At 65.3% G+C, this 56,408-nt stretch carries 56 protein-coding genes and 1 riboswitch (1 of these 57 running past the window's edge); of the genes, 25 read left to right on the forward strand and 31 right to left on the reverse strand.

Annotated features, from left to right (window positions below; translation table 11 throughout):
- Positions 1-370 precede the first annotated feature (370 nt).
- On the reverse strand, positions 371-514 hold the full coding sequence (locus ACIBJI_RS00005) for a hypothetical protein (RefSeq protein ID WP_364353843.1): 144 nt from the start codon (positions 512-514) through the stop codon (positions 371-373).
- A 174-nt stretch (positions 515-688) separates the two neighbouring features.
- Here ACIBJI_RS00005 and ACIBJI_RS00010 point away from each other — a divergent pair, with 174 nt between their 5' ends.
- The 7 genes from ACIBJI_RS00010 to ACIBJI_RS00040 all read left to right on the forward strand — a co-directional run bounded on the left by ACIBJI_RS00010 (position 689) and on the right by ACIBJI_RS00040 (position 10,094).
- Complete coding sequence (locus ACIBJI_RS00010) at positions 689-2,401, forward strand: acyclic terpene utilization AtuA family protein (RefSeq protein ID WP_397082529.1); 1,713 nt, start codon at positions 689-691, stop codon at positions 2,399-2,401.
- Positions 2,398-3,546 (forward strand): acyl-CoA dehydrogenase family protein, encoded by a 1,149-nt coding sequence (locus tag ACIBJI_RS00015; RefSeq protein ID WP_397082531.1) that lies wholly within the window; start codon positions 2,398-2,400, stop codon positions 3,544-3,546. Before ACIBJI_RS00010 ends, ACIBJI_RS00015 begins: the two co-directional genes overlap by 4 nt.
- Complete coding sequence (locus ACIBJI_RS00020) at positions 3,543-5,141, forward strand: acyl-CoA carboxylase subunit beta (protein WP_397082533.1); 1,599 nt, start codon at positions 3,543-3,545, stop codon at positions 5,139-5,141. Before ACIBJI_RS00015 ends, ACIBJI_RS00020 begins: the two co-directional genes overlap by 4 nt.
- Positions 5,142-5,147: 6 nt before the next feature.
- Complete coding sequence (locus tag ACIBJI_RS00025; RefSeq protein WP_397082535.1) at positions 5,148-7,271, forward strand: acetyl/propionyl/methylcrotonyl-CoA carboxylase subunit alpha; 2,124 nt, start codon at positions 5,148-5,150, stop codon at positions 7,269-7,271.
- A gap of 73 nt (positions 7,272-7,344) precedes the next feature.
- A complete protein-coding gene (locus tag ACIBJI_RS00030) occupies positions 7,345-8,505 on the forward strand; it encodes an acyl-CoA dehydrogenase family protein (RefSeq protein ID WP_364353827.1) in 1,161 nt (386 codons plus the stop codon).
- A 68-nt stretch (positions 8,506-8,573) separates the two neighbouring features.
- Entirely contained in the window at positions 8,574-9,356 is a 783-nt protein-coding gene (locus ACIBJI_RS00035) for an enoyl-CoA hydratase family protein (protein WP_397082537.1), read from the forward strand.
- A 60-nt stretch (positions 9,357-9,416) separates the two neighbouring features.
- The gene (locus ACIBJI_RS00040; RefSeq protein WP_396958218.1) at positions 9,417-10,094 is read left to right on the forward strand and encodes a TetR/AcrR family transcriptional regulator; all 678 of its coding nucleotides are present in this window, start codon (positions 9,417-9,419) and stop codon (positions 10,092-10,094) included.
- Positions 10,095-10,236: 142 nt separating this feature from the next.
- On the opposite strand, the gene ACIBJI_RS00045 is transcribed toward ACIBJI_RS00040, so the two are convergent.
- Together ACIBJI_RS00045 and ACIBJI_RS00050 are read right to left on the reverse strand one after the other, a co-directional pair.
- Positions 10,237-11,268, reverse strand: coding sequence for a hypothetical protein (locus ACIBJI_RS00045; RefSeq protein WP_397082539.1), 1,032 nt, complete (start codon positions 11,266-11,268; stop codon positions 10,237-10,239).
- Positions 11,269-11,487: 219 nt separating this feature from the next.
- Positions 11,488-11,877, reverse strand: coding sequence for a hypothetical protein (locus ACIBJI_RS00050; protein ID WP_364353815.1), 390 nt, complete (start codon positions 11,875-11,877; stop codon positions 11,488-11,490).
- A 208-nt stretch (positions 11,878-12,085) separates the two neighbouring features.
- Here ACIBJI_RS00050 and ACIBJI_RS00055 point away from each other — a divergent pair, with 208 nt between their 5' ends.
- Positions 12,086-12,859 carry an NAD(P)H-binding protein gene (locus ACIBJI_RS00055; protein ID WP_364353812.1) on the forward strand — a complete coding sequence of 258 codons (774 nt, stop codon included), beginning with the start codon at positions 12,086-12,088 and terminating at the stop codon, positions 12,857-12,859.
- 127 nt (positions 12,860-12,986) lie between these two features.
- On the opposite strand, the gene ACIBJI_RS00060 is transcribed toward ACIBJI_RS00055, so the two are convergent.
- The 3 genes from ACIBJI_RS00060 to ACIBJI_RS00070 form a co-directional block, all read right to left on the reverse strand.
- Positions 12,987-15,038 (reverse strand): ArnT family glycosyltransferase, encoded by a 2,052-nt coding sequence (locus ACIBJI_RS00060; RefSeq protein WP_396958220.1) that lies wholly within the window; start codon positions 15,036-15,038, stop codon positions 12,987-12,989.
- A complete protein-coding gene (locus ACIBJI_RS00065) occupies positions 15,035-16,288 on the reverse strand; it encodes a bifunctional glycosyltransferase family 2/GtrA family protein (protein WP_364353806.1) in 1,254 nt (417 codons plus the stop codon). Before ACIBJI_RS00065 ends, ACIBJI_RS00060 begins: the two co-directional genes overlap by 4 nt.
- A gap of 69 nt (positions 16,289-16,357) precedes the next feature.
- Entirely contained in the window at positions 16,358-16,993 is a 636-nt protein-coding gene (locus ACIBJI_RS00070) for a class I SAM-dependent methyltransferase (RefSeq protein WP_397082542.1), read from the reverse strand.
- A 142-nt stretch (positions 16,994-17,135) separates the two neighbouring features.
- On the opposite strand from ACIBJI_RS00070, the gene ACIBJI_RS00075 reads away from it, so the two are divergent.
- On the forward strand, positions 17,136-17,858 hold the full coding sequence (locus tag ACIBJI_RS00075; protein ID WP_397083023.1) for a TetR/AcrR family transcriptional regulator: 723 nt from the start codon (positions 17,136-17,138) through the stop codon (positions 17,856-17,858).
- A 266-nt stretch (positions 17,859-18,124) separates the two neighbouring features.
- Here the strand turns inward: ACIBJI_RS00075 and thiD are convergent, their stop codons facing one another.
- Positions 18,125-18,967, reverse strand: a complete 843-nt coding sequence (gene thiD / locus ACIBJI_RS00080; RefSeq protein ID WP_364353800.1) for a bifunctional hydroxymethylpyrimidine kinase/phosphomethylpyrimidine kinase — start codon at positions 18,965-18,967, stop codon at positions 18,125-18,127.
- 70 nt (positions 18,968-19,037) lie between these two features.
- Here thiD and ACIBJI_RS00085 point away from each other — a divergent pair, with 70 nt between their 5' ends.
- Positions 19,038-20,183, forward strand: coding sequence for a GTP-binding protein (locus ACIBJI_RS00085; protein ID WP_397082545.1), 1,146 nt, complete (start codon positions 19,038-19,040; stop codon positions 20,181-20,183).
- Positions 20,184-20,256: 73 nt separating this feature from the next.
- On the opposite strand, the gene ACIBJI_RS00090 is transcribed toward ACIBJI_RS00085, so the two are convergent.
- Entirely contained in the window at positions 20,257-20,880 is a 624-nt protein-coding gene (locus tag ACIBJI_RS00090; RefSeq protein WP_364353794.1) for an SDR family oxidoreductase, read from the reverse strand.
- A 322-nt stretch (positions 20,881-21,202) separates the two neighbouring features.
- Positions 21,203-22,339, reverse strand: coding sequence for an epoxide hydrolase family protein (locus ACIBJI_RS00095; protein ID WP_397082547.1), 1,137 nt, complete (start codon positions 22,337-22,339; stop codon positions 21,203-21,205).
- Positions 22,340-22,424: 85 nt separating this feature from the next.
- Here ACIBJI_RS00095 and ACIBJI_RS00100 point away from each other — a divergent pair, with 85 nt between their 5' ends.
- Positions 22,425-23,072: a TetR/AcrR family transcriptional regulator gene (locus ACIBJI_RS00100; RefSeq protein WP_397082549.1), complete on the forward strand. Its 648-nt coding sequence runs from the start codon at positions 22,425-22,427 to the stop codon at positions 23,070-23,072.
- A gap of 184 nt (positions 23,073-23,256) precedes the next feature.
- Here ACIBJI_RS00100 and ACIBJI_RS00105 read toward each other — a convergent pair whose 3' ends face one another.
- From ACIBJI_RS00105 to ACIBJI_RS00115, 3 genes are all read right to left on the reverse strand, one after another.
- Entirely contained in the window at positions 23,257-24,762 is a 1,506-nt protein-coding gene (locus ACIBJI_RS00105) for an SH3 domain-containing protein (protein ID WP_397082551.1), read from the reverse strand.
- Between the two features lie 499 nt (positions 24,763-25,261).
- Positions 25,262-26,053: a thioesterase family protein gene (locus tag ACIBJI_RS00110; RefSeq protein WP_364353779.1), complete on the reverse strand. Its 792-nt coding sequence runs from the start codon at positions 26,051-26,053 to the stop codon at positions 25,262-25,264.
- 79 nt (positions 26,054-26,132) lie between these two features.
- Positions 26,133-27,377, reverse strand: coding sequence for a KasA/KasB family beta-ketoacyl-ACP synthase (locus ACIBJI_RS00115; protein WP_364353776.1), 1,245 nt, complete (start codon positions 27,375-27,377; stop codon positions 26,133-26,135).
- A gap of 39 nt (positions 27,378-27,416) precedes the next feature.
- Between ACIBJI_RS00115 and ACIBJI_RS00120 the strand changes: the two genes are divergently transcribed.
- Positions 27,417-27,974 carry a helix-turn-helix domain-containing protein gene (locus tag ACIBJI_RS00120; protein ID WP_364353773.1) on the forward strand — a complete coding sequence of 186 codons (558 nt, stop codon included), beginning with the start codon at positions 27,417-27,419 and terminating at the stop codon, positions 27,972-27,974.
- Between the two features lie 113 nt (positions 27,975-28,087).
- Here ACIBJI_RS00120 and ACIBJI_RS00125 read toward each other — a convergent pair whose 3' ends face one another.
- Both ACIBJI_RS00125 and ACIBJI_RS00130 read right to left on the reverse strand, forming a co-directional pair.
- Entirely contained in the window at positions 28,088-28,564 is a 477-nt protein-coding gene (locus ACIBJI_RS00125; RefSeq protein WP_364353770.1) for a DUF1772 domain-containing protein, read from the reverse strand.
- 520 nt (positions 28,565-29,084) lie between these two features.
- Positions 29,085-29,654 carry a helix-turn-helix domain-containing protein gene (locus ACIBJI_RS00130; RefSeq protein ID WP_364353767.1) on the reverse strand — a complete coding sequence of 190 codons (570 nt, stop codon included), beginning with the start codon at positions 29,652-29,654 and terminating at the stop codon, positions 29,085-29,087.
- Positions 29,655-29,779: 125 nt separating this feature from the next.
- Here ACIBJI_RS00130 and ACIBJI_RS00135 point away from each other — a divergent pair, with 125 nt between their 5' ends.
- A complete protein-coding gene (locus tag ACIBJI_RS00135; RefSeq protein WP_364353763.1) occupies positions 29,780-31,249 on the forward strand; it encodes an MDR family MFS transporter in 1,470 nt (489 codons plus the stop codon).
- 65 nt (positions 31,250-31,314) lie between these two features.
- On the opposite strand, the gene ACIBJI_RS00140 is transcribed toward ACIBJI_RS00135, so the two are convergent.
- The gene (locus ACIBJI_RS00140) at positions 31,315-31,776 is read right to left on the reverse strand and encodes a MarR family winged helix-turn-helix transcriptional regulator (protein WP_364353760.1); all 462 of its coding nucleotides are present in this window, start codon (positions 31,774-31,776) and stop codon (positions 31,315-31,317) included.
- A gap of 58 nt (positions 31,777-31,834) precedes the next feature.
- On the opposite strand from ACIBJI_RS00140, the gene ACIBJI_RS00145 reads away from it, so the two are divergent.
- The gene (locus ACIBJI_RS00145) at positions 31,835-32,242 is read left to right on the forward strand and encodes a hypothetical protein (protein ID WP_364353757.1); all 408 of its coding nucleotides are present in this window, start codon (positions 31,835-31,837) and stop codon (positions 32,240-32,242) included.
- A gap of 67 nt (positions 32,243-32,309) precedes the next feature.
- Positions 32,310-32,792, forward strand: a complete 483-nt coding sequence (locus tag ACIBJI_RS00150; RefSeq protein ID WP_364353754.1) for a VOC family protein — start codon at positions 32,310-32,312, stop codon at positions 32,790-32,792.
- Here ACIBJI_RS00150 and ACIBJI_RS00155 read toward each other — a convergent pair.
- Positions 32,785-32,979, reverse strand: coding sequence for a hypothetical protein (locus ACIBJI_RS00155; protein ID WP_364353751.1), 195 nt, complete (start codon positions 32,977-32,979; stop codon positions 32,785-32,787). The genes ACIBJI_RS00150 and ACIBJI_RS00155 overlap by 8 nt on opposite strands.
- A gap of 108 nt (positions 32,980-33,087) precedes the next feature.
- Positions 33,088-33,214: riboswitch (TPP riboswitch) on the forward strand.
- Between ACIBJI_RS00155 and thiC the strand changes: the two genes are divergently transcribed.
- Positions 33,206-34,831: a phosphomethylpyrimidine synthase ThiC gene (thiC, locus tag ACIBJI_RS00160; protein WP_364353748.1), complete on the forward strand. Its 1,626-nt coding sequence runs from the start codon at positions 33,206-33,208 to the stop codon at positions 34,829-34,831. (Overlaps the previous riboswitch by 9 nt.)
- Positions 34,832-34,942: 111 nt before the next feature.
- On the opposite strand, the gene ACIBJI_RS00165 is transcribed toward thiC, so the two are convergent.
- Positions 34,943-36,343 (reverse strand): lipase family protein, encoded by a 1,401-nt coding sequence (locus ACIBJI_RS00165; protein WP_364353745.1) that lies wholly within the window; start codon positions 36,341-36,343, stop codon positions 34,943-34,945.
- 96 nt (positions 36,344-36,439) lie between these two features.
- On the opposite strand from ACIBJI_RS00165, the gene ACIBJI_RS00170 reads away from it, so the two are divergent.
- Positions 36,440-37,126: a TetR/AcrR family transcriptional regulator gene (locus ACIBJI_RS00170; RefSeq protein ID WP_364353742.1), complete on the forward strand. Its 687-nt coding sequence runs from the start codon at positions 36,440-36,442 to the stop codon at positions 37,124-37,126.
- Positions 37,127-37,130: 4 nt separating this feature from the next.
- Here ACIBJI_RS00170 and fahA read toward each other — a convergent pair whose 3' ends face one another.
- The 3 genes from fahA to ACIBJI_RS00185 form a co-directional block, all read right to left on the reverse strand.
- Entirely contained in the window at positions 37,131-38,306 is a 1,176-nt protein-coding gene (gene fahA, locus ACIBJI_RS00175) for a fumarylacetoacetase (RefSeq protein WP_364353739.1), read from the reverse strand.
- Positions 38,303-39,559: a homogentisate 1,2-dioxygenase domain-containing protein gene (locus tag ACIBJI_RS00180; RefSeq protein ID WP_364353736.1), complete on the reverse strand. Its 1,257-nt coding sequence runs from the start codon at positions 39,557-39,559 to the stop codon at positions 38,303-38,305. The genes fahA and ACIBJI_RS00180 overlap by 4 nt, the downstream gene beginning before the upstream one ends.
- 135 nt (positions 39,560-39,694) lie before the next feature.
- A complete protein-coding gene (locus tag ACIBJI_RS00185) occupies positions 39,695-40,321 on the reverse strand; it encodes a TetR/AcrR family transcriptional regulator (protein WP_364353734.1) in 627 nt (208 codons plus the stop codon).
- 157 nt (positions 40,322-40,478) lie between these two features.
- Here ACIBJI_RS00185 and ACIBJI_RS00190 point away from each other — a divergent pair, with 157 nt between their 5' ends.
- Positions 40,479-40,751 (forward strand): type II toxin-antitoxin system prevent-host-death family antitoxin, encoded by a 273-nt coding sequence (locus tag ACIBJI_RS00190; RefSeq protein WP_364353731.1) that lies wholly within the window; start codon positions 40,479-40,481, stop codon positions 40,749-40,751.
- Positions 40,748-41,005, forward strand: a complete 258-nt coding sequence (locus ACIBJI_RS00195) for a Txe/YoeB family addiction module toxin (RefSeq protein ID WP_364353728.1) — start codon at positions 40,748-40,750, stop codon at positions 41,003-41,005. The genes ACIBJI_RS00190 and ACIBJI_RS00195 overlap by 4 nt, the downstream gene beginning before the upstream one ends.
- A gap of 15 nt (positions 41,006-41,020) precedes the next feature.
- On the opposite strand, the gene ACIBJI_RS00200 is transcribed toward ACIBJI_RS00195, so the two are convergent.
- From ACIBJI_RS00200 to ACIBJI_RS00210, 3 genes are read right to left on the reverse strand one after another with little or no spacing between them, the layout of a single operon-like run.
- On the reverse strand, positions 41,021-41,836 hold the full coding sequence (locus ACIBJI_RS00200; protein WP_396958228.1) for an exodeoxyribonuclease III: 816 nt from the start codon (positions 41,834-41,836) through the stop codon (positions 41,021-41,023).
- Between the two features lie 55 nt (positions 41,837-41,891).
- The gene (locus ACIBJI_RS00205) at positions 41,892-42,881 is read right to left on the reverse strand and encodes a GNAT family N-acetyltransferase (protein WP_364353722.1); all 990 of its coding nucleotides are present in this window, start codon (positions 42,879-42,881) and stop codon (positions 41,892-41,894) included.
- Positions 42,874-43,464 (reverse strand): peptide deformylase, encoded by a 591-nt coding sequence (locus ACIBJI_RS00210; protein ID WP_397082555.1) that lies wholly within the window; start codon positions 43,462-43,464, stop codon positions 42,874-42,876. Before ACIBJI_RS00210 ends, ACIBJI_RS00205 begins: the two co-directional genes overlap by 8 nt.
- Here ACIBJI_RS00210 and ACIBJI_RS00215 point away from each other — a divergent pair.
- From ACIBJI_RS00215 to ACIBJI_RS00240, 6 genes are all read left to right on the forward strand, one after another.
- Entirely contained in the window at positions 43,463-43,597 is a 135-nt protein-coding gene (locus ACIBJI_RS00215; protein WP_364353716.1) for a hypothetical protein, read from the forward strand. The two genes, ACIBJI_RS00210 and ACIBJI_RS00215, sit on opposite strands and share 2 nt — an antisense overlap.
- A gap of 54 nt (positions 43,598-43,651) precedes the next feature.
- Entirely contained in the window at positions 43,652-43,999 is a 348-nt protein-coding gene (locus ACIBJI_RS00220) for a DUF3263 domain-containing protein (protein WP_364353713.1), read from the forward strand.
- A 67-nt stretch (positions 44,000-44,066) separates the two neighbouring features.
- Positions 44,067-44,621, forward strand: coding sequence for a LytR C-terminal domain-containing protein (locus ACIBJI_RS00225; RefSeq protein ID WP_364353710.1), 555 nt, complete (start codon positions 44,067-44,069; stop codon positions 44,619-44,621).
- A gap of 130 nt (positions 44,622-44,751) precedes the next feature.
- Positions 44,752-45,438 carry a superoxide dismutase[Cu-Zn] gene (gene sodC, locus ACIBJI_RS00230; protein ID WP_364353707.1) on the forward strand — a complete coding sequence of 229 codons (687 nt, stop codon included), beginning with the start codon at positions 44,752-44,754 and terminating at the stop codon, positions 45,436-45,438.
- Positions 45,439-45,451: 13 nt separating this feature from the next.
- Positions 45,452-46,597, forward strand: coding sequence for a glutamate--cysteine ligase (locus tag ACIBJI_RS00235; RefSeq protein ID WP_364353704.1), 1,146 nt, complete (start codon positions 45,452-45,454; stop codon positions 46,595-46,597).
- Positions 46,598-46,821: 224 nt separating this feature from the next.
- A complete protein-coding gene (locus ACIBJI_RS00240) occupies positions 46,822-48,108 on the forward strand; it encodes a DUF5933 domain-containing protein (RefSeq protein WP_397083025.1) in 1,287 nt (428 codons plus the stop codon).
- Between the two features lie 72 nt (positions 48,109-48,180).
- On the opposite strand, the gene mnhG is transcribed toward ACIBJI_RS00240, so the two are convergent.
- From mnhG to ACIBJI_RS00280, 8 genes are all read right to left on the reverse strand, one after another.
- Positions 48,181-48,513, reverse strand: coding sequence for a monovalent cation/H(+) antiporter subunit G (mnhG, locus tag ACIBJI_RS00245; RefSeq protein ID WP_364353701.1), 333 nt, complete (start codon positions 48,511-48,513; stop codon positions 48,181-48,183).
- Positions 48,510-48,770: a monovalent cation/H+ antiporter complex subunit F gene (locus tag ACIBJI_RS00250; RefSeq protein WP_364353698.1), complete on the reverse strand. Its 261-nt coding sequence runs from the start codon at positions 48,768-48,770 to the stop codon at positions 48,510-48,512. Before ACIBJI_RS00250 ends, mnhG begins: the two co-directional genes overlap by 4 nt.
- Before the next feature lie 73 nt (positions 48,771-48,843).
- Entirely contained in the window at positions 48,844-49,410 is a 567-nt protein-coding gene (locus ACIBJI_RS00255; RefSeq protein WP_364353695.1) for a Na+/H+ antiporter subunit E, read from the reverse strand.
- Positions 49,407-51,011 (reverse strand): Na+/H+ antiporter subunit D, encoded by a 1,605-nt coding sequence (locus ACIBJI_RS00260; RefSeq protein WP_364353692.1) that lies wholly within the window; start codon positions 51,009-51,011, stop codon positions 49,407-49,409. The genes ACIBJI_RS00255 and ACIBJI_RS00260 overlap by 4 nt, the downstream gene beginning before the upstream one ends.
- Positions 51,008-51,379 carry a Na(+)/H(+) antiporter subunit C gene (locus ACIBJI_RS00265; protein WP_364353689.1) on the reverse strand — a complete coding sequence of 124 codons (372 nt, stop codon included), beginning with the start codon at positions 51,377-51,379 and terminating at the stop codon, positions 51,008-51,010. Before ACIBJI_RS00265 ends, ACIBJI_RS00260 begins: the two co-directional genes overlap by 4 nt.
- Positions 51,376-54,237, reverse strand: a complete 2,862-nt coding sequence (locus ACIBJI_RS00270) for a Na+/H+ antiporter subunit A (RefSeq protein WP_397082558.1) — start codon at positions 54,235-54,237, stop codon at positions 51,376-51,378. Before ACIBJI_RS00270 ends, ACIBJI_RS00265 begins: the two co-directional genes overlap by 4 nt.
- Before the next feature lie 111 nt (positions 54,238-54,348).
- Complete coding sequence (locus tag ACIBJI_RS00275) at positions 54,349-55,656, reverse strand: hypothetical protein (RefSeq protein ID WP_364353683.1); 1,308 nt, start codon at positions 55,654-55,656, stop codon at positions 54,349-54,351.
- 119 nt (positions 55,657-55,775) lie between these two features.
- Positions 55,776-56,408, reverse strand: the end of a protein-coding gene (locus tag ACIBJI_RS00280) for an AAA family ATPase (protein ID WP_397082560.1). The gene runs 1,626 nt beyond the window's last position; the window shows 633 of its 2,259 coding nt (coding positions 1,627-2,259); its start codon lies off the right edge, out of view; its stop codon occupies positions 55,776-55,778.

Consider the following 56,408-nt stretch of genomic DNA (forward strand, 5'->3'; position numbering starts at 1 on the left):
CGGTGGGGCCTCGAGCCTGCGGTGCGTGCGCTTCGGTCAACGGACGTGAGACGGGCCGCGGACGTTGCTCGTAGGACGCGTTCCGTGGTGGTCGCTTGTGTGGGGCGTTCGGCGTCGGGGGTGCGCTCGTGCAGCGGTGGGGCCTCGAGCCTGCGGTGCGTGCGCTTCGGTCAACGGACGTGAGACGGGCCGCGGACGTTGCTCGTAGGACGCGTTCCGTGGTGGTCGCCTGTGTGGGGCGTTCGGCGTCGGGGGTGCGCTCGTGCAGCGGTGGGGCCTCGAGCCTGCGGTGCGTGCGCTTCGGTCAACGGACGTGAGACGGGCCGCGGACGTTGCTCGTAAGACGCGCTCCGTGGTGGTTGAGTGGGACCTACATCAACCAGACGACCGCACCCGCGGCGGCTAGTACCGCGAGCACCATGAGGGCGATGGCGAGTGGGCGGGCGGTCTTCCAGGTGGAGTAGGCCCCGCCCAGCAGGAACCCGGCCAGCGCGAACAGGATGACGGACGACATCTGGTCATTCTGCCTCGCGCATCCTGTCCGCTGATAAGCGCGGGAGCAATTAACAAGCACGCATGCTTGCTTTTTTCTGGATCCGGTGTGATGCTGGACCCGGAACGCGGACTTCACCGGCGGCGCAACGCGGCGCGCCGGGACGGTTCGCCGCACAGGAGGGCCTTCCAGCTGATGAGTATGCTGGCCGCCGATCCGGAGCTGATCCGAATCGGCAACTGCTCCGGGTTCTACGGTGATCGGCTCAGTGCCATGCGGGAGATGCTCGAGGGCGGGCAACTCGATGTGCTCACCGGGGACTATCTCGCCGAGCTGACCATGCTGATCCTCGGCCGCGACCGGATGAAGGATCCCAGCCTCGGCTATGCCAAGACCTTCGTCCGGCAGATCGAGGACTGCCTCGGGCTGGCGCTGGAACGCAATGTTCAGATCGTCACCAATGCGGGCGGCCTCAACCCGGCCGGGCTCGCGGAGAAACTACGCAAGGTCGCCGCGGATCTGGGACTCGATGCCAAGGTCGCGCATGTCGAGGGTGACGACTTGCTCAGCCGGGCGGGCGAACTCGGCCTCGGGTCGCCGCTGACCGCCAATGCCTATCTCGGTGCCTGGGGCATCGTCGAATGTCTGAATGCGGGCGCGGATATCGTGGTCACCGGTCGGGTCACCGACGCCTCGGTGATCGTCGGCCCGGCCGCCGCCCATTTCGGTTGGGGGCGAACCGATTACGACCAGCTTGCCGGTGCGGTCGTGGCCGGACATGTCATCGAGTGCAGTACACAGGCCACCGGCGGTAACTTCGCGTTCTTCACCGAGTTGACCGATCTCGGACGGCCGGGTTTCCCGATCGCCGAAGTGCGCAGGGATGGCAGCAGTGTCATTACCAAGCATCAGGGCACAGGCGGTGCGGTCACGGTGGATACCGTTGCGGCACAGCTGATGTACGAGATCCAAGGAGCACGTTATGCGGGGCCGGATGTCACTACGCGGCTGGACAGCATCGAGCTGAGTCGAGAAGGCCCGGATCGAGTGTTGATCAGCGGGGTGACCGGTGAAGCGCCGCCGCCACGGCTCAAGGTGTCGCTCAATACCCTCGGCGGTTTCCGCAATGAGATGGAGTTCGTCCTCACCGGCCTCGATATCGAGGCGAAAGCCGCACTGGCGCAACGACAGTTGGAGTCCTGGCTGCCCGTGCGGCCCGCGGAGCTGACCTGGACGCTGGCGCGCCTCGACCGGCCCGATGCCGAAACCGAGGAGCAGGCGAGCGCTTTGCTGCGCTGCGTGGTGCGCGATCCGGATCCGAACAAGGTCGGCCGCTCCTTCTCCAATGTCGCGGTCGAGCTGGCATTGGCCAGTTATCCGGGCGCCAACTTCACCAGCCTGCCCGGCAATGGTTCGCCGTATGGGGTGTACACGCCGGGATTCGTCGATGCCGCCGAGGTGCCGCATGCGGCGGTGCTGCCGCAAGGCACGCGCGTCGATATCGCGCCCGCGTCGGACACTCTGGAATTGGCGGAGGTGGCCGAGCCGCAGCTGCCGGAGCCATTGCCCACCAACGGAACTCGCCGAGCGCCGCTGGGCACGATCGCGCTGGCCCGCAGCGGCGATAAGGGCGGCAATGCCAATATCGGCGTGTGGGTGCGCACCGATGAGCAGTGGCGTTGGCTTGCGCATACGCTGACGGTGCAGCGGATCAAGGAACTGCTGCCCGAGGCCGCGCCGCTGACTGTTACCCGACACGTGTTGCCGAATCTGCGTGCCGTGAACTTCATTGTCGAGGGTCTGCTCGGGCAGGGGGTGGCCTATCAGGCCCGCTTCGATCCGCAGGCCAAAGGGCTCGGCGAATGGCTGCGCTCGCGTCATGTTGATATCCCATTGGAGTTGCTATGAGTCCGTGGAATACACCGGAACGGCGCGAATTGCGCGCCACCGTAAGGGGTTTCGCCGAGCGAGAAGTCCTTCCGTACCTCGATGCCTGGGAGCGCGACGGCGAGATCCCGCGCGAGCTGCACAAGAAGGCCGGAGCGCTCGGGCTGCTCGGCATTCAATTCCCGGAATCCGCAGGCGGTTCCGGTGGTGACGGTATCGACGCCATGATCGTCTGCGAGGAGATGCATCAGGCCGGTTGTTCCGGCGGCCTGTTCGCCTCGCTGTTCACCTGCGGTATCGCGGTACCGCACATCATCGCCTCCGGTAACGAAGACCTGATCGAGCGCTTCGCACGCCCGACACTGGCCGGGGAGAAGATCGGCTCGCTCGCCATTACCGAACCGGGTGGCGGCTCCGATGTCGGCCATCTCACGACTACCGCGCGCCGCGATGGCGATCACTACATCGTCAATGGCGCCAAGACCTACATCACCTCGGGCGTGCGCGCCGATTTCGTGGTGACCGCCGTGCGCACGGGCGGTCCGGGCTCCGGCGGGATTTCGCTGCTGGTGGTGGAGAAGGGCATGCCGGGCTTCACGGTCAGCCGCAAGCTCGACAAGATGGGCTGGCGGGCATCCGATACCGCCGAACTGTCCTATGTGGATGTTCGGGTGCCGGTGCAGAATCTGGTCGGTCCGGAGAATTCCGGCTTCTATCAGATCGCCGGCGCCTTCGTCAGCGAGCGGGTCGGGCTTGCGGTGCAGGCGTATTCACAGGCCCAGCGCTGCCTGGATCTGACCCTGGACTGGGTGCGCAATCGAGAGACCTTCGGCCGCCCGCTGATCAGCAGGCAGGCGGTGCAGAATACGGTGACCGAGATGGCCCGCCGCATCGACGTGGCTCGCGTCTACACCCGAGATGTGGTGCAGCGCAGTGCCGATGGCGAAACCGATTTGATCGCAGAGGTGTGTTTCGCCAAGAACACCGCCGTGGAGGCGGGCGAATGGGTGGCCAATCAGGCCGTGCAGTTGTTCGGCGGCCTGGGCTATATGCGCGAATCCGAGGTCGAGCGGCAGTATCGCGATATCCGCATTCTCGGTATCGGCGGTGGCACAACCGAAATCCTGACCGGACTGGCGGCGAAACGATTGGGGTACCAGTCTTGACGACACTACGCACCACCCTCGATACCGCATCGCCGGAATACACGGCCGCGGCCGAGGCCATGACCACCAAACTCGCCGAGGTGGAGGCCGAATTCGCCAAGGCCATCGCCGGCGGTGGCCCGGATAAGTTGGCCCGGCATCGTAAGCGGGGCAAGTTGACCGCGCGCGAGCGCATCGAACTGCTCATCGACGAGGATTCGCCATTCCTGGAACTGTGCCCACTTGCCGCGTGGGGCAGCGACTTCCATGTCGGGGCGAGTGTGGTGTGCGGTATCGGCATTGTCGAGGGCGTCGAATGCATGATCGTCGCACCGGATCCGACGGTGCGCGGCGGCACGTCGAATCCGTGGACGTTGCGCAAGAACCTGCGCATGAACGACATCGTCATGCAGAATCGACTACCGGTAATCGGGCTCGTCGAATCCGGCGGCGCGGACCTGCCGACCCAGAAGGAAGTCTTCGTGCCCGGCGGACGGATGTTCCGCGACCTCACCAGGGCATCCGCAGCTGGAATCCCCACCATCGCCTTGGTTTTCGGCAATTCCACCGCCGGTGGCGCCTATATCCCGGGCATGTCCGACTACACGGTAATGATCAAGGAGCGCTCCAAGGTATTCCTCGGCGGACCGCCGCTGGTCAAGATGGCCACCGGCGAGGAATCCGATGACGAATCGCTCGGCGGCGCGGATATGCACGCGCGCGTCTCGGGTCTGGCCGATTATCTGGCGGTCGACGAGCAGGATGCCATCCGCATCGGCCGCTCCATTATCAAGCGGCTGAACTGGAAGAAGCAGGGCCCGGCGCCGCGCGCCGAGGTGATCGAGCCGCTGTACGACCAGGAGGATCTGCTCGGAATTGTCCCGTCCGACCTGAAGATTCCGTTCGATCCGCGCGAGGTGATCGCCCGCGTTGTCGACGGCTCCGATTTCGACGAATTCAAACCCCTCTACGGCAGTAGCCTGGTCACCGGATGGGCGGAGCTGCACGGTTATCCGGTCGGTATTCTCGCCAACGCGCGCGGTGTGCTGTTCTCGGAGGAGTCGCAGAAGGCGACTCAGTTCATCCAGCTGGCCAATCAGTCCAATACGCCACTGCTGTTCCTGCACAACACCACCGGCTACATGGTCGGCAAGGAGTTCGAGCAGAAGGGCATCATCAAGCACGGCGCGATGATGATCAACGCGGTCTCGAATTCGAAGGTGCCGCATATTTCGCTGTTGATGGGCGCGTCCTACGGTGCGGGCCATTACGGCATGTGTGGTCGCGCATACGACCCGCGGTTCGTCTTCGCTTGGCCCAGTGCGAAATCCGCTGTCATGGGCGGTGCGCAGCTGGCCGGTGTGATCTCGATCGTGGGTCGTGCGTCCGCTGAGTCCAAGGGCATTCCGTTCAACGAGGAGGCCGACGCCGGGATGCGCGCGATGGTCGAGGCGCAGATCGAGGCCGAATCGCTGCCGATGTTCATGTCGGGGCGGCTGTATGACGACGGTGTGATCGATCCCCGTGACACCCGCACGGTATTGGGAATGGCGTTGTCGGCCATCCACAATGCCCCAGTCAAGGGCGCCGATGGCTTCGGCGTCTTCCGGATGTGAGGGAAAATGACAGCATCGCATAGCGATTCGATGAGGGTCGGCGCTCGCGTGCCGGGTGGGCCTATCACGAATGTTCTGGTAGCCAATCGCGGTGAGATCGCCCGTCGGGTTTTCGCGACCTGTCGTCGCATGGGTCTCGGTACCGTCGCGGTCTATTCCGATGCGGATGCCGCGGCACCGCATGTCGCCGAAGCCGATGCGGCGGTACGTCTTGCGGGCAATACACCCGCGCAGACCTACCTGCGCGGCGAGCTGATCATCGAGGCGGCTTTGGCCACCGGTGCTGATGCGATCCATCCGGGTTACGGATTCCTTTCCGAGAACGCGGAATTCGCACAGGCCGTGCTGGCGGCGGGGTTGGTGTGGATCGGCCCGCCGGTCGAGGCTATCGAGCAGATGGGTTCGAAAGTCGCTGCCAAGAAGTTGATGGATGCGGCCGGAGTCCCGGTACTCGCCGAACTCGACCCGGCCGAGGTCACCGCGGCGCATCTGCCGGTGCTGATCAAGGCCTCCGCCGGTGGTGGCGGGCGCGGTATGCGCGTGGTGCGCGAGCTCGCCGACCTGGAACCCCAAATCGCCGCCGCACGCAGGGAAGCCGAATCGGCATTCGGCGATCCGACGGTGTTCTGCGAGCGGTACCTGGAGACCGGACGACATATCGAAGTCCAGGTCATGGCCGATGCCAACGGCACTATCTGGGCCGTCGGCGAGCGGGAATGCTCGATTCAACGCCGCCACCAGAAGGTCATCGAGGAGGCGCCGTCGCCGCTGGTCCAGCGGATCGACGGCGAGCGCGGGTCAGGCCCGGAGGCGGCAGCGAAGCGTGACCACGCAGGGCTCCCGCGCACGGCCAATGGACAGAGCATGCGCGAGCGATTGTTCGAGGCGGCCACACTGGCGGCCGGTGCAATCGGCTACATCGGTGCCGGGACCGTGGAATTCCTCGCCGACGAGGCGGGGGAGTTCTTCTTCCTGGAGATGAATACCCGGCTGCAGGTGGAACACCCCGTCACCGAATGCACCACCGGATTGGATCTGGTGCGGACTCAGCTCGAGGTCGCGGCTGGCGGCCAGCTGGCTGCCGCGCCGCCACCGCTACGTGGGCATTCGATCGAGGTCCGGCTGTATGCCGAGGATCCCGCGCACGAATGGCAGCCGCAGAGCGGGACGGTGCATCGGATCGATATCCCGCTGGTGGCAACCGAATTCGACATTCTCGACCGTCCCGGTGTACGCCTGGATACCGGTGTGGTGAACGGTTCGGTCGTCGGTGTGCATTACGACCCGATGCTGGCGAAGGTCATCTCCTACGCCGAGACTCGCGGTGAAGCTGCACGGTTGTTGGCAACAGCGCTGCAGCGAGCCAAGATTCACGGTCTGGTGACCAACCGCGATCTGCTGGTGCGGGTGCTGCGCCATCCGGCATTCCTGGCCGGGGACACCGATACCGCGTTCTTCGCAACGCACGGATTGGATTCGCTGTCCGCGCCGCTGGTGTCCGAAGCGGATGAGGCACTGTCCATCGTCGCCGCCGCGCTCGCGGATGCCGCGGCGAACCGGAAGGCGGCCAGGGTCGGCGCCGGGCTGCCCGCGGGCTGGCGGAATCTACCTTCGCAGTCGCAGCACAAGTCGTACGAGAGCAGCACCAGCGCAACGCATGACATCGGTTACCGCTTCACCCGAACCGGAGTCGCGGTTGCTGGTCACGACGGCCTCGAACTGGTAGAGGCGGGTCCGGAGCGTGTGGTCCTCTCGGTTCCGGGCGAACGCGGTCTGGTGCGTAGGCAATTCGATATCGCCCGCTACGGCGACCTGGTCTGTGTCGACTCGCCGCTCGGACCGGTTTCGGTGCGCAGACTGCCGCGTTTCAGCGATCCGGCCGATCAGGTCGCGCACGGTTCACTGCTCGCGCCCATGCCGGGCAGCGTGATTCGCATCGGCGCGGAGGTCGGCAGCGCCCTCGAACAGGGCCAGCCGATTCTGTGGCTGGAGGCCATGAAGATGGAACACACCATCTCCGCGCCCGCCACGGGCGTGCTCAGCGCCCTCAATGTCACCGTCGGCCAGCAGGTCGATGTCGGCGCAGTGCTCGCCGTCGTCGATCCCACCGAATCCCAGGAGAACTCATGAGAGAGCGAAGCGAACGAATCATGTGTCAGTGCGGAAAGCGCATGCCGGAGCCGAGCGTCAGCGAGGCGCAGGCATGAGCTTTATCGAAACCGATGAGCAGAAGGCACTGCGGTCCGCGGTCGCCGCGCTCGCCGCGAAGTACGGCTTCCGCGACTATGTGCTGCCGAAGGCGCGCAAGAACGAGCCGCTCACCGAATTATGGGATGAGGCAGGCAAACTCGGCTTCCTCGGCGTGAATCTGCCGGAGGCGTACGGCGGCGGTGGCGCGGGCATGTACGAGCTCGCGCTGGTGATGGAGGAGCTGTCCGCGCAGGGTGCGGGCCTGCTGCTGATGGTGGTTTCTCCGGCCATCTGCGGCACCATCATCACCAAATACGGCACCGACGAGCAGAAGCAGCTGTGGCTGCCCAAACTTGCCGACGGCACCGCCAAGATGGTCTTCGGTATTACCGAACCCGACGCCGGTTCGAACTCGCACCAGATCACCACCACCGCGCGTCGTGACGGTGACGACTGGATCCTCAACGGCCGCAAGATCTTCATCTCCGGTGTGGACCAAGCCGAGGCCGTGCTCATCGTTTCGCGCACCGAGGACCACAAGACCGGCAAGCTCAAGCCCGCACTGTTCATCGTGCCCACCGATGCCCCCGGCTTCGTCAAGACGCCGCAGGAAATGGACATTATCGAACCGGACCACCAGTTCACACTGTTCCTCGATGACGTGCGCCTGCCGTCGGATGCCCTGGTGGGCAAGGAAGATGCCGCACTCATGCAGCTGTTCGCGGGCCTCAACCCGGAGCGCATCATGGGCGCGGCCATGGCCGTCGGCATGGGCCGGTACGCCATCGATCGCGCCGTCGAATACGCCAAGGAACGCACGGTGTGGAAGACGCCGATCGGTGCGCACCAAGGTATTTCGCATCCGCTCGCCGCGGTGAAAGTCGAGGTGGAGTTGGCCCGGCTGATGATGCAGAAGGCCGCGACGCTCTACGACGCCGGTGATGAGATGGGTGCGGCCGAGGCCGCGAATATGGCGAAATACGCTGCGGCCGAGGCCAGTATCAAGGCGCTCGATCAAGCCATCCAAACCCACGGCGGCGCGGGCCTCACCAAGGAGTACGGACTCGCCGCGATGCTCGCGGCCGCCCGCATCGGTCGCATCGCCCCGGTCAGCCGCGAGATGGTGCTGAACTTCGTCGCCCAGTACTCGCTGGGCCTGCCGAAGTCCTACTGATATTCCGCCCGCGTCGTTCCAATGCCGGGGCGACGAAGGCGGGATCGGATGCCACGACAGGAGGCTCGATGACCGAGACATCCACCGCGCCATACGTGCGCTATGCGGTCGGTAATGGATTCGCGACGCTCACGCTCGACTCACCGCACAACCGCAATGCCCTGTCCTCGCAGCTGGTCGCGGAGTTGCTGCAGGGCCTCGACGATGCCGCAGCCGACCCCGCCGTGCGCGTCATCGTGCTCGCGCACACCGGCAATACCTTCTGCGCGGGCGCCGACCTGAGTGAAGCCGGCAATGCCGATCCGGCCGTTGCCGCCGATGAGCGCACCCGGGTGATGATCGGCGTACTGCGCAGGCTCGTCGAAACACCGAAGCCGATCATCGCGCAGATCGACGGCAATGTGCGCGCAGGTGGTATGGGCATCGTCGCGGCCTGTGACATCGTCGTCGCCGGTCCCGGCAGCAGTTTCGCACTCACCGAGGTGCGAATCGGATTGGCGCCGTTCATGATTTCGCTGACCCTGCTGCCGCGGCTGAGCCCGCGCGCGGCCAGTCGCTACTACCTCACCGGCGAGAAGTTCGGCGCGGATATCGCCGAGCAGATCGGTCTGGTCACCAGCACCGCCGACGATCCGGCGGCCGAGGTGGCCCGACTGGGCGCGGAGCTGCGCAAGGGCTCCCCACAGGGTCTCGCCGAGGCCAAGCGACTGGTCAACGCGGACATCCTGGCTGAGTTCGACAGCTCCGCCGAGGAGCTGGCGAAACGTTCCGCGAGCTTCTTCGGCACCCCGGAGGTTCAGGAGGGCATGATGGCCTTCTTGCAGCGCCGTCCACCGACCTGGGCAGAATAGCGCCGTGATTTCGCCGACGACCAATGCCACCACGGCCGCCAGCCTGTTCGGAGTGAACTGATGGTGACACCCCACGAACCCAAGCAGGACCGCAGCCGGATCACCCGGCAGCGCCTGCTCGAGGCGACCATCGACTGCCTGGCCGAAATGGGTTGGGCGGCGGCCACGGTCTCGGTTGTCGCGGAACGGGCCGGGGTGTCCCGGGGCGCCGCCCAGCATCACTTCCCGACCAGGGAAGACCTGATCACCGCGGCACTCGAGTACATGTTCGACACCCGCACCCAGCAGTCCAAGGATGAGGCGCTGGCGATGGCCGCGCTGGCTGGCGGGGTCGAGCGCACCGAGGCGGTGGTGGCCGGTCTGGTCGACTCCTACACCAGCCCGCTGTTCAAAGCGGCGCTGCAGGTGTGGACGCATGCGGCGGCCGATCCGGCACTGCGGGAGCGAATTGTGCCGCTGGAGGCCAAATTCGGGCGTATATCGCATCGCCGGGCCGTGGCGGCGCTGGGCGTGGACGATAACGATCCGGTTACCCATCACCTCGTTCAAGCCACACTCGATATGGCACGCGGACTCGGTCTGGCCGATGTCCTGACCGATGACTCGGCGCGCCGCAAACAGATCGTCTCGCAATGGGCGGCCACGCTACACGCCGCACTGCACGCCCCACCGCCCGGCGCCCCAGCTGGGGCCGGGCTGAGCTGCCAGGCCGGAGCTGAGCTGCCAGGCCGGAGCTGAGCTGCCAGGCCGGAGCTGAGCCGCCGGGTGGAGCTGATTTTCTGCTCGAGCCGATGCCAGGTGGAGCTGGCGGATTCGAGTTGGCGGGCGGCGCTGATTGTCTGGGGGAGCTGAGTCGCCGATTGGGCTAAGGCGTCAGCAGTTACTCCTCGTCGGGACCCTTCGCCGGTGATACACGCTCGAACCAGGCGGCCGTTTCATCCGGGGCGAGCACCCGTTCCAGGGTAAGGTCGCCGACCATATTCGGGAAGAAGCGCCCGGCTGGCCAACTACGTTGGTACGGAGGCGGATCCAGCACCAGCAGATGGGTGCCGTCGACGACCGGAATATCGGAGGGCGTGCCCTCGTTCCAGATCCAGCTGCCATCCGGCGCTACCAGATTGAACGATCCGGTGGTGTGCACCATGCCGGGCACATCGCGGCACATCGCGACCGCCTCCGCCGACGGCGCCTCACCCGGAATATGCCCGCCGCCGATGAGGGCGTCGGCGAGCAGGGTGTGCAATTGGAAGTTGTCACCGATGCCGGTCATGCGCATGGCGTAGCCGGTGTTGGTCTCGCGGTGCAGCACGATGACCGGCTCGTCGTCCAGCACGCTCAACGCGTAGCCGAGGCATTTATCCCACCGGTCCGAGATTTCGCCGAGTGCGTCGTGCCGCTCGCGGATGATCTCGCGACCGGAGTGTCCGAACTTCTGTCGAACTTCCTTGTGCGACAACATGGCCAACGCAGCCCGATTCCAGTCGGCGAGCGTCCACCACGACAGTGTCGGGCCGAAGCCGAAGTATTCGAACAGTTCCGGGTCCAGCTCGACATGCTCCGGATCGGGGGCTTCGCCGACATCGGCGGTCGCCCACTGCTGCGCGAATCCGGTTGCGCTGTCGAGGGATTCGGCGAGATTGGCAAGCACGCTCGGCGCGCATACCACCGGATCCGCGCCACCTTCGACGCACGCGCCGATCAGGACCGCGATATTGGCTCGCGGTCCCGGCGGTACATCTGTCAGCACATCGGCGAGCCGTTTTCCGCCCTGCGCCATTTCCTCCGGAGTCGCCGATTGGTACAGGCGATGCAACTCCATGTGGGCTTGTTGCTGTGCTTCTGGGTCCTGCGCGTGCACCGCGCGTTCGAAGTCGAATACGGCGTCTATGAATCGATCAGTGCCCGAGCTCATGCTCGTACGCTAACACGTTGCCGCGCAACCACTTTCGGGACAAGCTCGTCGTCCAATAGTTGCCTCGGTAACAACACGCGCTCCCGCGCGCCTTTTGTAGCGCCGCGCACGAAATCGCGGGGGAAATCATGCGTGGCGCGCGAATCGGTGCGCGGGAACAGTGTTTGTTGGCCTAACGGGGCATCGGCGATTGCCGACGCAACGTTGTCGGGCGGGTGACTAGCACAAGCCTTGCTGCTGAAGGTGCCCTTCATCGACGGCGTAGGAGGTGGAACCGATGAGGACGCCGAGGAGTCCGCCGATGATCAATCCCGGAATCGCGCCGACGAAGAAGAGGGGCAGACCCGCGATGCCGCCGATAGTGGCGCCGAGCAGACCACCGACCAGCGTCCTGACCTCGATGGTGTCGCCGGGTGCCAGGCACTGGCCGATGAGGTCGGCTTGCGGGGTCGGTTCGGTTGCCGCGGCGATCGGCTGGGTCGCGACCGGTGCGGTCGGTTCCGGTGATTCGCCCGGTGCGGCCGACGCGGTCGAGGCGAAGCCGACGGTGAGCGCGATGGCGACGAGGGCACCGATGACGGTTAAGACGAATCTCGAAATGCTTCTCACAGTTTTCCTGGTGGCTCGAAAGTTGGCGCGACTGGATCATCATTCCCGGAGTTCGCGGCGTGCGAAAGGGTTTCGGATGAATGCCGCATTAAGAGGATTTCGAGGAAGTAGGTCAAGGGATCTCGAGGAACGGCATGTCACACTTGATCGCCCTGCGTCGTCCTCACTGTGAAAGCGGAACAACGCAGCGAAAACAGGAGCGGTGATCATGTCGAATATCAAGAAGATCGCGGTGGCCGGAGCGACCGGACGGTTGGGCCGCCATGTCGTGGATGTGCTGAACGAGCAGGGGCACGAGGTCGTCGCATTCTCCCGCGCCAACGGAGTGGATATCGAGACCGGCGTCGGGCTCGTGGAGGCGCTCGATGGTGTGGATGTCGTCATCGATGCGTCCAGCACGCCGTCCGCGGATCAGACCATCGCGACCGAATTCTTCCGAGCCGCGGCGCGCAACCTGCACGAGGCGGGACAGAAGGCCGGCGTCGAGCGGCTGGTCGTGGTGTCCATCATCGGCATCGATGGTTCGCTCGCCGGATACAACGCCGCGAAGCTGGCGCATGAGGCCGCGCTGCTGGAAGGGCCGCTGCCGGTGCAGATTCTGCGCGCAGCGCAGTTCCACGAGTTGGTCGAGGTAATGGTGCAGTGGGGGACCCAGGGCGAGGTCGCATACCTGCCGAAGATGCGCACCCAGTTGGTCGCGGCGCGTGCGGTGGCCGAAGCGCTGGTGGAATTGGCGGTGCACCCGTTGCCGGAGTCGCTCGACGGGCCGTTCCCTGAGATCGCGGGACCGCAGCCGGAGACGATGGCGGGTGCGGCCGGTTTGCTCGCGGCCAAGCTCGGTGCGCCTGCCCAGGTTATCGAGTCGAGTGATGAGGCGAACCCGGATCGTGAGCAGTTCGAGAACGGTGGGCTGCTGCCGGGTTCGCACGCGAAATTGGCGGGTCCGACGTTCGCCGAGTGGCTCGAAGCCACGTACGCCTGACCCACAACGCAAAATCGCCCGGGGCACACGCACCGGGCGAATTGCTTTGCGCGCCGGCCCCGCACTGCTTGTCGGGATCCGCACCCGATGTGGATTTCCCAAGGGGTGCGGATCCCGCAACAGCGGATCAGTGGGCTGTGGTCAGGTCGTAGAGGGTGATGCCGTCGACTGTGGTCGCGGTGAAGTTCTCTTCCACCCACTTGCTGATCTCGCTGCTGGTGCCGGAGCGGCCGAATCCGGAACCGCCGTCCGCACCGCCGCGATTGCCACTGCCGATGAAGTAGTGGATCTTTCCATCGGCGACGTACTGTTTGAACTGATCCAGCGTCGGCGACGGATCGCTGCCGTTGAAGCCGCCGAGCGGCATGACCGGCAGTTCGGTGGCCAGCTGGAATCCGGCGGCGCTGTTGGCGCCGGTGGCGGCGGCTACCCAGGTGTAGTCGGAGCCATTGTTTTCCAGCAGTGCGATGACCTTCTCGCTCGGCCTGCTCGCGCCGAGCAGGCCACCGGCGGGGCCACCCATCATCGGATTGCCCGCTTCGTTGGTGCCCTGTTCTCTCCCCTGAGCGCCATTGCGGCCAGCGCCATTCGTATTGCGGCCGTCAGCATTTCGCCCACCGGGCATGCCGCCGCCGAAGCCGCCTTCGCCCCCCGGGCCCCCGTTGCTTTCGGCCCAGGGCGGAGGTCCGAACCCCCCGACATTCGGTCCCGCCGACGGGATCCCGCCCTCGTGTCCGGTCGAAATGGTTTGGGCGGAATATGCGACGGGTCCGGCCAATCCGGCGAATGTGGCGGCCAATGCCGCGACCAGCGCCACCTTCCGCGGTGCGGGCAGCAGCACCGTAATGGTCGCGAGCACACCCACCACCAGCACCGCCCAGCGCAACCACGGCACAAAGCCCGAGCTGCGCGACAGCAACATCCACGACGTCGCGGTGGTCAGGCCGACCGCAAGCCCCGCGAACAACCGGACCCACAGCCGATGCCGATCCCGCCACAGCTGCACCGCGCCGATACCGACCAATGCGGCGACCGCCGGAGCCAGCGCCACCGTGTAGTACTGGTGGAAGATGCCCGCCATGAAGCTGAAGGTCAGCCCGGTCACCAGCAGCCAGCCGCCCCACAGGATCAGCGCCGCGCGCCGTCCATCGGTGCGAGCAGCCTTGCCGCGCAATAGAATTCCCGCAACAAGCGCGACCAATGCGGCGGGGATGAGCCAGGCGATCTGACCGCCCTGCGCCGGTTCGAACATCCGGGTGATCCCGGTGTTGCCCCACATGCTGCGGCCACCGCCACCGCGCGGCATATCGCCACCACCACCGGGGAAGACGCTGCCGCGCTCGTTGCCGTTCAATCGGCCGAGACCGTTGTAGCCGAGGGTGAGTTCGACGATCGAATTGTGTTGCGACCCACCGATCCACGGCCGCGAAGAGGCGGGCCACAGTTCGACCGTGAGCAGCCACCAGCCCGCCGCGACGATCATCGACAAACCCGCCGCGAGCAGCTGCAGGATCCGCTTGCCGAGTTTGGGCGGACCGGCGAACAGATAGGTCAGCGCCAGTGTCGGCACAACCAGCAGCACCTGCAATTGCTTGGTGAGGAACCCGAATCCGATGAAGACACCGGTGAGCACCAACCAGCGGGTGCGTCCGTCCTCGACCGCCCTGGTCATCGCCCAGGCCGCCGCGATCATCAGGAATACCAGCAGCGCATCCGGGTTGTTGAACCGGAACATCAGTGCGGCCACGGGCGTCACCGCGAGCGTCAGTCCGGCGATGAGTCCGGCCGCCGGGCCGAAAGGTCTGCGCACCGTCGCCCACACCAGTGCCACCGAGGCGACGCCGAGCAGCACCTCCGGCACCAGGATGGTCCAGGAATTCAGTCCGAACGCCCGCACCGACAGTTCCATCAACCACAGCGAGGCCGGTGGTTTGTCGACAGTGATCGAGTTCGCCGCGTCCGAGGAACCGAAGAAGAAGGCCTTCCAGGACTTCGAACCCGCCTGTACCGCGGCGGAGTAGAAGGAATTCGCCCACCCGCTGGAACTGAGGTTGCACAGGTAGGCGATTCCGGTGCCGAGCAGCAGTACCGCCAATGCCGGGTATTCCCAGCGGATCTCGCGCTCGGAGCGCGATTGTGGCGGTACCGCTTTCGACGATGGCGTGAGCGTAGCGGTCACTGGTGTCCGCCCTCGGTGACCACCGTGCGGGTGGCTGTCGGGTTACGGAAGACCCAGCGCAGGCCGACGAATCGGATCAGCGTGGCAATGAGATTGGCAACCACGAGTACGAACAATTCCAGATGAACGGCGGCGTCGGGAGCCCAGCGGTGCAAGGCGAACAACGAGCCGCTGGTGACCAGTAAGCCGAAACCGAAGATCAGCAGACCTTGGAATTGGTGTGACACAACGCCATTCGATCCACGCACCCCGAAGGTGAAGGCGCGGTTGGCGGCGGTATTGCCGACCGCGGTGATCAGCAGCGCGACGAAGTTGGCGACCTGCGCGCCGGTCATGGGCTGCAACACCAGGTACAGCAGCATATAGGCGAGCGTCGAGATGACGCCGACTATCGCGAACCGCACCACCTGCCCGACCATCCCCAACGGCACCCCGGGCACCAGTGGTTCCCGTCCGACCGAGCGGCGCAGCTCGTCCAATGGCAGCGCGCCGGTCGTCAGTCCGCGCAGCAGCCGCCACACGCCGAGCAAATCCTTGCGCGCGGTATCGATGATGTCGACCCGGCTGTCCGGATCGTCGATCCAGTCGACCGGCACCTCGTGGATGCGCAACCCGGCCCGCTCGGCGAGCACCAGAAGTTCGGTGTCGAAGAACCATTCACCGTCTTGCACCAGCGGCAGCAGTCGCCGTGCCACATCGGTGCGCATCGCCTTGAAACCGCACTGCGCATCCGAAAAACGTGCCTGCAGCGAGGCTTTCAGGATCAGGTTGTAGCAGCGCGAGATGAATTCGCGCTTGGGTCCGCGCACGACTCGCGACGCCGCGTCGAGCCGGGTGCCGATGGCCAGATCGGAGTGTCCCGAGATCAGCGGAGCGACCAAGGGCAGCAGCGCATTGAGGTCGGTGGACAGATCTACGTCCATGTAGGCGACGACCTGGGCGTCGGAGTGCTCCCACACCGCGCGCAGCGCACGGCCGCGGCCCTTGGCGTCGAGGTGCACGACCCGCACGTCATCGAGTTCGTCCGCGAGCAGCTCGGCGACTTGCATGGTGTCATCGGTGCTCGCATTGTCGGCCACGGTGATCCGCGCCGGGAACGGGAACCCGTCGCGCAAGTAGGCGTGCAGCCGCCGCACGCAGACACCCAGGTCGGCTTCTTCGTTGTAGACGGGGATCACGACGTCCAGCACGGGCGTGATCACCGTTTCGGTCATTTCCGCCCGGTGCGCGGCGGTCGTCGATTCGGTCATGGTGACTACCCTCGCGAACCGCGCTGGACCCCAGCTGGGCCCTACCTGTGAGGTTCCTGGGGACCGTGGCTAGCGCATCCGCCGAATCCGCAACACGGTGTCGGTACGCAGTCCCGCCTGTCCCTCCGGTCCCGTTATTTCCCGCTCGACCGCATCCTTGGTCTGCACGTTCCAGTCCGCTCCGAGTGCCAGCCCGTCGAGCACCTCGTCCATCGTCGGAAAGTGCACGTCATGTCGGTCCTCGATAAACGAAGGCCACCCCGCGTGCCCCGCGATCAACAAAACCCCGCCGACCCCCACCGCCTCCGCGGCCCGCCGCAAAACCTTCGTCCGCTCGTCCTCCTGCGAGACCGGTGAATGAAAGAACTGCGCCGAGACCAAGCCGAATTCTCCGTCCGGAAATGATTGCGCCAGATCATGTTCGGCAAACGTGATGTGCTCGCCGACACCCGCCTCGTCGGCATGCGCCGCCGCCCGCAGCAGCGCTGTCGGGGAAACATCGACTGCGGTAACGCGCCATCCCAGCCCCGCAAGCCAAACAGCGTCCGCACCCTCACCGCACCCGAGGTCCAATGCCGTACCCGGCTCGAGCCCTGCGGCCTCACGTACCAACAACGGATTGGGCTTCCCGGTCCAAATCTGATCCCGGTCCTGATAGAACTCCTCCCAGAACTCCTGGGTGCCGGTTGCGGTGCCCTCGCTCATGCGTCGCTCTCCCATCGAAATCGCGTACTTCCGCTGTGTTCGCATGATCTATGCCGGGCCCGCGACAACGCCAACTTTCTTGCCGTTTCGGCAAGCACGTATACCGAGTTCGGCTACAGGGGTTGGTACGGTCGGATTTGTGATGCGCAGTGGGCGGGGAGTGGATGCGGGGACGCCCAAGCGGGTCGATGCTCGGACCGAGCGGTGGCGCGAGCATCGGGTGCAGGTTCGGGCGCAGTTCGTGGATGCGGCGTTTCGGGCGCTGGACAAGTTCGGACCCGAAGTGAGTATGGGGGATATCGCGAAGGAGGCCGGGGCGGCCAAGCCCAAGCTTTATCGGCACTTCGCGGATAAGACGGATCTGTACAACGCGATTGTCGATCGGGTTCGCGACATGCTGTGGGAGCGGATCGTTTCCAGTGCCGATTTGACGAATGATTCGGCGCGCGAGTTGATTCGGCGGGGCGCGGCCGAATATGTGCTCGTGGTATCCGAGCATCCCAATGTTTTCCGGTTCATGCTGCACAGCCACTTCACGCAGCGGGCCGATGAATCCGAGCGGGCGCTGCAGTCGGCTCGGCAATCGGCCAAGCGGGCCGCGGATCTGTTCGCCGGACTGCTCGCCGATAAGTCCGTCGAAGTATCCAGCGTCGAACTCGTCAACTATTCGGTATTCGGTGCGGTGGCCTCGGCCACCGACTGGTGGCTCGGCGCGAACCGGCTGCAGGCACACACCATGCCCAGCGAGAAATTCGTCGCCTACCTGGCGGAGATCATCTCCGCGCTGGCCGAGGCCAATGCGCGGCTCAACGGCATCCGCATCGATGCGGACCTACCGCTGCACCTCGCGTTCTCCAGCGACTGAGTTGTGGCACCGACCGCGAGCGCGCCATTAGCGGTCGGCTCTCGCATCCACTTCGAACCACATCGTTCTCGCCAACCGCATCGTCGAGGCCGACGGTGTTTGCGATGCCCACAGTATGCCCCCACCCACCGACAAGTTTTGGTACCCGTCGCGGCATTAGTAGCCGAAGTAGTTTTTGCCCGGCGCGGTCCGCTCGACGGTCTCGCGGAGCGTCATCGGCACGATCATGCTGTCGCCGGGATGGAGGTACACCCCACGCCAATCCGTCAGGAGTGGGACAGGCGCCAGAGCGGGGAGACCGGACCATGACCCGCGCCGAGATCGTAGGAGGCGGCTAGGCAGCGGTAGGTCCAGTCCTTGGCGAATTCGACGGCATCGGGAACCGAGTAACCGTTTGCGAGGGCGCATGCGATAGCCGCGGCCAAGGTGTCGCCGCCGCCGTGGTCGTTGCCGGTGGTGATTCGCGGGGCGGTGAATTCCAGGAAACGATCGCCGTCGAAAAGTAGATCGGTGCTCACCGCCGAGGAGCGCAGATGGCCGCCCTTGACGATCGCCCAATGCGCTCCGAGCTTGTGCAGCGCCTCCGCGGCCCGCCGTGCCGATGCATCGTCGATGACCTCGATTCCGGTGATCAGCCGCACCTCGTCGAGATTCGGTGTCACCACCGTGGCCAACGGAATCAGCGTGTGCCGCACCGCGTCCAGCGCCTCCTCGTGCAGCAGTGGATCGCCGTGCATGGATGCCGCGACCGGATCGACCACCAATGGCGTCCGATCCCGTCCGATCCCGACTTCCTGACACACCTGCGCGACCGACTCGATGATCGCGGTCGAGGCCAGCATTCCGGTCTTTGCCGCCCCGACCCCGATATCCCCGACCACCGCCCGCACCTGATCGGCCACGACCTGCGGCGGAATCTCGTGGAACCCGCTCACTCCGACCGAGTTCTGCACCGTCACCGCGGCCACCGCTACACACGCGTGCACCCCGCACAGGGCCATGGTTCGCGAATCGGCCTGGATGCCCGCGCCGCCGCCGGAGTCGGTCCCGGCGATAGTGAGGACGCGAACCGGGGTCTGCCCGTCGGGCACGAGCGGCAGGAATTTCACAACCCAGACCCTACTCAGCGTTGACCCAACCGGACGGCGCCATCTAAATGAAAACCATTATCATTAAAGTGTGATCACCTCATGGACCTCTGACCTGCTACCCGTCACCGTGCTCTCCGGCTTCCTCGGCGCGGGCAAGACGACCCTGCTCAATCACATCCTGGCCAATCGGGACGGTCGCCGCGTCGCGGTCATCGTCAACGACATGAGCGAGGTCAATATCGATGCCGCGCTCGTCGCCGGGCAGGGCCACCTCGACCGCACCGAGGAGAAGCTGGTCGAACTGACCAATGGCTGCATCTGCTGCACGCTGCGCGAGGATTTGATCGAGGCGGTCGGCAAGCTCGCCCGCGAGGGCCGCTTCGATCAACTGGTCATCGAATCCACCGGCATCTCCGAGCCGATGCCGGTCGCCGCGACCTTCGACTGGGAATTCGAGGACGGCTTCGAACTCGGCGATATCGCTCGCCTGGACACCATGGTCACCGTGGTGGACGCCTCCACCTTCCTCGCCGAAATCGCCCGCGGGCAGGCCCTCGCCGAGCGGAATCTCGAAGCGGACGAAGGCGATACGCGCACCATCGCCGACTTGCTTGTCGATCAGGTCGAATTCGCCGATGTCCTGCTGATCAATAAGACCGACCTGGTCAGCGCCAATGCCGCTGGAACCGTGGAAGCCACTGTGCGACGGCTCAATCCGCGCGCCCATGTGCTGCGCACCGAGAAGGGCGCGGTAGATCTCGCGGAGGTCCTCGCGACCGGCCGCTACAACCCCGTCGTCGCCGCCGAATCCGATGGCTGGGCCGAGGAGCTAGCGGGCGGCCATACGCCGGAAACCGAGGAATACGGCATTCGCAGCCTCACCTACACCGCCGAGCGACCCTTCCACCCCGAACGCCTCGCCGATGCTCTCGCCCAACTCCGAGGCTTGTTGCGCAGCAAGGGTTTCTGCTGGCTCGCCAGCCGCCCCGAACTCGCCGCCATCTGGTCCCAAGCCGGTCCGAATCTGACCTTCGAACCCGCCGCCTGGTGGTCCGCCCTGGAAGTTCCCGCGGGCCAGGAAATCGTCTTCATCGGCATCCAACTCGACACCACCCACATCCGCGCCCTCCTCGACGCCGCCCTCCTCACCGACGACGAACTCAGCGCGGGCCCCACCACCTGGACCACCTATCCCGACCCATTCCCGACCTGGGGCGCTCTGCATCAGCACTGACCTGGACCATCGATCACCGGTAGCCATGCAGGCAAACGTCGAGAGCGCCCCTCCACCTCCGCATTCTGGATTGCTAGTTGGAGATGCCGGGAGCCTGGTGAGTGTAGGTGGGGTCGGTGAGTTGGGTGAGCATGAAGGCGGCGATGTCGGCTCGGGCGATTTTGAGGGACAGGCCCTTGGCGTCGGCGGGAAAGCCTCGGCGGTAGGTGTCGGTGCGGAGGCCGTCGGTGAAGGCGCTCGGGCGGACGATGGTCCAGTCGAGGTTGCTGGCGCGGACGTATTCTTCCTGCTCGACGTGGTCGGCGTAGGCCTCGCGCAGCAGCATCCCGAACATCACGTACTTCCAGAGGAAGTTCAGGTTGCCGCGGCTGTCGCCGACGCCGAGGGTGGTCTGGCAGATCAGGCGTTTCACACCGGTCCGGTTCATCGCCTCGAGCACCGCGCGGGTGCCCTCGGCCCGGATGACGCCCTTGCGGCCCGCACCCAGCGAGATCAGCACCGCGTCCTGCCCGACCACGGCCCGCTCCACCGAATTCGTATCGAGCACATTGCCCTCGACAATGTGCAGGCGCTCATGCCGCTGTCGGACACTCGCCGCATCCCGAGTGAAGGCGGTGACCTCGTGCCCCTGTTCGAGCGCCTGCTCGACGACCAGCCGACCGACGGTGCTGGTGGCTCCGAAGACTGCGATTCGCATTGTGTTCTCCTGTGTTGATTTGCGGTGCTCCCGGGCCCTACGTGGTTACGCAGGCTGCCGCCTCCGGGCCTGACGCTCGCACCGCGGGTGTTGATTTGCGGTGCTCCCGGGCCCTACGTGGTTACGCAGGCTGCCGCCTCCGGGCCTGACGCTCGCACCGCGGGTGTTGAAAGCTGTTGAGCTGTTGGTGAATCCAGTACATCAACGGAGAACGAGACGAACCATGGCCGTGCGTCTCGGGACCATACGAGAGGGTCTACGCCGGAAACCGCGTAGCGGCTGGCGTCCGGAAGCGGGATGCCAGCCGTCGCGCAGCGTGCAGTCAGCCGAGCTTGGCGAAGAATTGCCGGATATCGGCGACGATCACCTGCGGTGCCTCATGTGCGGCGTAATGCCCGGCGGCATCGTTCGGGCCGCCTTGTGCGGAGCCGACGTCATAAGAATTCCAGCTGACGATGTTGCTGTGATCGCGCTCGGCGAACCGGCGGATCGACTGGAAATCGCCCTTGAACATCGCCAAGCCGGTCGGGACCGTGGTCGGCCCGCTCGGCTGCTGCGCGGTGCGCGCATTCTCGTAGTAGAACCGCAGCGACGACCCCGCCGTACCGGTCAGCCAGTAGATGGCCACATTGCCGATCACGAATTCCTCGTCGAGGCTCTCGCCGAACAACTGCGCGTTCCAGCCGAGCAACCCGACCGGCGAATCGGCCAGCGCGAACGCCAGCGTCTGCGGCTGCTGGCTGTGCAAGGTATTGAAGGCCATCTTGTTCTCGTGGAACCACTGCAGGTGCTGCAGCGCCGCCATATCGTCCTCGGACAGCCCGTCGAACTCCGCTGGATCGCCGGATGGGAACGAAAAGAGCTGCGTCACATGGACTCCGACGATGTGATCGGAATCCAGCCGCCCGATCTCCGGTGACACCATCGAGCCACCGTCGTTGCCGATGGCGCCGTAGCGCTCGTAGCCCAAGCGGCTCATCAGCTCCGCCCAAGCCGCGGCGGTGCGGACTGTGCCCCATCCGGTGCTGCGGGTCGGACCGGAGAATCCGAATCCCGGCAGCGATGGGATGACCAGGTGGAAGGCGGGATCGTCGGCCGATTCCGGTTCGGTCAGTGGCGCGATGACATCGAGGTATTCGAGCACCGAACCCGGCCAGCCGTGGGTGAGGATCACTGGCAGCGCATCCGGCCGGGAGGACCTGACGTGCAGGAAGTGGATATCTTCGCCATCGATCTCGGTGGTGAACTGCGGGTAGGAGTTCAGCTTCGCCTCCAGAGTGCGCCAGTCGAAGTGTTCCAGCCAGTACGCGGCGAGATTCCGCACCCGCTCGTTCGGAACGCCGTACGCGTCGCCGACGCCGGGCAACTCGTTCGGGTAGAGGGCTCGGGACAGCCGGTCGGTCAAGTCATCGAGCTGAGCCTGCGGAACGTCGATGGTGAAGGGCGTGATGGCGGTCATTTCGACTCCTTTTGAAACGGAATGCTTCGTTCTGTTCGAACAGTATCAGAACGGATCATTCCGTTTCAAGTGCTAATCTGAACCCATGCCGAAGACAACCGACGCCCCAGCTCAGAAGGGTCTGCCCGGCCGCAAGGCGCAGGCCGCCCGCAATGACGGGCTCATCCTCGCGGCGGCCCGCGCGATCTTCCTCGCCGATGCCAACGCCCCCATTGCCGCCGTGGCCGAGCGCGCGGGAGTGGGGATCAGCGCCCTCTATCGCCGCTATCCGAGCAAGGAGGTGCTGCTGCGTACCCTCTGCCACGAGGGCCTGCGCCGCTACAACGCCGAAGCCGACGCCGCACTGGAGGATTCGGATGGCTGGCGTGGTCTGGTCGGATTCCTGGAGCGGGTAGTCGACGCGGATGTGCACTCACTGACCGTGCATCTGGCAGGCACGTTCACGCCGGACGATTCGATGCTGCCGGACCTCACGCATTCGGGTGAAGTCACCGAGGAACTAGTGCGGCGCGCACACGCCTCCGGGCGGCTGCACGCGGATGCCAATGCCAACGACCTCGGTCTCGTCCTGGACGCCTGCGCGGCAATTGCCATGCCGGACCAAGTCCGAACTGCGGAACTGCGCAGGCGAGTGCTCGCCATGCTGATCGCAGGGCTCTCGGGAAAAGGTGAACTGCCGGGTCCGCCGCCCGAGTCGGGAGAATTCGCATGGCGCTGGAAACCGCGCAAGTAAGCCGATGAGTTCGGTCATCGCGTGCGGTCCGCACAGTGATCGGTGCGAGTCCCAGGCCTGTGCCCGACCCGCTCGACAATGTCGGGTTCTGCCTCTAACCGATCCGGGCGGCAATGGCTGGGCCGCACAACATATTTCGACGATTCTGGTTCCCGAGAGCTATGCCATGCTCGTGACCGAGACATCAGTCGCGCTCGTTGCCGGTGGACGTCCAGGCTGCGTCGGGCCGTGCGAGGGGTTGGATCGCGCGGCCGTCCACCCAGGCGGTCCAGCCGTTGTTGCAAGCGATATGCGCCCAGTCCCCGGCGCGGCCCAGGATCTGGAGTTCGACGCCGGGATCGATGCTGGTGAGCGGGCCGAGACTCGGATCGGGCGCGGCCCATGCGTCCAATCCGCCGTCGGGTACCAGGTGGGTCGGATACCAGGGGGCGGCGAGGGGTTCGATGGCGCGGCCGTCGACCCATCCGGTCCAGCCGTTGTTGCAGGCGATATGCGCCCAGTCGCCGGAGCGCTCGAGGATCTGGAGTTCGACGCGCGGGTCGATGCGGGCGACGGGCGTCCGGGTCGAGTCGGGAGTGACCCATGCGGGCATGCCGTTGTCGGGTACCTGATGGGTCGGATGAAATGCCGGTGTGCCGCCGCGCTCGACCACCGGCACGACTTCCGTGGGTATGGCGGAGGCGTCTAATGCCGGTATGCCACCGGCGAACGGCTTGACCACGGCGGGATCCAGCACATCGCGCACCAGACGGAGCGCGACTTCCGTTGTGGTCTCGAACAATTCGGCACGTGGGTTGCGCGCCGTCAGCTCGCGCCAGCATGCGAACCGGGTCGAGAACGTGGAACGGAACACCGTGAAATCGGCGAGTGCGTCCTGTTTCCTTGCCGCACCTGTCATTACGGCGATTCTTCCGGTCGTCAACAGTTGGCCGAACGACCGTGCCACCGCGGTCCCGGCGTCGGTGAATCGGTAGCTACCGAGCGCCGCCAGTCGAACAAGGCCCAGCGAGGCCAGCCGTGCCAGTCCCTCCGGCATCCGACCGGCCGCCGCCGCGAGTGATACCGGCGTGGCGCCCTGGGCGGCGGACAAGGCCCAACGGGTGTCGCCGGCGGCGAGCCCCTTGGCGAGTTGCTCCTCCAGTTCGAGCGCCCGCAGCTCGAGCGGTCCGGGTGCGACGTTTCGCCGCGGGACCCCGGCCAGGCGGCCCTCTTGTGCCGCATCGGCGGCGGCGAGCAGTGCGGCGAATGCGATGAGATCGAGGTCGATCGGCGGTGATGCGAATCCGGGGCCGTATGAGGTGAGATCGAGTAGTTGGTCGATCAGCATGGTGGCCTGGGTGAGCGTTGGCACGACGGTGAAATCGAAGCCGTCGTCGCCGCTCCCGGCCTGCATGACGAAGGTGTCGTGTTCGTCCCCGCGCAGCACCAGTGCCGCTGTCCAGTCGTCCTGCCCGACGTGGTTGGCGGTGATGGCGGTGGTGTGGGCGGGATCGGCAGCGATCCGCAGTGCTTCCTTCGCGGGTCCGGTGAGTCGGCCGTCCGCTTCGAGCAGCCCGGTGTCCCGCAGCGCCGCCACCGGGTCGTCCGGCGAGGTCGTCAGCGGCAGGGCGGACCGCGGTCCCGGCTTCAGCCCAGCGATGGACAAGGCCGCGGCGAGTTGGTCCGCGGCCAGTCGGAAGCGCATCAACATCGTCGACTCCTTCCCGCGCCCTGACCGCTGCGCGAAAGCGGCTCGGTGGGCGTGCGTACCGCACCGTCCTGGATGCGCCGGATGCCGCGGCGACCGAAGAAGCCCGGGCACGGGCCGTCGCGCACATCCGTCTGTAGCCGCGACGCGCGGTCGCTCCAGGCCGGCAGCGGCGCGACCGGCACCAGGCCGAGCAGGGCGCAAAATTCAGCAAGACCCGGACCGCGAACCATTGCGCGAGTGGTATCGGTCGCCGGGCCCGGTGTCCGCGGTGCGCGGCTTGCCGCCGGGTGTCCAGTCATCAGAGTTTTCGGGTCGACCGAAATCACATTCATGGTTTCACATGCGGCGATTGCTCAGCAACAGGCCAACCGGTGGTCTCGACCCGCGAAGTTCGGACCGTGTTTTCCGCTTTGATCCGGAATGGCGCGCAACTCGATCCGACTGCCAGGCGTCCGGCTGGTGCGGCAATTTTCTATCGCGCAGTTTGGAGCCGAGCTAGCTAGCGCGGTCCCAGGAACAGCGTTTGGGTGCTTCGGCCGAGCGGGCCCTTTTCATCGAAGAGTGCCGACTCCGCCAAGCCGATGCCGTGCGGTTGGGGATAGGTCGCGGCATCCAGGCAGACCCATTCACCGACCGGCTGTCGGTGCAGGGTGACCGTGAGATCGGTATTGATGAACAAGTACTGGTTCCAGTCCAGCACCCGGCTGACACCGTTGCCCGAATCCGCCGCGGCGAGGGTGCGTTCCAGCGGACTCGGCGTGGCACCGGCGACGATCGGATATTTCAGCCGGATCCAGCAGATTGCCGGGCCGGGATCTTCGAAAGATCCGGAGACGAAGCGGTAGTCGATACCGGTGTGAAAACCGATGGACTGGGTCGACGGAAAGTGGGACGGCACCGCCTGATCCGGGCCGGGGCGCACACCGGTCGGCAGAAACTGCTCCGGCAGTTCGAGCTCCGGCTCCGCGAGTTTGAATCGCCAGGCATTCGCTCGCATGACCGGTCCGCGATCGGTGGACAGGATCGCCTCGATCAGCTCCACACTGCGTCCGGGGCGGGCCACCCGGGTGGTCACCGTCAGCGGCTCCAAGGGAACCGGGCCGAGGATTTCCACCGCGACCCGCCCGATCTGGAATCCGGCCCGCGGCTCACAGCGCTCGATCGCGTGCCCGAGCAGCGCCGATGGCGGTCCGGCGTGCTGTGCGTCGGGTGACCACGGACCGCGGGTCAGTTCGGTCGAGACGAACCGATTCGGGTTCGCCGGATCTGGGGTGTAGAAGGCGTCGGCCACGTCGTTGTCCCGTTCCGCTGGGTTGTTCGTACGGTTAACGATTCTGCTACGACGCTACTCTGCGGCGATCAGCCGCCCGCTATGTCCGGCCGAAGGCGAGGGCGACATTGTGGCCGCCGAAGCCGAACGAGTTGTTGAGCGCGAAATCGATGCGCTGCACGCGGGGCGCGCCCGCCACGATATCGAGGTCGATCTCCAGGTCCCGATTGTCGAGATTCAATGTGGGCGGGACGATTTGGTCGCGCAGCGTCAGCATGGTGAGGATCGATTCGAGCGCACCGACCGCCCCGATCGAATGGCCGAGCGCGGATTTGGGTGCGTAGACCGATGCCTCCGGCGTGACCGCGGTGATGGCATTGGCTTCCGACGCGTCGCCGATCGAGGTGGATGTCGCGTGCGCATTGACGTGCTGAATATCCGAAACCTGCAGTCCGGCAGTGCATATCGCCTTGCGCATCGCGCGCGCCGCACCGATGCCCTCCGGTTCCGACGCGACGATGTGATAGGCGTCCGAGGTGATCCCAGCGCCCAGCACCCGGCCGTGAATCTGTGCCCCGCGCGCACGCGCATGCCGCTCGGACTCCAGTACCAGAAGTGCCCCCGCCTCACCGAAGACGAACCCGTCACGATCCCGATCGAATGGCCGTGATGCCCGCTCCGGTTCGTCATTGCGTGTGCTCATCGCCCGCATCATGGCGAAACTCGCGATCGGCACCGCATCGATATGCCCCTCGACGCCACCGGCCACCACGACATCCGCCTCGCCTGTGGTGATCAGCCGCCAGGCGTGTGCGATCGCCTCCGAACCGGAGGAGCAGGCCGATACCGGCGCGAAAACCCCTGCCTTGGCACCGATTTCGAGTCCAACGGTCGCCGCCGGACCATTCGGCATCACCATCGGCACCGACATCGGCGACACCTTGCGGTAGCCGCCGTCGCGCATCGAATCGACCGCATTGATCAGCGCATCACCGCCGCCCAGACCGGTGCCGATGACGACCGCGAGCCGCTCGCCCTCGACCTCGGGTGTGCCCGCATTGCGCCAGACCTGGCGGCCGAGCACCAGGGCCATCTGCTCGACATAGGAGTGACGGCGCTGTTCGACGCGAGTGAGCTGATCACCCGGCCGTGACTTCAACTTGCCGCCGATGCGGACCGGCAGATCGTATTCGGCCACGAAATCGTCCGCGAGCATGCCGATACCACTGCGCCCGGCGAGCAGTCCGGACCAGGTCGCGTCGATGTCATCGGCGAGCGATGTGGTCGCGGCGACCGCGGTGACCACGACGGCCGGGCGAGTTTCTGAAGCGATTGTTACAGTCACGGTGTCATGAATACCTGTACCAATCGCTACAGTCAACCCATGGCCCGCCCACTCGACCACGCGAAACGCGCCGACCTGCTGGCCGGTGTCGTCGAATACATCGCCGCCCACGGTCTCGGTGACCTGTCGCTGCGCCCGCTCGCCGCGGAACTCGGCACCAGTTCGCGGATGCTGATCCACTACTTCAATACCAAGGAAGAACTGCTGGTCCAGGCGCTCACCACGCAGCGCCCGGATATCGCCGCGGTCTTCGCGGGGGTGTCCGATGCGGCTTCGCTGCGCGCGCGGCTCGGTGAATTCTGTGCGGTGAATATCGCCGGCGAGGCCACGACGAGTGTGCGGGTGCTGCTGCAGGTGCTCGGGGCCGCGTGTGTGCCGGGGAGTCCCTATGGTGAATACGCGAATGCCGCGATCGCGACCTTCATCGGGTCGCTGGCCGATGCGCTGCGTCGAATCGAATCCATCGATGATCCGGAAGCTGTTGCCACGCTCTTGGTTTCGGGTCTGCGCGGCATAATTCAGGATCGGTTGATCACCGGCGATGTCGAGCGCACCAATCGCGCTGCGCGCATGCTGATCGACCAAACCATCCGCTAGGCACCATATTCGGCCGATCGTTGCCTTGGTAGACCTGTCGGTGCAACCCTCGAACCAAATAAAAAACCCTGTGTCGAAGGTGCGGTCGACACAGGGTTTCTCGATGAGACGCGTCAGGCGAGGGCGATCGCGGCGCAGAGTGCGGCGACGGCGATGAACTGCAGCCCCACCCGGCCGTTGATCACACTGTTCCACTTATCCTGCAGTGCGCGGGCATTCGCCGGAATGACACCGGAGTGCGCGGCGGCGGTCTGCTGGGTGTTCACCGGCTTCGCGACCCGAACGTAGATCCCGAGCCAGGTCACCAGCGCCACGACGGCGATGCCCGCCGCAATCGCTGCCGCCGTGTGGCCGCCGATCGCCGCGAGAGCCGTTGTCGCGACCGCGGTCACGACACCGCTGATGCCGACGATCGGCATCCGGCGATCACCGTAGTAGTGACCCCAGCCCGCCGACATGGTCACGGTCTGGTCGTCCAGCTTGTCGTACACCGACCGCGTGATCAGTGCGAAGCAGGCGTCGGTGCCGTAGACGACGGCGTTCGCGAGGACCGAGACGATGGCGACGACCTGGATGAGTGTGGTGATCATGAGCTTTTCCGTTCTCTGCTTGTAGCGTTGTTATGGAATCTAGCAACGCTAGAAGTTGTAGTCAACCCGCATCGGAATTCCGTGCGTCGCTGAACCATCCGGCTCGGTAGCTTGTTGTTAGCGGAGATGTCGACGGAATCTGGAATCGGCGAGCAGAGGGTCCTTGGCGGCTACCGCGCGCAGCGCCTGGCAGTTGATTGCGCGATCGGGTGCTGCTCGCCATCGGCGGCACCGTGGTGATGCCGTCCATACTCTCGCTGATCCGCGATATCGTCACCGACGCCAGGAATCCGCACTCGCCATCGGCATTTGGGGCCGCGGTCGCCGGTGCGACGCGAGTCCCGAGCCGACCATCTAACCCGTTGTCGCCCTGGTCCTCTCGACCTGCGGACTCGGTGATGGTCCGGCGCTCATCGCCGCCGTGGCGGTGCTGGTCTCGCCGGTGCGGCCGAAAGGTGCCGGACAGGCGGGCGAGACTGCCGAGTATGGTTGGTGCCCAAAGGATTTCGGGGCAGGGGAGTCACTGACTCCAGCCGTTTTCGAGCAGTTCGAACAACTCGCGGAACGCACTCGCCGGATCTTCCCTGGTGCTCGCCACTTTGCCGGTTTCCAGCGCGAAGTGGGCGAGTCCCGCGGCCGCGAGATCGCCCTCTGGTGCGCCGGTCGCCTCGGCGATCGCGGCCGCCAATGCGGATTCGTGCCGCAGCAGCATCTGGTGCGCGTACTCGCGCAGCGCGGGCGTGGAGTCTACGAGGCGGTGGAAGGCCACGATTCCGGGATCGTCGTTGCGCGCGGTGCGGGTGCGCATCAGATAGTCGCGCAGCCCGTGGATGACCGATTGTCCGGCGGGCCGGTCGCGGACGGCTGCCACCAGGTCGGCCTCGACATCCGCGTCCAGGTCGAAGACCAGTGATTCCTTGCTGGGGAAATGCTTGAACAGGGTGCTCAGCGATACATCCGCAGCCTCGGCGACCTCTCGGACGCCGACATTGTCGTAGCCGCGTTCGGTGAACAGCTTTGTCGCGGCATCGGCCAGTGCCTGCCGCGTCTGCGCCTTCTTGCGCTCCCTGCGCCCGATCGTCGCGGTCATGCCGCAACTCTACCCGATTAGGCTATCGGCACCAAAGTCGGAGCAGTTGTACTTTTGTAGTGACTATGATTTTCTGGGTCGGTCGGCGGCCCGAAGCTGCCGAGACTCGAAGGAGGCGAGCGGCCATGTCCGCAGAAATGACCGAGACGAAGAGCGCGCGAGAGATCCGATTGGTACTGGCCGGGGTGTTGCTGGCGATGCTGCTGGCAATGTTGGACAACGCGATCGTCGGCACCGCGATGCCGACGATCGTGCGCGAATTGGGCGGACTGTCCCACGTGGCCTGGGTGGTAACCGCCTACACTCTGCTGTCGGCGATCTCGACGCCGGTGTGGGCGAAACTCGGCGATCTCTACAGCCGAAAAACCGTATTCCTCAGTGCGATTGGCGTGTTCCTGATCGGTTCGGTACTGGCGGGCGCGTCCTGGTCGATGCCCGCGCTCATCGGATTCCGCGCATTGCAGGGGCTCGGCGCGGGCGGTATCGCCGTAACCGCATTCGCCGTCATCGGCGCGCTGGTCCCGCCGCGTGAACGCGGAAAGTACCAGGGCATGACCGCGACCACGATGGCCGTCGGCACCATCGGCGGACCGCTGCTCGGCGGTGTGATTACCGAGGGACTCGACTGGCGCTGGGCCTTCTACATCAATATCCCGCTGGGCCTGGTGGCCTTCGCTTGGTCGTGGTGGCGGCTCGAACTGCCTGTCGTGCGCAGGAAGGTGAGCATCGACTACGCGGGTATTCTCGCGCTGACGACGGCGATCGCCGCACTGGTACTGATCGCGACCTGGGGCGGTGTCGACTACGCGTGGCTCTCGGTGCAGCTCGTCGGGCTGGCCATGCTCGCGGTGGCCGCCTTGGCCGCATTCCTGGTGATCGAACGCCGGGCCGTCGACGCGGTGATACCGCTGAGGATCTTCCGTACCCGCAATCTCACCCTGGCCGCGCTTACGGCCCTGGTCGGCGGCGTGGTCATGTTCGGATCGGTGCTGTATCTGCCGCTGTTCCAGCAGACGGTGCAGGGCGCCTCGGCCGCGAACTCCGGACTGCTCCTGCTGCCGATGATGATGCCGCTGCTGGTGGTCTCCCAGATCGTCGGGAAGCGGATGACCGCGACCGGCAAGTACAAGATCTTCTTCATCCTCGGCGGGCTGTTCCTCACTGCGGGCGCGATACTGCTGGCCACCATCGACGCCGAAACAGGTCGGCTGGCAACGGGTTTCGCCATGGCGCTGATGGGCACCGGACTCGGGTTCTCGATGCAGCTGTCCACCGCCGTCGCGCAGAACAGTGTGGAGATGGCGAATATCGGTGCGGCATCCGGTGCGGTCACACTGTTCCGCACGCTTGGCGGGTCAATCGGTGTCGCGGCTTTCGGATCCCTGTTCACCAGGGCGCTACAGGGCCATGTGCCCACCGAGGGACACGACTACCTCGCGGCCTTCGCCACCGGCACCGGACATGTCTTCCTGGCCGCCGCCGCCATCTGCGCACTCGGCTTCCTGATCGCCTGGTTCATCGAAGAAGTTCCATTGCGCGGCAAGGCTCCCGATCCGGTTGCCATCGACAAGTCCGAAAGCAAGGCCGCTGCCTGAAATTGCCCCGCGCCTGCCCGCTGGGATCGGGCAGGCGCGGTGTCGTTCAGGTAGGCGGTCGTCGATCACTCCGCCACGACGTCCGGGTGCGTGTGCTCGAACAGCCGAAGCATCATGTCCCCCAGAATGATTCGTTCTTCCGGACGGAGCGGGGCGAGCACCTCGTCACGTACTTGTCCCGCCTCCTTGTCGAGGGCCCGCAGCAAAGCTCGACCAGTCCTGGTGATCCGTACCGACATTCGACGACGATCGGCGCGATCGCGTGTCCGTTCGACCTGACCGGCGCTCGCCAATTCGTCGACGATCTTCGCCACATCGCTCGGATGAATATCGAGCCGAATGCCCAGATCACGCTGTGCATGCGGTCCGAAATCGGCGAGCGTGGCGAGTACGGCCATATGCCACAGCCGAAGTCCGCGCGCCGCGAGCCGATCGGCGAACCGTCCTCGCGCGAACTTGCCCACCCGTGACAGCAGGTAGGTCTCGAGCCCGAGCAGGCTCGGCGGAAGTGCACGTGCGGAATCCATGCGACAAATTATAGGTAGGAACCTACGATAGGTCTGCACCTACTAATGAGGAGACAGCGTGGATGCCCTGTACCCGAGACTGCTCGTCACCGGTTTCGCCCAATGCTTCGACTTCTACAACGCCGTCCTCCCGGAGCTCATCGGCGCGAAGCTGATCAAAGGCACCGCGGCGGGCCCCTACGCGAACTGGGATGTCGATGATCAAGCGGTACTCGTGCTCTTCGACCGCAGCACGATGGCAGAAGTAGTCGACACCATCGACCTGCCCGTCACCGCGGCACCCGCGCAAGATGTCGTGATGTTCGTCTGTCGAGTACCCGACGTCGACGCGGGCCTCGACCTGTGCCTGCGTAACGGCGCGACCCTGGCCGCCGCCGCGGCCGATCGACCGAACTGGGGCCCGAACCTGCGCACGGCACACCTGCGCGACCCAGCGGGTACCCTGATCGAGCTCCAGTCCTACTGACGGGCGATGAATTCCGTCCGCCCGCACCGTCGGCACTAATACAGGCACACCGATCGGGAGGACCACCATGCAGAAGATCGTCACGAACCTCTGGTACGACACCCAGGCCGAGGAGGCCGCCGAGTTCTACTGTTCGCTGTTCGAGGATTCGAAGATCACCAATGTCGTGCCGTACTCCGAGGCGGGTCCGCGCGAAGCCGGGCTCACCATGCTCGTCGATTTCGAACTCAACGGACAGAAGTTCACCGCGATCAACGGCGGCGGCGATTACCACTACACCCACGCCATGTCGCTGCTGGTCAACTGCGACAGCCAGGACGAGGTCGACCGGCTGTGGACGGCACTGCTCGCAGACGGCGGCCAACCGATCGAATGTGGTTGGCTCAACGATAAATACGGCATTCCCTGGCAGATCTGGCCCGTCGAAGCCGACACCCTGCTGACCGGTACCGATCGCGCTGCCGCGAACCGCGCCACGCAGGCGATGCTCGGTATGCAGAAAATCGACCTGCAAGGCATGCGGGACGCCTACGAGGGCAAGGTCAGCTGATCTGCCAGGAGCCGACCTCGCGGTATCCGGAGTTGTAGATCGCGGAGCTGTCACCCTCGGTGATCTGGTAGTGCTTCATATTTCCGCCCCAGTAGCGCAGGATCCGGCCGAGCTCATCGGCGAGATCGGCCGGCGCCGCCACGCCTTCGGGCAGGACATCCAGATCTACCTCCAGGATGAATTTCACCCTGAGGAATGTACCGGCGCCCGGTCGGGCCTCGGCCGCTTCGCTGTATGTTCCTCCGATCGCCCTGCGGGGCGTGCAGGTGGAAAGGTATCGTCGGGCGGGAAAATTTCACACACCAACGGGGGCTCGCACCAGCGGGCTGAGAGGATGGCTAGCCCAATTCGGGCGTTCAGGGCCGTCGACCGTATGAACCTGACCGGGTAATGCCGGCGTAGGGAGGATATTCATGGGCACACATGTCGACTCCGTGACCACCGGTCCGATCGAAGGCAGCGTCAAGCACTACCAACAGGTCGATGACCTGCGCATTCCGGTGCGTCGGATCAATCTGACCAATGGCGAGCATTTCGACGTCTACGACACCTCGGGCCCGTACACCGACGACGCGGCGACCATCGATCTGGAGGCCGGTCTACCGAAGTTGCGCGACGGCTGGACCAAACCCGAGGTCGACGGTCCGCCGACCCAGCTGGCTTGGGCACGTCAGGGCATCATCACTCCCGAGATGCGCTTCATCGCCGCACGCGAGGGCGTCACGCCGGAACTGGTGCGCGACGAGGTCGCCGCGGGTCGCGCGGTCATCCCGGCCAACCACAAGCATCCGGAGCTGGAGCCGACCATTATCGGTAAGAAGTTCCTGGTGAAGATCAATGCCAATATCGGCAACTCGGCCGTATCCTCCTCGATCGCGGAGGAAGTGGAGAAGATGGTGTGGGCCACCCGCTGGGGTGCGGACACCATTATGGATCTGTCCACCGGCAAGAACATTCACGAGACGCGCGAATGGATCCTGCGCAACTCGCCCGTCCCGGTCGGCACCGTGCCGATCTATCAGGCGCTGGAGAAGGTGAACGGCGATCCGACCGCGCTCACCTGGGAGATCTACCGGGACACCGTAATCGAGCAGTGCGAGCAGGGCGTCGACTATATGACCGTGCACGCCGGTGTGCTGCTGCGCTATGTACCGCTGACCGCCAAGCGGGTCACCGGCATCGTCTCGCGCGGTGGATCCATCATGGCCGCATGGTGTCTGGCACATCATCAGGAGTCGTTCCTGTACACCAACTTCGCCGAACTCTGCGAGATCCTGGCGCGCTACGACGTGACCTTCTCGCTCGGTGACGGCCTGCGCCCGGGCTCCATCGCGGATGCCAATGACGAGGCCCAGTTCGCCGAGCTGCGCACCCTGGGTGAGCTGACCAAGATCGCGAAATCGCATGGTGTGCAGGTCATGATCGAGGGTCCGGGGCACGTGCCGATGCACAAGATCGTGGAGAACGTGCGGCTGGAAGAGGAGCTGTGCGAGGAGGCGCCGTTCTACACCCTCGGCCCGCTCGCCACCGATATCGCACCGGCCTACGATCACATCACCTCGGCCATCGGTGCGGCGATCATCGCCCAGGCGGGCACCGCGATGCTCTGCTATGTCACCCCCAAGGAGCACCTGGGGCTGCCCAACCGCGACGACGTCAAGGTCGGTGTGATCACCTACAAGATCGCCGCGCACGCCGCTGACCTCGCCAAAGGCCATCCGCACGCCCAGGACCGAGATAACGAGTTGTCCAAGGCGCGGTTCGAATTCCGCTGGCGCGACCAGTTCGCTCTCTCGCTCGATCCGGACACCGCCCGCGAGTACCACGACGAAACCCTCCCCGCCGAACCCGCCAAGACCGCCCACTTCTGCTCCATGTGCGGACCGAAGTTCTGCTCCATGCGCATCTCCGCGGACGTACGGGAATACGCTGCCCGCCAGGGACTTTCGGATGTCGAGGCGATCGAAGCAGGGATGGCGGAGAAGTCCGCCGAATTCGCCGACCACGGCGCACAGGTGTACCTGCCGGTCGTGTCGTAAAAATGGCGATAGCCCCGGACCAAGGGTGGTCCGGGGCTTCATTCAGGAAGATACACGAAGAATCCGCCGCTCAGGAGTGGATTCGCACAAATGGATGCCGAGGCAGTTGCATCAGCGTTCGCGCGGCCCGATCGGGAAACCGAGGGCGCCGAAGGTGGCGTTCAGATTGATCTCGATCTGGGTGATCAGGTCATTGAAATCGGCGAGCATGGAAACCACGTTCTCGGTGCGGCACCCGACCTGATCCTGCGCATTGGGGGCCAGGCGCGACTTCAACCAGTTGAAGGTGTCGGCCATGCCGAGTGACGGGAGGGTCAGGTGTTCGCTGAGGTGGTCGCGTTTGTAGACGATCGATGCGCCGTCGACGCACCACTGCTGATACAGGCGATCGGTGGTCCAGATCGGCACCGCCTCGTCCAGGACGCCCTGATAGATGAACAGCGGCGCGGTCGGGGTGCGCTCGCCGAGTACGGTCGCGTCGAAGACCTCGCGGATTTCCGGTAGTGCGAGGTATTGCCCGATCGGAATCGTCAGTATCCGTTGGTAATCGGTGAACTTCTGGGTCAGTGCATTGCGTGGCAGGCACTGCGAGTTGGTCCGGTTCATCAGCGCCTTGCCCTCGGGCGTCAGGTACTGATCGGTCACCTCGCGGAACTTCGGGTAGGCGTTGTAGAGCGAGGACACGCCGATGCCGATAAGGCTGGAGAACATGGATCCGTTGACGTGCAACAGGGATTCGACGTCCGAAACCGGCGCACCGAGCGCGGCACCCTTGACGTTCAGTTCCGGCGCATAGCTCGGCTGCATCTGCGCGGCCCATCCGCTGCCCATGCCGCCGCCGGAATAACCCCACAGCGCCACCGGGGTATTCGCGCCGTCCAGGCCGAGTGGTTCGAAACGCTCGGCGGCCCGAATGCCGTCGAGTGTCATATATCCCGGCTCCTCGGCCACCGCAAGATGTCCGTTGAGGCCCTCGTAGTCCGGCACCGAAATGGCCCAGCCCTGACTGATCATCGCGGCGATCGCGATCAGCTCGCTCTGTGAATGGATACCTTCGACGCCCGGCAGTCCTGCGCCCTGCTGTAGCACGAATGACGGTGCACAGGCGATGCTGGCGCTGTCGTAGTAGAACTGCAGCGAGACCAGCGGACGCGACCGGTTCGGATCCGCGCCCGCGGGCAGTATGACGGTGGTGACGGCGGCCGTCGGTTGTCCGAACAGATCGGTGCTGCGGTAGAGCAGCTGCCATGAGCGCACGCTCAGCGGCAGTACGGTCAGCACCGCCAGATGCACTTCGCGCGAGCGCAGAATCGCGCCGACTTCCTGCGCCTCGAAGCCCTCCGGCGGCTGATAGAACGAATCCTGTTGTGGCACAGGTACGGCTGCGGCTGGCGTGGCCGCGATACCACCGGCCAGCGAGGCCATCAAGGCCATCGCCATCGCTACCAGCGCGGCCGCCGTGCGCAATCCGCGCCGACGTTTGCGGGTCGGATCCTCATTGATCACTGGCACGGCTGCACCTTCCTCATCGACGTGACAGTGATTACAACACGGCTTCCTGTTACCAACAAGAAGTCTTTCTGAAACTGCTCCGGCTATGGTCGAGATATGACCCGCAGCAAATCCGCCGCGCGGCCCGATCCGACTCCGGCGCGGCGCCGCATCCGTGGCCTCGATGCCGAGCAGCGCAGTGCGCAACGGCGCAGCCAATTGCTCGACGCGGCCACTGAACTATTTGCCGAGCAAAGCTTTTCGGGTACGTCGATCGAACAGATCTGTCAGCGCGCGTTCGTCGGCACCAAGGGTTTCTACGATCATTTCGACAGCAAGGAAGCGTGCTACGTCGCGCTGCTCACCCATATCACCGAGCAGATTCAACGGCGGGCTATCGAGGCGGCCATCGCGGCCGCCGAACTGCCGTGGCCAGAGCGCGCGCAGGCCATTATCGCGGCCTTCGTGCACGCCATTGCCGACGATCCGCGGCTGGCCAAGGTGACATTCGGTGAGGCGGGCGGCATCTCACCGGCGGTGGAAAAGCAACGGCGCAGTAATCGACGTTGGGCGGCGGCCTTCCTCGATCAGCAGTGGTCGGGTGTGGAGTCATCGGATCCGGAGCAGCAGCGCGGGCGAATCGCTCTGGCGCTGGCCACCATTGGTGGCATGTTCGAACTCGTCGCGGACTGGCTGCACCATCATGACGACGGTGGCGCTCCCGATCTGGTCGATACGCTGATCGAGGACCTGCAGCGTTTCATCGCCGTCGTCGATGCGGGAGTTCGAACTGCCGCGCGTTGAACGCTCAGCCGTGCGCGTGCCAGATACGCCCGCGAACCTCCCCGAGGCCGATGCGTCGAGTACCGGAACCCGGGGCCGAAGCCGTGATGACGACCTCGTCGCCGTCCTCCAGGAAGGTCCGGTGCAGCCCGTTCACCGTGACGGGTTCGGCTCCGCCCCAGGATAATTCGATGAACGAACCGCGTTGGTCCGGCTCCGGCCCGGAGATGGTGCCGGAGGCGTAGAGGTCGCCGGTGCGAGTTGCGGCGCCGTTCGCGGTGAGATGCGCCAGCATCTGCGCCGGTGACCAGTACATTCGGGAATACGGTGGATGCGAGACGGTTTGGCCGTTCCAGTGCACGGCCAGGTCGATGTCCAGCCCCCACTGTTGGCTGCCCCGCAGATAGGGCAGTGTTTCGGGTTCTTGCTTCGGCAGCGGAATGCGGGCGGTCTCCAAGGCGGCCAGCGGCGTTATCCAGGCCGAGAGTGAGGTCGCGAACGACTTGCCCAGAAACGGTCCGAGCGGCTGATACTCCCAGGCCTGGATATCGCGCGCGGACCAATCGTTCACCAGCGCGACGCCGAAGACGTGCTCGGCGAACATGTCGATATCGATGGGTGCGCCGAGTTCGGATCCGACTCCGACCACGAATCCGAGCTCGGCCTCGATATCGAGACGCTGTGATGGGCCGAAATCCGGTGTGCCGGACGGTGTTCGGCATTGACCGTGCGGCCGCACGATATCGGTACCGGAGACGACGACCGTGCCGGCACGCCCGTGATATCCAACCGGCAGATGTCGCCAATTGGGCAGCAGCGGTTCGGCATCGGGTCGAAACAGCCTGCCGAGGTTCGTCGCGTGGTCGATGCTGGCATAGAAATCGACGTAATCGCCGATCGTCACCGGCAGTTCGGTGCGCACGCCGTGCAGCGGATGTACTGCCTCCCTGGGGATTTCGCCATCGACAAGCTCGCGAATCCGGCTGCGTACCTCCCGCCACCGACGTGGCCCCGCGGCCATGAACGCATTGAGACTCGGCTCGGCGAATACCGGATCCTCCAGTGCCGCAGCCAGATCGATGACCTGATCGCCGATCCGCACACCGACCCGGAAGTCCTGGCCCTCCGGCGCGAAGACGCCGTAGGGGAGATTATCCGGACCGAAGAGAGTGTTGTCGGGGACCTCGATGCGGGTCTTCATGCGGACCCACGGCGCTGGTTCGCGTGCGGACGCCGATTCAGGTCCCCGTCTCGGTCGGATTGCGGTCCGCGACCGGACCAAGTCCACGCATATCCGGGATCCTCGCAGGCCAGCGCGCCTTCGCCGAGCTCCAGCGGTCGGAAAGTATCGACCATGACCGCGAGTTCGTCGAAGAAATCGATGCCGATACTGCGCTCATACGCGCCCGGCTGCGGACCGTGCGCATAACCGCCGGGATGTACCGATACCGAACCCTGCCCGATACCGGAACCCCTACGCGCTTCGTAGTTTCCGCCGCAGTAGAACATGATCTCGTCGCTGTCGACATTGGAGTGGTAATACGGCACCGGAATCGATAATGGGTGGTAGTCGACCTTGCGTGGTACGAAATTGCACACCACGAAATTGATCCCCTCGAATGCCTGATGGGCGGGCGGCGGCTGGTGCACCCGGCCGGTGAGCGGTTCGAAATCGGCGATATTGAAGGTGAGCGGGTACAGGCAGCCGCCCCAGCCGACCACGTCGAAAGGATGGGTCGCGTAGCTCATCCGCGTGCCGACCACCTGGCCGCCGGGGCGATGCTTCACCAGCACCTCGATATCGGTTCCGGTGGCGATCAGCGGTTCCCCCGGCCCGTGCAGATCCCGCTCGCAGTACGGCGAATGTTCCAGCAGCTGACCGAATTTCGAGAGATACCGCTTCGGCGGGGTGATGTGGCTGGATGCTTCGATCACATACGCGCGCAGTGGTTGCGGGCCGCTCGGTAGCCAGCGGTGGGTGGTCGCGCGCGGAATCAAAACCTGATCGCCCTGCCGGGCCGGGATGGTGCCGAAGACCGTTTCGACGACGGCCGCACCGGATTCCACGTACACCAGCTCGTCGCCGATCGCATTGCGGTACAGCGGTGACGCGCCCTTGGCCACCACATAGGAGATCCGAACATCCGCATTGCCGAGCAGCAGCCGCCGACCGGTGACCGGATCGGTTCCGGCCGCGGTATCGCCGGGAAAGAGTTCGTGCAGACGCAGATGTCGATGGCGCAGTGGATGATTCGGGGTGAGGGTCTGGTCCGGCAGCTCCCATACCGTCGAATCGACAATGGCTGGCGGCAGGCCGCGGTGATACAGCAGCGAGGAATCGCCGGAGAAGCCCTCCTCGCCCATCAGCTCTTCGTAATAGAGCCGTCCCTGGTCGTCTCGATGCTGGGTATGCCGCTTCGGTGGCACCGCTCCCACCTGCCGATAGAACGCCATGACCGCACCTCCGGCTGGACCGCTGGATTTGCCTCTATCGTAGTGCCGCGGCGCCGGTAAGGTGGACATTTTGTCGGCCCACCGTCGACTTCTACGGCATTCCGCCTAGCGATGGAGTGAAGTCCTGAACAATTGTCAGGCGTGGCGCAATGCGCGATACACGGCCGCCCCGACAAAGGCCCCGAGGCTCTGCGGATCCCAACCGCCCTCGCCCGCCAGCAGCGTGCGCACCGCACCCTCGCCCGCGGACACCCACAGCTCGACCAGCACCGGCAACTTGCGCTCGGCATCCTCGGTACCCCAGGCGCGCAGCGTCGGTCGCAGCAGTGTGGCGCAACGCTCGATGGCGAGCTGGCGACCGCGCCCGAACGAATCCGCAACGGCCGGATCGGGATTGCCGTACAGCAGCCGCCACCCGTCCGGTCGCTCGGCCGCTTTCTCCAACAGTGCGCGGAAACCATCGACGAAAACGGTCTCGCCCGCGTCGACAGCGCGCGGGGGCAGCACCTCGAGCACTCCGCCGACCAGGAAGCTCTCCTCGCGTTGGATGAGCGCCTCGATCAGCTCGACGCGATCCGGGAAGCAGGCGTACACCACGGGCCTGGTCACATTCATCCGTTCGGCGATCGCGGCCATGGTGACCGCCGCGACGCCGTGCTCGACGGCAATCGCCAGCGCGGTATCGAGCACTTGGGGACGGCGACGCTCCGGGCCCAGATGCTGTGCCCGCTGCCGTGGCTGCACCGCCGTCTCGCTACCCATGCGCACAAGATATCAGTGTTACTGACCTGGTTCGCCCTGGTACCGGGCCTCTTGCGGCGGATGTCGCCCCCACGAGCGAACGGTTCAGCCGGTCTATTGTGCACTCTATGTACGTGATGATGTACATTGATACTTGCGAACGTTCGAGAGGACCGTCATGCGACCCATCTCTATCACCGAAGCTCGCGCCAACCTGGCTTCTGTCCTGGATTCGGCTACCGAAGATCTGGAAGAGGTCGTCATCACCCGCGCGGGACGAGAGTCTGCAGTCGTGATTTCGCTGCGTGAGTACCAGTCGCTGAAGGAAACCGCATACCTGCTCGGATCACCGGCCAATGCTCGCCATCTGGAGCGGTCGATCGAGCAGTTACGGGCCGGCGAGACCGAACACCATGAACTCGTCGAAACCGACGACGAGGGCGTGGAGTGAAGGTCTTGTTCACGCCGGATGCCTGGGCCGACTATCTCTGGTGGCAAGCCAACGACAAGGCAACGCTGAGGCGAATCAACAGACTCATCGAGGACATCACCCGCAACGGCTACGACGGTGTAGGCAAGCCGGAGCCGCTGCGGCAGAACCTCGCTGGGTTCTGGTCGCGTCGCGTCACATCCGAGCACCGCATTGTGTATGTGATCGAGGATGACACGGCCAAGATTGTCGCCTGCCGCTTCCACTATGAATGAGATCGGTATCAGTGATCAGTCGGTGAATTCGGCGATTACGGGGGCGTGGTCGCTGGGGCCTTTGCCTTTTCGTTCCTCGCGGTCGACCGTTGCGTCTTTAGTGCGGGCAGCGAGGGTGGGGGAGGCGAGGATGAAATCGATGCGCATGCCTTCTCTTCGGGGGAAGCGCAGTTGGGTGTAGTCCCAGTAGGTGTAGACGCCGGGGCCGGGGGCGTAGGGGCGCATTACGTCGGCGAAGCCGGTTTCGACGATGGCGTTGAAGGCGTCGCGTTCGGGTTGGGAGGTGTGGGTTTTGTTGGCGAAGAATTCGACGGACCACACATCGTCGTCGGTCGGGGCGATATTCCAGTCGCCGACCAGGGCGATCTGCGCCTCCGGATTCTCGGCGAGCCATTGGGCGCCGTTGGCGCGCAGGGCGGCAAGCCATTCCAGTTTGTAGGTGTAGTGCGGATCGTGCAGGGTGCGGCCATTGGGCACGTACAGGCTCCAAACCCGGACGCCGCCGCAGGTCGCGCCGAGTGCGCGCGATTCCACGATCGGCGCGCTGATCAGCGAGTCGGCCGCATCCTTGTCGAAGCCGGGCTGGTTCGGGAATGCGGCTTGCACATCTTCGAGTCCGATGCGGGAGGCGATAGCGACACCGTTCCACTGGTTGAGCCCGATGTGGGCGACCTCATAGCCGAGTTCGTCGAAGCGCTCGAACGGGAACTGTTCGTCGCGGCATTTGGTCTCCTGCATCGCGAGCACATCGATGTCCTGGCGGTCGAGGAAATCCGCGACCCGGTCGAGGCGGGAGCGGATCGAATTGACGTTCCAGGTCGCGAGACGCACGGATGCCTTCCTTCGCAATGGGCTATAGATCTGTTGTACCGCAGGAGGAGTTGGTTCAGCGAGAGCCTTCCGGAGCGGCATAGCGGTAGGTGTGGTGGTCGAGGAAGCCCAACTCGTGATACATCGCGATGGCCCCGCTGTTCTCGGCTTCGACCTGGAGATAGGCGTGGGTGGCACCGCGGTCGGCGCCCCAGCGGATGAGCTCCGCGCAGATCAGCGACCCCAGTCCGTGCCTGCGGTGTTCGGCCGCCACCGCGACGCAGGTCAGTCCGATCCAGCGCCGCCCATCCGGTGCTGTGGTGAGTGCGCCGCGCCCGATCGCGATGGGCTGCGGCAACCCGAGCGATGCGAAACCCACTTCGCCGTCGTGCACGGCCGTAAGCACTTCGACCAACGGTAGCGTCGAAACAGGCTGTGTCGCAGGATCTTCGCCGCTGTAGCGATGCATCGACAACCAGGTGTCATCGGGGGCGGGCACAATGCGCACCATCCGCGGCCCCTGCGGCAGTACGAAATTCTCGATATCGATCGCCAGCAGTTGAGTTTCGCGCCAACTCCGCCAGCCAGCCGGCAGCGACGCGAGCCGATCCGGCAGTGCGAGCTGCACCGGCAGTCCATGTGCGGTGTACCACTCGCCGATCCGCTGCAGCGTATCCGCGCCCAAGGCCGCCGGACCATCCGAACTGCCGAGCGGCACAGCGGAATTGGCGCGGTTGGTGTAGCCGTTTCCGGCCCGCAAGAGCCAGCCGTCGATCCAACCCTGCTCGATACCTGGCCAGGCGTACGCCGCCGCAGCTTCGAGCGCCCGGATCTCCTTGGTGCGAATCGGCCTCGGCCCCAACGCTTTCATCGCGACAACGCGATCCACCGCGACCGCGACGACCTGCCCGTCGGCGGCACGCACGGTAGGCGGATCCAACGAAATCAGTTCGCCGATTACATCTGTGAGCGGTTGTGGATAACCCGCCGGCAACCGGTACCGCAGCACCACCCGCCGACCCAACTGGATATCGGGCAGTAGCGAATCACCCGCAGGATCAGTCATCGTGTCCGAACGGATCGGGCACCGTGCCGGGAACCCAGCTGAGTCCCGGTGTGCCCCAACCGTTCCGCTTGATCGCCTTCTTGGCCGCGCGGGCATTGCGGCCGATCAGCACATCCACATAGAGGAAGCCGTCGAGATGTCCGACCTCGTGCTGCAGCATGCGGGCGAAGAAACCCTTGCCCTCGATCTCCACCGGTTCGCCGTGCTCATCGGTTCCGGTGACGCGCGCCCATTCGGCCCGACCGGTGGGGAACTGCTCACCGGGCACCGACAGGCAGCCCTCGTCATTGTCATCCGGATCCGGCATGGTCTCCGGAATCTCCGAGGTTTCCAACACCGGATTGATCACCGCGCCCCTGCGGCGCACAGCCGAACCCTTGGCGTCGATATCGGGGCAGTCGTAGACGAACAGCCGCAACGGCACGCCGACCTGGTTCGCGGCCAGTCCGACGCCGTTGGCGGCATCGAGCGTCTCGTACATATCCGTGATCAGCTGGGCCAGTTCCTCCGGCGTCTGGGTGACCTGCTCGGTCGGATTGTGCAGAACCGGGTCACCGACGATCACGATGGGGAGGATTGCCATGGGGGCAATTATTGCCGATGGGCTCGAACGGGTCGCAGCCGCCGCGATCGCGGGTGGTCATGACGCGCTACCGACCGGTAGCGAACACGCCGCGACGGTGCTGGGGGCAATCCCGCGGCCCATGGTTGAATGATCCGCGACGTACAAGCATCATTTTCGTCTGGTGATTACTCGGCGAGGGAGCAAGATGGACGGCGCAGCGGCTCGGAATCTTTCCGCGATCCAGGACGGCCCTTCTGCGAGCGAAGATGTCACGGCAGCCCCGCAGGTCGATGGCGACGGTGACGGTCTCGGCCGTCGCGAACACGACATCCTGGCTTTCGAACGGCAATGGTGGAAGTACGCCGGGGCTAAGGAAGAGGCCATTCGTGAACTGTTCGGCATGTCGCCGACCAGGTATTACCAGGTACTCAACGCAGTGGTGGATCGGCCTGAGGCTTTGGCCGCCGATCCCATGCTGGTGAAGCGGTTGCGTCGACTGCGGGCGAGCAGGCAGAAGGCGCGAGCCGCTCGGAGGCTCGGTTTCCAGGTATGACGCGCCGCCGTAAAACCGGAGCGAGCGCAACGACCATAGGGTCCGGTTTGCGGATAGGGTCATATTCGTGAGCTACCCGAATCCCACCTCCGGCGGGCCGCCGTTGCGCGCGCTGGCGATGGTGTTGATCGCGCTGGCCATCGTTTTCGCCGGGCTCGGCGCGATGTCGTTATCGAGTTCGGATTCCGACACCTCGGGGGCGGGTGATACTTCGAGCACAACGAGTCGGGCCGCCGCTACCACGGCGGTCGCGACGACCAACCCACCGGTGCAGACCACGAGTTCGGCACTGAGCAGTTCGGCGTCGGCCACCACGAAACCGTCGACGACGGCGGCCGCGACCACCACGGCGAATCGCGCTGTGCCGGTACATGTTATGAACAACAGCACCGTTGCCGGACTGGCCGCGCGCACCGCGAGCGAGCTCGCCGCCAATGGCTGGAACGTTGCCGAGGTCGGCAACTATCCCGGCCCCAATATCACGAATACGACTGTGTACTACGGCAATAACGCCGGCGAGAAGGAAGCCGCACTGGCCATAGCCGATGAACTGGGCGCGACCGCCGAGCCGCGTCCCGGTGGGTCGGGTTCGGGTGTGACAGTGGTTGTCACCGGTAACTGACCAGTGCGGGGGCTCGCGACACGGCCCGGTCACGGGAGCGACACGGCGAACGTGGCATCATCTTGTCCGGTAACGAACGTGTCCACCCGCCCTTACTCGTAAACTCGGTACTCGTAAAGGAGTTCCCCCGATGGCCCCGTCCACAACTCTTCGCCCGTCCTGGCGGACTGTGACCCCGGTGCTCGCTGTCGCGGTCTTCGGCCTCGCCGCCTGCTCGAACAGCCAGGAGTCGAGCGACGTCCAGGGAACTACGCCGCCCGTGTGGACCGGTGCGTCCGCCCCGGCGGCCAGCGAATCCGGCACCGAGACGGGCGCCCCGAATGCCAACACCGGCGTGAAGGTCGACCTGAAGGACCCCGCGGGTTCCGCGGTCGCCGTCGCGAATATCACCAAGGACGGCAACCACCTGCAGGTCAGCATCGAGGCGCACGGCCTGCGCCCCGGCTTCCACGGCCTGCACATCCACCAGGTCGGCAAGTGCGAGCCCAACTCGGTCGCGCCCACCGGCGGTCCGGCGGGTGACTTCCTGTCGGCCGGCGGCCACCTGCAGGTCGGCAGCGCCAATGCCCATCCGGCCAGCGGCGATCTGACCTCGCTCGAGGTCCGTGCCGACGGTACGGCCAAACTGGTCACCACCACCGATGCGGTGACGTTGGAAGACATCAAGGGCAAGGCCCTGATGATCCACGCCGATGCCGATAACTTCGGCAATATCCCCAACCGTTATGTCCGCGCCGACGGCGTTGCCGGCCCGGACGACACCACACTGGCGACCGGCGACGCGGGTGGTCGCATCGCCTGCGGTGTAATCCAGTAGCAAGGTCACCGATATGGCCGGACCAGCAATCGCGCGGGTTCCCTTCCCCGGGTCGCCCCGGCCGACCATCGGTATCGAATGGGAAATCGCGCTCGTCGACAAGGTGACCCGCGATCTGTCGAATACTGCTGCGGCCGTGTTCGATTCGCTCGGTGACTTACATTCCTACGACGGAACCCCGCAAGTCACCAAGGAACTGCTGCGCAATACCGTCGAACTCGTCACCGGTGTGCACAACACGGTCGGCGAGGCGGTCGACGATCTGCGCGGCACCATGGATACCGTGCGCCGCGCCGCCGATCCGCTCGGCGTCGATCTGTTCTGCGCGGGCACCCACCCATTCGCCCAGTGGTCGGCCCAACAACTAACGCGCTCACCGCATTACGACGAGCTGATCGATCGAACCCAATGGTGGGGCCGCCAGATGATGATCTGGGGCGTGCATGTGCATGTCGGAGTTTCGCACGCCGAGAAGGTTTTTCCGATCCTCAACTCGCTGCTGCTGTCGTATCCGCATCTGCTGGCGCTGTCCGCGTCCTCGCCGATGTGGGCGGGCTCCGATACCGGCTATGCAAGCAACCGGACGTTGATGTTCCAGCAGCTGCCCACCGCCGGTCTGCCGTTCCAATTCGAAAACTGGTCCCAGTTCGAGCATTTCGTGCACGACGAGATGAAGACGGGGGTCTTCGAACAACTCGGCGGCATGCACTGGGATATTCGGCCCGCGCCGAAATGGGGCACCATCGAGGTGCGAGTCTGCGATGGGGTCTCGACCCACGCGGAGCTGTCGGCCTTGGCGGCGCTCATTCACTGCCTGATCGTCGATCTCGATCAGCGCCTCGACAACGGCGAAACACTGCCGACCATCCCGCCGTGGCATGTTCAGGAGAACAAGTGGCGCGCGGCCCGCTACGGTCTCGACGCGATCGTCATCGTGGACGACGACAGCAATGAGCGGTTGGTCACCGATGATCTGATGGATCTGCTGCAGCGGCTGGAACCGACGGCCAAGCGGCTCGGCTGTGCGGACGAACTCGCCCTGGTGGCGGAGATCCCACGGCGCGGCGCGTCCTATCAGCGGCAGCGCAAAGTGGCCGCGAGCACCCAGGGCGATCTGGTCGCGGTGGTCGATGCCCTGGTCAAGGAGTTGGACCAGTAGTTTTGCCTGGTTGAACGGTCGGCTGACGTTCAGCTGGTCAGGGGGATGGCGTTCATCCGCCGTTTACTATGGTCGACGTGCTTGTCGAAGATCCGAGTCAAAAAGGTGGCAGCGTCCCCGCGGCGCGAGCGACGGGCCCGGAGGCGGTAGCGGAGCGTCACCACGGCGGGACCCGGGAGCGCCGCAAATCGAATACCGAGCGGGCGCGCGCGCCGCGTTCGCGGATCTGGACGGCAGCCGCGATCGCGGCGGTGCCGGTACTGCTCATCGCCCTACAGGTGGGTTCGATCGGGCACGATTTCGAGGGGCCGCTCGGCAGTCTGTGGCACGACTATGTCGGCACACCCAAGTCCATGTCGGTGCCGTGGGCCGGACTCATACTTGCGCTGGTCGGAATCTCCAAGCGCCGCAGGATAATCGCGGTCGGCACGGCGGCGGGTATCGACGTGGTGTGGGCGAGTGTTCGACTGCTGAGCGGCGAGTCGTTCGCAATCGGCAATGGGCCGACGCTCGTGCTCACCGGTCTGGCGCTGATCGCCGGATTCCGCTGGAACGGGGTGGATCGACGCAATGCGCTGCACGCCGCCGCGCTGGGCGCATTGCTGGTACTGGCCACCAAGGTCGGTGATGTGTGGCTGCACGTCACGGTCGTCAGCCGGCCACAGGTCTACGACATCTATGTGGCGCTGGCCGATCACGCGCTCGGTGATCCGTCCTGGGTGATGGGTCGCGTGGTGGATGCGCTCGGACCAGCCGTCTACGCGGTGCTGCACTGGGTTTACATCGAGTTGCCGGTGGCGGCGATCGTCGTCGCGGTGTGGCAGCTGCGTCGGGTGGTATCGACCGGTGTATGGCCGACCCACTATCTGGTGCGCACCTTCCTGGTGCTCGGACTGATCGGCCCGGTCATCTACGTGATTTTCCCGGTGGTCGGCCCGATGTTCGCCTTCGGTCCGGACGGCCACAGTATGCAGGTCGGCAATTTCTGGCCCGGTGTCGTCCCGCCGATCGATCGCAATCCGGCACCGCTGCCGTTCGATTCCTTCACGCCACGCAACTGCGTGCCTTCCATGCATACGGCTTGGGCGCTGTCGGTCTTTCTGCACACTCGCAGGGACGCCGATGGTTCGCGTGCTCCGCTTTGGCTGCGCTGCCTCGGCGCGTTCTGGTTGGCCGCCACGCTGACGGCGACGCTGGGCTTCGGCTACCACTATGGCGTCGATCTGGTGGCCGGTGCGGTGTTGTGCCTGACGATCGAGTCCGCGCTGCGCGCTCCCGAGCGCGGCTGGGGATGGTTCCGGGTGCGGCTGGTGCTGTTGGGCGCGGTGATCCTCGGCGCGCTGTTGCTTTCGTTCCGCTATCTCGCTGTTCCGATGGCCGAGTATCCGGTGTTGGCCGGAACGGCCGTGCTCGCGCTGCTGGCCGCGATGGCTGCGGCGTTCCATGCGACGTGGTTTGCCGGGGCTCCGGTGGTCGCGGCGCAAGAGACTCCCGTCGGCGCGGCTCGATAGCCTGAGCTCCCGCGGATTCGGCGCGAGAATGGGCGCTCAGGGCAGGGCCGACCGCCCCCGAGGTTCCTCGGCTCACAACGTATCGTCGCGAAACTCGTTCACCCGCAACAGCCCGTCACGGTAGCGCTGCTCCCGATATGCCGTCCGGCCGATCAGATGCGCGATCACCGGCGCGGTGAGCAGAGTGAACAGCCCGACCAGCAACAGCAGCCCGATATTGCCGTGGCCGCGCAATTGGATCGCCGCACCCTCCAGAACCAGGATCAGGCCGACCACCTGGGGTTTGGTGGCGGCGTGCATGCGCGAGAGCGTGTCCGGAAAGCGCACGATGGCAATCGATGCGGTCAGCGCGAGTGTCGCGCCGCTCAGGATGAGGACCCCGGAGGCCACGTGCCACAGATTCATGTGTCGTCCCGGATGTGGAATCGGGAGACCGCGGCGGAGCCGAGGAAGCCGACCAGTGCCAACGCGACGATCGCGGGCACGACCGTGGTGTCGTCGCTGTATGCGGCCCAGACCGCCAGGCCGGAGGCGGCAATGGCCATCAGCGAGTCGATGCCGACAACGCGGTCCTGGATGCTCGGCCCGGCCAGGATGCGATAGCTGACGATCACGGCGGCGGCCATCAGCATGATGCCGGCCACAATCGCGACAACGATCACGTCTGCACCTCGCTGGCGCTCGGTTCCGCCGTGACCGGCGGTGCTGTGTTATTGGTTCCCTCGCTACGCTCGCTCACGGGTCCACCTCCGGAGTTGTTCGGGCCGAACGCCATTCGGTGGGGCGCTCGAACGATGAGATGAGCAGCCGCTCCAGCCGCCTGGTGGTTCGATAGAACGTGGCAACCGCCTTCTCGCTGCCCACGTCCAGGACGTGCACATAGAAGACGCAGCGCTGCCGGTCGATCTCCAACACCATGGTGCCCGGAATCAGATTGAGTACATCGGCGCACAACACCAGCACCAGATCCGATCGCATATTCAGATTCACCCGCAGCACGCCGGAGGCCGGCGGTGCTGCCGGACGGATCGCGAACCAGGCCACCTGCAGACTGGATTCCAGCGCGTAATACGAACCGACGACGACCAATTCGATCAGCGACAGCGGATGTATGCGCCCGGATACCGGAACGCGCGGCAGCGGCAAGGTCAGCATGATCAGCGCGCCGACGACGAGACCGGCCAGCACATTGCCCACACTGACTTCGCCCCAGAGCGTCGACCACACCGCCGTCAGCCACAACAGCACGCCGATGCGCACGGCGGTCGATCGAGTCGGGACAAGTCGACGGACGGTGCTCATCGGATGGTTCCCTTCGCCCCGGCGTACGAATTGCCGAGCACCGCACCGACATACACCGCGGGATTGCTCAGATCGTCGGCGGCGCGGTCCGCGATGCGCAGAATCGGACCGGCGAATACCGTCAGGCACAGACCGACCACCACCAGCGCCGCCGTCGAGCCGACCATCAGCACTGGCATGCGCCCCGGATCGGTGCGTTCGTCATAGCGCACATCGGTCGAATCCTCCACCAGCGTCGGTGGTTTCGCCGCCGTGAGATGTCCCTCCGGCGCCTCGACGCGCGGCCGCCAGAATGCCTTGCTCCACACCCGCGCCATGGCGTACAGCGTCAGCAGGCTGGTCACCACCGAACCCGCGACCAGCACCCAGGCCAGTACACTGCCGGCCGCCGCACCCGCCTGTAGCAGTGCGACCTTGCCGATGAATCCCGAGAACGGAGGTATACCACCGAGATTCAACGCGGGCACCAGGAACAGGATCGCCAGCAGCGGACTGGCCGCTGCCAAACCGCCCAATCGTCGCAGTGATACCGATCCCGCCTGCCGCTCGATCAGTCCGACCACCAGGAACAGCGCCGTCTGCACCAGAATATGGTGCGCCACATAGAAAACCGCGCCGGAAAGACCCGCGGCGGTGGAGAGTCCGATACCGAACACCATGTAGCCGATGTGGCTCACCAGGGTGAACGACAGCAGGCGTCGGATATCGCTCTGCGCGATCGCACCGAAGATTCCGACCACCATGGTGAGCAGACCACAGACCAGCAGCACATCGTCGAATCCGCCGTCCGGGAACAGCAGGGAGTGCGTCCGGATGATCGCGTACACACCGACTTTCGTCAGCAGGCCCGCGAAAACCGCGGTCACGGGCGCGGGTGCGGTGGGGTAGGAGTCGGGCAGCCAGTTCGACAGCGGAAAGACCGCCGCCTTTATGCCGAAGGCCACCAACAGCACCGCGTAGATGGCCATCCGAATACCATTGGGCACCTGGCCCATTCGCACCGCCAGCTGCGCCAGGTTCAGTGTTCCGGTGGCCGCGTAGGCCAGCGCGATACCGGTCAGGAAGATGAGCGACGACACCATCGAGACCATCACATACGCGATACCGGCCCGGATCCGGTCCGCGGTAGCGCCGACGGTGAGCAGTACGAACGATGCGGCGAGCAGAATTTCGAAGCCGACGAACAGGTTGAACAGATCACCGGCCAGGAATGCGGCCGAAACACCCGCGGTGAGTACGAGATACGTCGGGCGATAGATCGAGGTCGGCTGGCGGTCGTCACCGTCGCGAATGTTCTGGCCCGCACCGTAGATCGAGACCGCGAGCAGCACGATCGCCGAGACGAGCAGCATGGCCGCGGATAGTCGATCGACCACCAGCGTGATGCCGATCGGTGTACCCCACCCGCCGACCTGCAGCGCGGTGGTGCCGTCGCGATCGACCAGATACAGCAGCACCCCGCAGATGCCCACCACGACCGACAGCACCAACAGCATGACGAAGCGCTGGATGCGCGGCTGCCGTCCGAACACCAGCGTGCCCGCCGCCCCGAGCAAGGGCACCAGGACCGGTAGCGGTGCGAGCGCGGTCAGCACACTCAATCCTCCGGATCCTCTCTCTCACGCCGGGCGGCGACCTCGGCATCTTCCGGGTCGTTGTGCACGGTGTCGGTGGTGGTGAGGATGTAGGAGCGGTAGGCGAGGGCGAGCACGAAGGCCGCAAGACCCATGGTGATCACGATCGCGGTGAGCACCATGGCCTGGGCGAGCGGATCGGCCGTATCCTCGCCCTCGCCCCGGATGGGTGGCCGACCGTCCCGTCCGCCGACTGTCAGGATCAGCAGATTCACCGCATTGCCGAACAGGATCATGCCGAGCAGCATTTTCGAGACCGCGCGTTCGAGGATCAGATAGACACCGCACGCGACGTGAATCCCGATCAGGATCAGCAGGGTCAGATTCGCACTCACTGGGAACCTCCACGTACCGAGGCGGATTCGTCCTCGTCGGTGGCCAGCTCGCTGTCCAGGCGCGCGCCGAGGCTGCGCAGCACGTCCAGGACCAGCCCGACCACGATGAGATAGACACCGAGATCGAAGAACAGTGCGGTGACCACCTTGATGTGCCCGATCACCGGCAGCGTCACTTCCACAATCGCCGACGACAGCGGCGGCGCGCCGAATAGCAGTGAGGTGCTCGCGGTTCCGGCGGCCAGCGTCAACCCGCCGCCGAGCAAATGCCCCGCATCCACGGGCAGCGCCTCGCCGAGTTCATAGGGGCCGCCGGCGAGATAGCGCAGCGTCAGTGCGAGTCCGGCGGTCAGTCCGCCCGCGAAACCGCCGCCCGGCGCATTGTGGCCGGAGAAGAAGAAGTACACCGACAGCACCATGATGGTCGGGAAGACCAGTCGGGTGGTGACCTGCAGGACCATCGATCGGTCGCGCCGGTCCACCAGCCGCCCGGCGGGCAACCAGCTGATCAGGTCCGGATCGTAGTTCGGGGAGTCCGCCGCACGCGGGGCGCTGCCGAAACGGCGGCTGCGGAATACCAGCGATGCCACCCCGGTCGCGGCCACGACAAGCACCGAGATCTCGCCGAGGGTGTCCCATGCTCGGATATCGACCAACAGAACATTGACGGCGTTCTTACCGCCGCCGAATGTGTATGCGGCATCGGGGATCAGGTGCCAGATGGGTTCGGTGGAGCGGGCGGCGACGGCGAAGGCGGCCAGCACCGCGACCGTCGCACCCACCAGTGCGGACAGAATCGCCCGTCGCACTTTGAATGCGGCGGTGCGACTTTCGTCGATTTCGGCGGGGAAGGCCCGCAGTACCAGCACGAAGATCACCAAAGTCAGTGTCTCGATCAGGAATTGGGTCAGCGCAAGATCCGGCGCACCGTGCATTGCGAAGATCACACCGCAGCCGTAACCGGTGACGCCGACGACGAGCACACTGGCCAACCGGTTGCGCAGCACCGTCGAGGCCAGTGCCATGACGGCCATGATCGTGCCGATGACGAGCTGAAATGGCGAATCCCACAGGCGCAGGCGAACTCCGGTGCGGGTGCCGATCGCGAGCAGTACGGTCGGCAGCAGGATCAAGGTCACCAGAATCGCCGCCTGACTCAGCGGCAGCGAACCACGCTGCACTGCGCCCGTCATTCGTAGCGACAGCCGGTCCATGGCCCGTAGGGTGGCGTCGTAGGCGCGGTCGGCATTGCCGAGCATGGTCGCGGATTCGCCGATACGACCACGCAGCCCGAACACCACAATGCCCGCGATGATGATCAGGATCGTCAGCGTCAGCGCGACATTGAAGCCGTGCCAGAGTGCGAGATGCGAATCGAGTACGCCGGGCAGGGTTTTCGCATAGGGGGTGAGTAGTTCGTCCAGCCATGGCGCGCCGAGACCCGCGATCAAGCCCCCAACCGCGAGCAAGGCGGGCGCCGCCGTGAACAGCGCTCCCGGCGCACGCCAATGGCCATTTTCCGAATAACCGTGCTCCGCAGGGCGCACGTGCTCACCACTGGATAGCACCTCTCGATCCGCAAAAGCTCCCCAAATGAACCGAATGCTGTAGCCAACGGTCAGCATGGATCCGAGCACTACACCGACGGCCAACGCGGCCTTAGCCGGTGCGGCAAGGACATCCGCATCCAACACCGCGGCCAGCGCACTTTCCTTGCCCACGAACCCGAGCAGCGGCGCAATCCCGGCCATACTGAGCGCCGCCAACACCGCGACACCGCACAGCACCGGCGCCCGCCGCCCCAGCCCGGACAACTCCCGCAGGTCCCGCGTACCGGCCCCGTGGTCGATGATCCCGACCACCATGAACAAACACGCCTTGAACAGCGCATGCGCCACGATCAAGGCTGAACCGGCCAGTGCCGCATCCGGTGTACCGAGCCCGACCAGCATGATCAGCAACCCCAACTGGCTCACCGTCCCGAAGGCGAGCACCAGCTTCAGATCCGTCACCTGCAATGACCGCAACCCGGCGAGCAGCATCGACGCCATACCGAGCGTGAGGATCAGCGGATGCCAGGCTGGGCTTTCCGCGAATACCGGCGCCAGCCGCGCCACCAGATAGACACCCGCCTTCACCATGGCCGCCGCATGCAGATACGCGCTCACCGGTGTCGGCGCCGCCATCGCACCCGGCAGCCAGAAGTGCAGCGGCACGATTGCCGATTTGCTCAACGCCCCGACCAGCAGCAGCACCACCGCGACATCCACCGCGATGCCCGAAGGCGGCCCCGCAAGCAGATCCGACAGCAGATAACTGCCGCTCACCTGACCGAGGATGACGATCCCGACCAGCATCGCCAGCCCGCCCGCACCGGTCACCAATAGCGCCTGGATCGCCGCCCGCCTGCTCACCGCCTGTTCGGCATTGTGGCCGACCAGCAGGAACGACAACACTGTCGTCATTTCCCAGAAGACGAACAGCAGCAACATATTATCGCTGGTGACCAGGCCGAACATGGCCCCGGCGAAGGCGACCAACTGGGCCGCGAACACCGGCAGCCGCGGTTCGTCGTTCTCGAAATACCGTGCGCAATAAGCCAGAATCACCGCGCCGATGCCGAGCACCAGCGCGGACATGAGGGCGGCGAGCGAATCGAAGCGCAGCTCGATATTCATGTCGATGCTCGGCGCCCAAGCGACTCGAACCCGCTGTGTGCTACCCCAATTCGCGATCACCCAGCCGAGACAGCCGAACGGGACGAGTGCGAGTACGTAGAAACCGTTGCGCCCCAACGCCCGCACGCACAGCGGTGCCGCGAGTGCGGCTATCACGAGCGCGAGCAGGATTCCGAGCAAACTGCACTCCGTCGGGTAGTTGCGGCGGGGTGATACCGAATGACCTTACTTGGAGCCTGCGACTTTCGTCAGCCGAGCGAATATGGCGTATGCCATCTCCGCGCGGATGGGCTATATGTCCGCTAACGTTTCCTCGTCGACGGATTGCCCCGGCCTGGGTCGGCTGCGCGGTCGGAATCGGCGCAGCACTACCAACCCGAGGGCCGAACCGCAGGCTATCGCGAGCGCGGTCCGGCCGGCCAGGGCTTGATGGTCGGCGCCCCCGTTCAGCGGCCATTCGGCGGTGTCGTGCGGCAATGCGGTGATGATCGACGGCAGATACAGCGCGGAGAGGGCGAGCACCCCGCTCGGTGCGTATCGGGGACGCGCGGTGCCACAGCAGTAACCGGCTGTCAGTGCCAGTGCCGCACTGCCCGCCGCGGTCACGTAGCCATGGTCGTGGGTGGGTTTCACCAGGGCGAATACCGCGAGTCCGGTGATCAGCGAGATGGCGATGAAGGTCGAGGGCAGGCGAATCCCGATGAGCAGTCCGACGGCGGTGACCGCGATCAACGCGGCGATGCTCCACCCGGGCCGCGGATCCCCGCCGATCGCCTCGGCGGCGGCGACCAGAGCCACCGCCAGATACACCCCGGTGCCGTCGCGCGCGGGTAGCAACATGGCCGCGGCGGTGGCGGCGATGACCGTCGCGGCGACCGCCATCCCGATTTCGACCGCATGACTGACGTTCGGCGCATGTTGATACTGGCGCGCCAGCCATTCGGTGATGGCCAGGATCACCAGTGCCAGCACCATCGAGGCCAGGATCGGCGTGACCGGAAGTTCGACGGCGATCCGCGGCGGCTTCGATTCCTCGGCCTTGGACCGATTGCGCAGCGTACTGACGATCAGCAGCACCACGGCAACACTGACGAGCCAGCGTGGCGGCGTCTCGAGCACCGCGTACGGATTGTCTTCGGAGATCTCCAATAGTTCCGCGAGATCACCGAAGACGAAAAAGCCCGCGGCGCCGATCGCGAATCCGACCGCCGGACCCGATCGGCGCCGCACCGCCGCACCCAACGCACCGAGCAGCACACCGGCCAGAATCGAATCCAGATAGTTCTGGGTGGTCAGCAGGTCGGCTGAGGAGACATGGCGTCCGGCAATGTGATTGATGTCCATTGCGATCGCGCCGAATAGTGCCGCCGCCCATGCCACCAGCGGCTTGTGAAAGGTGATGACCATCACCGCGACGGCCACCGCGACGATCACCCCGGTCGCGGCGCCGCGCGGGACGCTGTTGTTCAGGCTGGCCAACCGATACGGCGAACTGTCGGCGGTCCAACTGAAGCTGATCGGTAGGAACAGTGCGGTGCCCGCGACCGCGGCCCCGAAGAAGGCCGTGATCGTATCGATCGCATTGCCGATCTTGCGCACCTCGTCGAACTTACTCGCGCTCGACGCGGGATCCGATGATTGCGCCCAAATTGCCCGAATATGTCGGATCTGCGGAAAATGCAGGAAGACAGCAATTACCGGACGATTGCTTCAATCGGCTATCGGCGACTTTCGGCGTACCGGCGCAGCGACTCGACCTGCTCGGCATCCAGCGACGGCCGCACCACCGCCCTGGCCGCCGCGACATCCCCGGCGGTGACGTCGGCGGCGTCCATATCCCGGCGCATCGCGGTCAATGCGGCCTCGCGCAGCAGCGCACTGCAATCGGCTGCGGAATAGCCGTCCAGATCGGCGGCGAGCGCGGCCAGGTCGACATCGGCGGCCAGTGGTACCGACTTCCCGGCGGCCCGCAGGATTTCCAGTCGGGCGTCGCCATCCGGTGGCGGCACGAAGATCAGCCGTTCCAACCTGCCGGGGCGAAGCAGTGCGGGATCGATCAGCTCCGGACGGTTGGTCGCACCGAGCACGACCACATCGCGCAGCGGTTCCACGCCGTCGAGTTCGGTCAGCAGTGCCGCGACCACGCGGTCACCGACGCCGGAGTCACTGTTGCGACCGCGGCGCGGCGCCAGCGCGTCCACCTCGTCCAGAAAGATCAGCGAAGGCGCGGAATCGCGTGCGCGCTGGAACAATTCGCGCACCGCGCGCTCGGAGGCGCCGACCCATTTGTCCATCAATTCGGCGCCTTTGACCGCATGCACGCTGAGCTGACCGGTCCCGGCCAGTGCGCG

The sequence above is a fragment of the Nocardia sp. NPDC050408 genome (assembly GCF_044458905.1).
In the GTDB taxonomy this organism is placed as follows: Bacteria; Actinomycetota; Actinomycetes; order Mycobacteriales; family Mycobacteriaceae; genus Nocardia.

Bases quoted from the DNA above. Each gene is read 5' to 3' on its own strand.
- ACIBJI_RS00005 (WP_364353843.1), bottom strand. From the start codon at position 514: ATGTCGTCCGTCATCCTGTTCGCGCTGGCCGGGTTCCTGCTGGGCGGG.
- ACIBJI_RS00010 (WP_397082529.1), top strand. From the start codon at position 689: ATGAGTATGCTGGCCGCCGATCCGGAGCTGATCCGAATCGGCAACTGC.
- ACIBJI_RS00015 (WP_397082531.1), top strand. From the start codon at position 2,398: ATGAGTCCGTGGAATACACCGGAACGGCGCGAATTGCGCGCCACCGTA.
- ACIBJI_RS00025 (WP_397082535.1), top strand. From the start codon at position 5,148: ATGACAGCATCGCATAGCGATTCGATGAGGGTCGGCGCTCGCGTGCCG.
- ACIBJI_RS00030 (WP_364353827.1), top strand. From the start codon at position 7,345: ATGAGCTTTATCGAAACCGATGAGCAGAAGGCACTGCGGTCCGCGGTC.
- ACIBJI_RS00035 (WP_397082537.1), top strand. From the start codon at position 8,574: ATGACCGAGACATCCACCGCGCCATACGTGCGCTATGCGGTCGGTAAT.
- ACIBJI_RS00040 (WP_396958218.1), top strand. From the start codon at position 9,417: ATGGTGACACCCCACGAACCCAAGCAGGACCGCAGCCGGATCACCCGG.
- ACIBJI_RS00045 (WP_397082539.1), bottom strand. From the start codon at position 11,268: ATGAGCTCGGGCACTGATCGATTCATAGACGCCGTATTCGACTTCGAA.
- ACIBJI_RS00055 (WP_364353812.1), top strand. From the start codon at position 12,086: ATGTCGAATATCAAGAAGATCGCGGTGGCCGGAGCGACCGGACGGTTG.
- ACIBJI_RS00065 (WP_364353806.1), bottom strand. From the start codon at position 16,288: ATGACCGAATCGACGACCGCCGCGCACCGGGCGGAAATGACCGAAACG.
- ACIBJI_RS00070 (WP_397082542.1), bottom strand. From the start codon at position 16,993: ATGAGCGAGGGCACCGCAACCGGCACCCAGGAGTTCTGGGAGGAGTTC.
- ACIBJI_RS00075 (WP_397083023.1), top strand. From the start codon at position 17,136: ATGCGCAGTGGGCGGGGAGTGGATGCGGGGACGCCCAAGCGGGTCGAT.
- ACIBJI_RS00090 (WP_364353794.1), bottom strand. From the start codon at position 20,880: ATGCGAATCGCAGTCTTCGGAGCCACCAGCACCGTCGGTCGGCTGGTC.
- ACIBJI_RS00095 (WP_397082547.1), bottom strand. From the start codon at position 22,339: ATGACCGCCATCACGCCCTTCACCATCGACGTTCCGCAGGCTCAGCTC.
- ACIBJI_RS00100 (WP_397082549.1), top strand. From the start codon at position 22,425: ATGCCGAAGACAACCGACGCCCCAGCTCAGAAGGGTCTGCCCGGCCGC.
- ACIBJI_RS00105 (WP_397082551.1), bottom strand. From the start codon at position 24,762: ATGTTGATGCGCTTCCGACTGGCCGCGGACCAACTCGCCGCGGCCTTG.
- ACIBJI_RS00120 (WP_364353773.1), top strand. From the start codon at position 27,417: ATGGCCCGCCCACTCGACCACGCGAAACGCGCCGACCTGCTGGCCGGT.
- ACIBJI_RS00125 (WP_364353770.1), bottom strand. From the start codon at position 28,564: ATGATCACCACACTCATCCAGGTCGTCGCCATCGTCTCGGTCCTCGCG.
- ACIBJI_RS00130 (WP_364353767.1), bottom strand. From the start codon at position 29,654: ATGACCGCGACGATCGGGCGCAGGGAGCGCAAGAAGGCGCAGACGCGG.
- ACIBJI_RS00135 (WP_364353763.1), top strand. From the start codon at position 29,780: ATGTCCGCAGAAATGACCGAGACGAAGAGCGCGCGAGAGATCCGATTG.
- ACIBJI_RS00140 (WP_364353760.1), bottom strand. From the start codon at position 31,776: ATGGATTCCGCACGTGCACTTCCGCCGAGCCTGCTCGGGCTCGAGACC.
- ACIBJI_RS00150 (WP_364353754.1), top strand. From the start codon at position 32,310: ATGCAGAAGATCGTCACGAACCTCTGGTACGACACCCAGGCCGAGGAG.
- thiC (WP_364353748.1), top strand. From the start codon at position 33,206: ATGGGCACACATGTCGACTCCGTGACCACCGGTCCGATCGAAGGCAGC.
- ACIBJI_RS00170 (WP_364353742.1), top strand. From the start codon at position 36,440: ATGACCCGCAGCAAATCCGCCGCGCGGCCCGATCCGACTCCGGCGCGG.
- fahA (WP_364353739.1), bottom strand. From the start codon at position 38,306: ATGAAGACCCGCATCGAGGTCCCCGACAACACTCTCTTCGGTCCGGAT.
- ACIBJI_RS00180 (WP_364353736.1), bottom strand. From the start codon at position 39,559: ATGGCGTTCTATCGGCAGGTGGGAGCGGTGCCACCGAAGCGGCATACC.
- ACIBJI_RS00185 (WP_364353734.1), bottom strand. From the start codon at position 40,321: ATGGGTAGCGAGACGGCGGTGCAGCCACGGCAGCGGGCACAGCATCTG.
- ACIBJI_RS00190 (WP_364353731.1), top strand. From the start codon at position 40,479: ATGCGACCCATCTCTATCACCGAAGCTCGCGCCAACCTGGCTTCTGTC.
- ACIBJI_RS00205 (WP_364353722.1), bottom strand. From the start codon at position 42,881: ATGACTGATCCTGCGGGTGATTCGCTACTGCCCGATATCCAGTTGGGT.
- ACIBJI_RS00215 (WP_364353716.1), top strand. From the start codon at position 43,463: ATGGGGGCAATTATTGCCGATGGGCTCGAACGGGTCGCAGCCGCCGCG.
- ACIBJI_RS00210 (WP_397082555.1), bottom strand. From the start codon at position 43,464: ATGGCAATCCTCCCCATCGTGATCGTCGGTGACCCGGTTCTGCACAAT.
- ACIBJI_RS00220 (WP_364353713.1), top strand. From the start codon at position 43,652: ATGGACGGCGCAGCGGCTCGGAATCTTTCCGCGATCCAGGACGGCCCT.
- sodC (WP_364353707.1), top strand. From the start codon at position 44,752: ATGGCCCCGTCCACAACTCTTCGCCCGTCCTGGCGGACTGTGACCCCG.
- ACIBJI_RS00235 (WP_364353704.1), top strand. From the start codon at position 45,452: ATGGCCGGACCAGCAATCGCGCGGGTTCCCTTCCCCGGGTCGCCCCGG.
- mnhG (WP_364353701.1), bottom strand. From the start codon at position 48,513: ATGAATCTGTGGCACGTGGCCTCCGGGGTCCTCATCCTGAGCGGCGCG.
- ACIBJI_RS00255 (WP_364353695.1), bottom strand. From the start codon at position 49,410: ATGAGCACCGTCCGTCGACTTGTCCCGACTCGATCGACCGCCGTGCGC.